Raw genomic sequence first — 57,671 nt, forward strand, 5'->3', positions numbered from 1 at the left:
GATATAGTCCGAGTCGGCGGCCAGCGCCTCTTTCAGCAGATCGGCCAGCTTGGCCGGTTGGCGGAACTGCGCCTGATATTTGGCATAGAGCCCCAGCACCTCTTCATCTTCGCCGGGCATGGCCCACCACTCGAACTTGACCGGATTGCCGGAGAGGGTGGCCACATCAAAGGCAAAGCCCGCCTTGTCGAGGTGATACATGGGCAGCAGGGTTTCGACCGGATGGTTGCCGGTGGAAAACAGGGTGCCGTTGTCGGTGGGCAGATAGCGCTCATCGGCCCCGATCAGCAGGATCTTCCAGCGCCCCTCCCGATAGGGAGCGGGATAGTCAGCCCCGGCAAGGTCAGATTTGCGCGAGGTGAACTGGCTCAGGGAGTAGGGCGATGGGAAGAAGGCATTCTGCTCTGCCGGATCCGGGGTCGGTTGTTTATCGTCAACAAGCATATCGGTCATGGGTCAGGCTCCAGTAGTGGTGGACTCGGTCTCACAGTATTGACTGTCAGAGACCAAGTAAATGAGGGTTTTCCCTCAACCGCCATGACTATGGCAAGAGGTGTGACCACGCTGCGACAAAACCTGAACAGAATCCCCGCCAGACTTAGGCCATCGCGACAAATGCCCTGACGATGGCATCCATGACCGCCCTGACCCGCGCGGCATGCTGCACATCCTGATGGGTCACCAACCACACATCGTAGGATTGCTGTAACTGCCGCTCGGGCCAGACCCGCACCAACCCGGCTTGCTCTGCGAGCGGAACCGCTACCTCGCCAAGCCCCAGCCCCATCAACAGGGCCTGACGCAGCATCAGGCTGGTATTGACTCCCGCAGCGACCGTGGCCCCCTCGGCCGCCTCTTCGAGCATCATTGGCGAGCGAGCGCTCTGCCAATGGGGCTCATACACCACCAGCGAATGGCCCGCAAAACCGGTGCCCGCTTCGGGAATGCCATGGCGAGCCAGATAGTCGGCGGAGGCATACAACCCGACCGGCCAGGAGGCCAGCTTGCGAATAATCAGGTCGGGATTGTCCGGCTTCACCGTCCGGATCGCGATATCCGCTTCCCGCAGGGACAGATTGACCACCTGGGTCGAGGTATTGAGGATGACCCTGATATCTGGATAACGCTGATGCAGCTCGGTCAGAGCAGGTATCAAAAAATCCATCCCCAGGGTGTCTGTGGTCGCCACGCTGACCTCCCCAACCAGGCGGTTATCGACCCCTTGCGCCGCCCGCACAAAATCAATGGCCGCCAGCTCCATCTGCTGGGCGCTGGCCAGCACTATCTCTCCGACATGAGTCAGCACATACCCTTTGGATGTGCGGAGAAACAGCGTGGCCGCCAGACGATGCTCCAGTGCGGCAATCCGCCTGCCAATGGTGGCCTGATCGACCCCGACCACACGGGCGGCGCCCCTCAGGCTCCCCTCCCGATGCAACGCCAGAAAAATTTTCGCATCATCCCAGTTCATCACGACTCCCGGTTGAAATGCATTTTTGCATTACAGGTGAGGGATAATACTGCGTTTATTCATCAGTAATCTCCACTATCTTGGTGCTCATCCCACTCGGGGAACCTCATATCACCTCGTTACAAGGAGCCGCTGATGCATAACGCCTATTCCATTCCCGCCACCATGAGCGCGGTAGAAATTACCCAACCAGGTGGCCCCGATGTCTTGCAACTGACCACCCGCGCCACACCAACGCCCAAGCCCGATGAGGTTTTGATCCGGCACTATGCGACCGGCATCAATGGGCCGGATGTGATGCAGCGCAAAGGGCTCTACCCGCCTCCGGCAGGGGCATCGGATATTCCCGGGCTGGAGGTCGCCGGGGTCGTGGTCGCCAAGGGGGAGCAGGTGGAGCATCTCAAGGTTGGCGACAAGGTCGCCGCGCTGATTTCGGGTGGCGGCTATGCCGAATACAGCGTCGCCCACCAGAGCAATGTCCTGCCCCTGCCGCCCGGATTGAGCTTTGTCGAAGCCGCGGCACTGCCGGAAACCTTTATGACGGTCTGGTCAAATATGTTTGAACGGGGTCAGTTCAAAAAAGGGGACATTATCTTGATCCATGGCGGCGCCTCCGGCATCGGCACGACCGCCACCATGCTGGCCAAGGCATTTGGCGCCGCCAAAATCATCACCACGGTCGGCTCACCCGAGCAGCAGGCCGCCAGCATCAAGCTGGGCGCGGATGTGGCCGTACTCTACAAGGAGGAGGATTTTGTCGAGGCCGTGCATGCAGCCACCGATGGCCATGGCGCCGACATCATTCTCGATATCATTGGCGGGGAGTATTCGACCCCGACCACACGGGCGGCGCCCCTCAGGCTCCCCTCCCGATGCAACGCCAGAAAAATTTTCGCATCATCCCAGTTCATCACGACTCCCGGTTGAAATGCATTTTTGCATTACAGGTGAGGGATAATACTGCGTTTATTCATCAGTAATCTCCACTATCTTGGTGCTCATCCCACTCGGGGAACCTCATATCACCTCGTTACAAGGAGCCGCTGATGCATAACGCCTATTCCATTCCCGCCACCATGAGCGCGGTAGAAATTACCCAACCAGGTGGCCCCGATGTCTTGCAACTGACCACCCGCGCCACACCAACGCCCAAGCCCGATGAGGTTTTGATCCGGCACTATGCGACCGGCATCAATGGGCCGGATGTGATGCAGCGCAAAGGGCTCTACCCGCCTCCGGCAGGGGCATCGGATATTCCCGGGCTGGAGGTCGCCGGGGTCGTGGTCGCCAAGGGGGAGCAGGTGGAGCATCTCAAGGTTGGCGACAAGGTCGCCGCGCTGATTTCGGGTGGCGGCTATGCCGAATACAGCGTCGCCCACCAGAGCAATGTCCTGCCCCTGCCGCCCGGATTGAGCTTTGTCGAAGCCGCGGCACTGCCGGAAACCTTTATGACGGTCTGGTCAAATATGTTTGAACGGGGTCAGTTCAAAAAAGGGGACATTATCTTGATCCATGGCGGCGCCTCCGGCATCGGCACGACCGCCACCATGCTGGCCAAGGCATTTGGCGCCGCCAAAATCATCACCACGGTCGGCTCACCCGAGCAGCAGGCCGCCAGCATCAAGCTGGGCGCGGATGTGGCCGTACTCTACAAGGAGGAGGATTTTGTCGAGGCCGTGCATGCAGCCACCGATGGCCATGGCGCCGACATCATTCTCGATATCATTGGCGGGGAGTATGTCGCGCGCAACTATGCGGCGGCCGCCATCAATGGCCGCATAGTCCAGATCGGCATTATTGCGGGCGCCGCCCCCAATCTGGATCTGTTTCCCATGCTGCAAAAGCGACTGACCCATATCGGCTCCACCCTGCGCTCGCGTACCCCGCAGGAAAAAGCCGAGCTGATTGCCCAACTGCAAACTCATGTCTGGCCATTTATCGAACGCGGTGAGGTCAAACCGCAGGTTTACCAGACCTTCCCGCTGCATGAGGCCGCCGCAGCCCACCATTTGCTGGATTCAGGCCGCCATATAGGCAAGCTGGTATTAACCATGGCGCCGTTGTCGTCAGATTGATAAAGGCCAGCGATATTTAAAAACGTCCTAATCTTACGATAGATGTGTGTTTTACGGCTATTAAGCACACGTAAAGGTAAATATGGACTGAATGAAAACAGACCGGCTACTGACCGGTCTATTTTACATAGAATAATTGGCATTATCTTTATGCCTTTGACTTAAATAGCGAACAGAGTCTCTATCGAAAAATCTCAACACATAAAATCACATTAAATTATCTGTTATTCCAAAAATCATCCTTTGATATACCAAACGGTAACAAAATGTATTTATGACGTCTTGATGCCCGCTCAAACTCATCAAGTTCTCTTTTATATATACTATCCTTATGCTCCTCAGTATAATCGGATGGAAAATTCCAATGAAAGTCGATCGCTGTATAACTATCTACTCGTTGTTCAACTGGTAAAAACATAGCATTTTTAATTTTTTGATACTGTGATTTTGGTAAGTCTACATAACAGACCGACCCAGTAGTTAGGTATATAGCTAAACGAGCCTTAGTCATCCTCATCATCTTATCAGCTCTAGATATTGGACAAAACTCACAATATGCTTTTAATAAGGATGACGCAGATAAATTAATTTGTTGGTACATACCAGGTTGCACTTCAATATCAAGCCGCTCATATTGTTTTTTGCTAGATCCTTTTATTATTGAATTTTCACTGAACCTAGTTTTTTTAGTTTTTCTATGTTTCATTGACCATGCAGGAATTAATCGTATATGAGATATATGTGCCGACATTGCTCTTTCATTGTATATATCAATAGTAAAATCACCTTCATCATTGAACTTAATATCACTAACAAGAGCTTTTACCCGCGGCTTGTTTATATCCATCGCATACAAAACAGCAGATACCGTACCGATTCCTGACACCCAGGAACCAAGCATACTTAATATATCGATCATTGATGATTTCACGCCAAGAAAACTCTCTAATAACCACCCCGATTATTGTCACACAAGTCAATTATTGTTGTAAATAAACCAGCTGTTTATTTACAACAATAATTATAAAATAAAAAAGCGCCTCCCTAGGGAGGCGCTTTTCAGTTCTATACAAAGCAATTAGCTATTACAGGGACTCTGCGGTCGCAACCACGTTTTCCACGGTAAAGCCGAATTCCTTGAACAGCAGCTCGGCCGGTGCGGACTCACCGAAGGTGGTCATACCGATGATCTTGCCGCCGAAACCGACGTACTTGTACCAGTAGTCGGCGATGCCGGCTTCGATGGCCACACGCTTGGTGACGGAAGACGGCAGGACGGACTCCTTGTACTCGGCAGACTGGGCGTCGAACACGTCGGTAGACGGCAGAGAGACCACGCGCACGGCACGGCCCTTGGCAGTCAGCTGCTCATAGGCGGCAACGGCCAGTTCCACTTCGGAACCGGTGGCGATCAGGATCAGCTCCGGAGTACCGGCGCAATCCTTCAGCACGTAGCCACCCTTGGCGGTATCGGCCAGCTGCTGGGCGGTACGGTCCATCTGGGCCAGGTTCTGACGAGAGAAGATCAGAGAGGTCGGGCCATCGGTACGCTCGATGGCGTGTTTCCAGGCGATGGCAGATTCAACCTGGTCACACGGACGCCAGGTGCTCATGTTCGGGGTCAGACGCAGGGAGGCGATCTGCTCAACCGGCTGGTGAGTCGGGCCATCTTCACCCAGACCGATGGAGTCGTGGGTGTAAACGAAGATGGCGCGCTGCTTCATCAGGGCGGCCATGCGCAGGGCGTTGCGGGCATACTCCATAAACATCAGGAAGGTAGCGCCGTAGGGGATGAAACCACCGTGCAGGGCGATACCGTTCATGATGGCGGACATGCCGAACTCGCGTACACCGTAGTGGATGTAGTTGCCGGAGGCATCGTCGTTGGTCAGGGACTTGGAGCCGGACCACATGGTCAGGTTGGACGGCGCCAGGTCAGCGGAGCCGCCCATGAACTCCGGCAGCAGCTTGCCGAACGCTTCCAGAGAGTTCTGGGACGCTTTACGGGTAGCAATCTTGGCCGGGTTGGCTTGCAGGGTTTCGATGATCTTGGCGGATTCGGCAGCCCAGTTGGCCGGCAGTTCGCCAGCGGTACGGCGCTTGAATTCGGCAGCCAGAGTCGGGTGAGCGGCTTCATAGGCAGCGAACTTGGCAGCCCAGTCGGCTTCCAGTGCAGCGCCCTTCTCCTGAGCGTTCCACTCGGCAGCGATGTCGGCCGGGATAACGAACGGCGCGTGGTCCCACTTCAGGAAGGCACGAGCAGCGGCGATCTCGTCGTTGCCCAGCGGTGAGCCGTGGCAGTCGTGAGAACCGGATTTGTTCGGGGAACCGTAACCGATGATGGTGCGGCAGCAGATCAGAGTCGGCTTGCCGGTCTCGGCCTTGGCGGCTTCGATGGCGGCATTGATGGCTTCCGGGCTGTGACCGTCAACAGCCGGGATTACGTGCCAGCCGTAAGCTTCGAAACGCTTGACGGTGTCGTCGGTGAACCAGCCTTCTACGTGACCGTCGATGGAGATACCGTTGTCATCCCAGAACGCGATCAGCTTGCCCAGTTGCAGGGTACCTGCCAGGGAGCAAGCCTCGTGGGAGATACCTTCCATCAGGCAGCCGTCGCCCATAAAGGCGTAGGTGTAGTGGTCAACGATATCGTGGCCCGGCTGGTTGAACTGCTCAGCCATGGCTTTTTCGGCGATCGCCATACCAACGGCGTTGGTGATGCCCTGACCCAGCGGGCCAGTGGTGGTTTCAACGCCCGGTGCATAGCCGTACTCCGGGTGACCCGGGGTGCGAGAGTGCAGTTGGCGGAAGTTTTTCAGATCGTCGATGGAGAGGTCATAACCGGAGAGGTGCAGCAGGGAGTACAGCAGCATGGAACCGTGGCCGTTGGAGAGAATGAAACGGTCGCGGTCGGCCCACTTGGGGTTGTTCGGGTTATGTCTGAGGTGGCTACGCCACAGCACTTCGGCGATATCCGCCATTCCCATGGGGGCGCCCGGGTGACCGGAGTTGGCTTTTTGAACGGCATCCATACTCAATGCACGAATGGCATTGGCAAGCTCTTTACGAGAAGGCATCTGAATCTCCTGCGATTGCTTCATTTGATGGCCAAGATTAAGGCGCGTTATTGTCCCAGCAGGGCGCGCGGCGTGCAAATATTATCTGGATGAATAAAGTGGCTTTGGGAGGACAATCGCTTTTCTTGCCCTCTATTGACCAAAGCAACCAGAGAAAAACGTTTGATTTCCATCCCTTTCGGGATAGGAGAGCACCGCTTGTGACCCATTGGACACTGCGCGACAAAATAGTGCTGGCAATCGGGGGGGTCGCTAATTAAAATAGACGTCCAGATGTAGATACCTCTACACCATCCCATTCATCCGGTTATTGCCGTGGCGATAACCCAGACAAGCTGAGACTCTTATCATGGCAAAGCTGTTTACTTCCGAGTCGGTCTCCGAAGGCCATCCCGACAAGATTGCGGACCAGATCTCCGATGCGGTACTGGACGCCATCCTCAAGCAAGATACCAAGGCACGTGTCGCCTGTGAGACCCTGGTCAAGACCGGTATGGTCATGGTGGCCGGCGAAGTAACCACCTCTGCCTGGGTTGATATCGAAGAGATCGTGCGTGATACCGTACGTGAAATCGGCTACACCCACTCCGACATGGGCTTCGACGCTGACTCCTGCGCCGTGCTGAACGCCATCGGCAAGCAGTCCCCGGACATCAACCAGGGCGTTGACCGCAGCGATCCTCTGGAGCAGGGCGCTGGCGACCAGGGCCTGATGTTCGGCTACGCCACCAACGAAACCGACGTGCTGATGCCGGCCCCCATCACCTACTCTCACCTGCTGGTGAAGCGTCAGGCTGAAGTGCGCAAGAACGGCACCCTGCCGTGGCTGCGTCCGGATGCCAAGAGCCAGCTGACCTTTGCCTACGACGACGCAGGCAAGATCATCGGTGTGGATGCCGTTGTGCTGTCTACCCAGCACGCCGAATCCATCAGCCACAAGGATCTGGTTGAAGCGGTACGCGAAGAGATCATCAAGCCGGTGCTGCCGGCCGAGTGGGTCAACAAGGACACCAAATACTTCATCAACCCGACCGGCCGTTTCGTTATCGGCGGCCCGATGGGTGACTGCGGTCTGACCGGTCGCAAGATCATCGTCGACACCTACGGCGGCATGGCCCGTCACGGTGGTGGCGCCTTCTCCGGTAAGGATCCGTCCAAGGTTGACCGCTCCGCTGCTTACGCCGCCCGCTACGTTGCCAAAAACATCGTGGCCGCCGGTCTGGCCGATCGCTGTGAAATCCAGATCTCCTACGCCATCGGCGTGGCCGAGCCGACCTCCATCAGCGTCGAGACCTTCGGTACTGCCAAGGTCGCCGAAGAGCTGCTGGTCAAACTGGTGCGCGAGCACTTCGAACTGCGCCCGTATGGCCTGATCGAAATGCTGGATCTGAAGCGTCCGATCTACCAGGCTACCGCTGCCTACGGTCACTTCGGTCGCGACGAGTTCCCGTGGGAGCAGACCGACAAGGCCGAACTGCTGCGTTCCGCCGCTGGCCTGTAAGGCTCGCTGTTGTGATAAAAGGGGAGCCTGGCTCCCCTTTTGCTTATCCGCCATTTGACGAGATGTTGATGTCTGCTACCCCTGCCCAGCTTGTCGCCCTGCTGCAACAACGCGTAGAAGCCTGCTTTGTGCAGGCCGAGGCGCGCCTTGGCCGCACCTTCCCACGCCCGCGGATCTACTGCAATATGCGGGGCCGGGCGGCGGGATCGGCGCGGCTGCAAACCTGGGAGCTGCGCTTCAATCCCGCCCTCTATCAGGCCAACCAGCAGGCGTTTCTGGATGAGGTGGTGCCCCACGAGGTGGCCCATCTGCTGGTACACGCCCTGTGGGGTGAAGGTCGCGGCAAAAGCCGGGTCTTGCCCCACGGCCGCCAGTGGCAGTCGGTGATGCGGGAGGTGTTCGGCCTTGAGCCCAGAACTACCCACAGCTTCGATCTGGCGGTACTGGCCCAGCGCACCGTGCCCTATCGCTGTCACTGCCAGCAGCATCAGCTCTCTATTCGCCGCCACAACAAGGTGGTGCGTGGCGAGGCCCGCTATCACTGTCGTCGCTGCAAACAGCCGCTGGAGCGGGAACGGCCGGAGCCAGAGCTGTAAGCCAACTTGTGTCGCGCCCCTGTGGTAGGGTGCCCGCCATCGTTCGTCAATCACCCCGTTTGCAAGGAATCTCATGCGTTTCATCTCCTCCCTCGCCCTGACCCTGCTGGCCGGTTTGCCGCTGCTCAGCGCCCCCCTGCACGCCCAGACCTTTCGCGAAGCCAAGCAAGATCTGGTGAAGCTCTACCGCAGCCAGCCTGCGGTCACCACCTTCTACTGCGGCTGTGACATCGACTATCAGGGCAAGAAGATGAGCCCGGATCTCGCCAGTTGCGGCTATGAGCCGCGCAAGCAGGCCAAGCGCGCCGCCCGCATCGAGTGGGAACACGTGGTCCCGGCCTGGGAGTTCGGCCACCAGCTGCAATGCTGGCAGGATGGCGGTCGCAAAAACTGCGAGAAGGTGAGCCCCGAGTTCAACAAGATGGAGGGGGACATGCACAACCTCTTCCCCGCCATTGGCGAGGTGAACGGCGATCGGGCCAATTACCGCTTCTCCGACTGGAACGGCAAGCCGGATCAGTACGGCCAGTGCCAGATGCTGGTGGATTTCAAGGATCGTCGGGTGCAGCCGCCCAAGGGGCCGGTGCGGGGCCAGATTGCCCGCGCCTACCTCTACATGAGCCAGCAGTATGGGCTGCGTCTGGCAGCGCAACAGCGTAAACTGTTTGAAGCTTGGGATCGCCAGTACCCGGCAGAGGGCTGGGAGTGCGAGCGCAATCGCCGCATCGGCAAGCTGCAGGGCAATACCAATCCCTTTATTGAAAAGCAGTGCCAATAACCCCATTTGACCAGGGAGGGGATCGCCCCTCCTATCATGAAACCCTTACCCACTGCCGCGTGAGCCTTGCTCGGCGCAGGATATAAAGGGTTTCCAAGCAAGAGACTGACAAGCAGCCATGCGCATTCCACGTATCTATGAACCGGCCACCCTGCAAGTTGGCCAGACCATCGCCCTGTCGGAAGACGGCGCCAACCATATCGGCCGGGTACTGCGCATGCAGCCGGGCCAGCAGCTCGAGCTGTTCAACGGCGATGGCAATCAATATCCCGCCACCATCGCCAGCGTCGGCAAAAAGTCGGTGGAAGTGACCATCGACCGCTGCGACGTCCAATCGGTGGAGTCACCGCTGGCCATTCACCTCGGTCAAGTGATCAGCCGTGGCGACAAGATGGACTTCACCATCCAGAAATCGGTGGAGCTGGGCGTCACCTGCATCACCCCGCTCTTCTCCGAGCGCTGCGGCGTCAAGCTGCCGGCCGATCGGCTGGAGAAGAAGCGCGAGCAGTGGCAGAAGGTGGTGATCAGCGCCTGCGAACAGTGCGGCCGCAACGTGGTGCCAGAGGTGCGCATGCCGATGGAGCTGGACGCCTGGCTGGCGGAAGAAACCAAGGAGCTCAAGCTCAACCTGCACCCGCGCGCCGAGTACAGCATCAACACCCTGCCCGTTCCCGAGCACGGCGTGCGCCTGCTGATTGGCCCGGAAGGGGGCTTGTCGAGCGACGAGATCGCCCGTACCGTGCAGGAAGATTTCAAAGAGATGCTGCTGGGGCCGCGGGTGCTGCGTACCGAAACCGCCGCCCTGACTGCGATTACTGCGCTGCAGTGCCGCTTTGGCGATCTCGCTTGATACTATCGGCCGCATCAATCAGCCCCATGGCTGCATCGACGCAGCCGCAAGCGGACGATTACGCTGCGCTAATCGACCCTACAATCCTATCGAGCCATTAAAAAGGAACAGCGGATGACCATTAAACTCGGCATCGTGATGGACCCCATCTCGGCCATCAACATCAAGAAAGATTCCAGCTTTGCCATGCTCGAAGAGGCGCAAAAGCGCGGCTATGAGCTCTTCTATCTGGAGATGAAGGATCTCTACATGGAAGCCGGTCGCGCCTTTGGCACCATGCGCCCGCTCACCGTCAAATATGACTACGCCAACTGGTACACCCTGGGCGAGGTGGTGGATCAGTCCCTCTCCAACCTCGATGTGATCCTGATGCGCAAGGATCCGCCGTTCGACACCGAATTTATCTACGCCACCTACATGCTGGAGCGGGCCGAGGATGAGGGTTGCCTTATCGTCAACAAGCCACAGAGCCTGCGCGACGCCAACGAGAAGCTCTACACCGCCTGGTTTGCCGAGCACACCCCGACCACGCTGGTGACCCGCCGCGCCGACAAGCTGCGCGCCTTCCACGCGAAGCACAAAGACGTGATCTTGAAGCCCTTGGACGGCATGGGCGGCGCCTCCATCTTCCGCATGAAAGAAGATGACGCCAACGTCGGCGTGATTATCGAGACCCTGACTGCCCACGGCAGCCAGTACTGCATGGCGCAGACCTATCTGCCCGCCATCAAGGATGGCGACAAGCGGGTGCTGGTGGTGGACGGTGAACCGGTACCCTACTGTCTGGCCCGTATTCCGGCGCAAGGCGAAACCCGTGGCAATCTGGCGGCCGGTGGCCGTGGTGAGGCCCGCCCCCTGAGCGAAGCTGACTGGGCTATTGCCCGCGCTGTGGGCCCGACGTTAAAAGAGAAGGGGCTTATCTTCGTTGGCCTCGATATCATCGGCGACCGCCTGACCGAGATTAACGTCACCAGCCCGACCTGCATTCGCGAGATTGAAGCGGCCTTCGATGTACACATCACCGGCATGCTGATGGATGCCATCGAGCGTCGGCTGGGCAAATAATCGCCTGGCAGGCTAACCGGCCTGTTCAGGGGTAACCCGCCCCCGACAAGCCCTGAAAAAGAGAGGGTGGCCCGGCGCCACCCTCTCTGTTTCAAGGCGATCCGGAAAGGGGCGGGATCTCGCCCAGCCCAAAAAGCGGTTTTTCCCATTGGGATCAACTGCCATAATTGACCTCAAATACCTTTGCACTATTTGGCCTCTATGCAAACACTGCAAAATCACTTCCTGCTTGCCATGCCAAGCCTGACGGATCCCTACTTCGAGCGCTCGCTGGTCTATCTGTGCGAGCACAACGAAGAGGGCGCCATGGGACTGGTCGTCAACATTCCAGTCGAGATGTCGCTGGAAACCATGCTGACCCAGCTCCAGCTCAACCCGCCAAACAACCCGGAGCTCAAGCAGCCGGTGCTGCAAGGGGGGCCGGTTCACGCCGATCGCGGCTTCGTGCTGCACAGCTTCCGCCCCGGTTTCAACTCCACCCTGCAGGTGGGGGATGAGATGATGGTGACCACCTCCAAGGATATTCTGGAAACTCTGGGTACGAGCGAGGCCCCTGCCCATTGGCTGGTGGCCCTTGGCTATGCCGGCTGGAGCGCCGGGCAGCTGGAGCAGGAGCTGGTGGATGGCGCCTGGCTGGTGATCCCCCCCAATCCGGCTCTGGTGTTCAAGACCCCCATTCACAAACGTTGGCAGCAAGCTGCCGCCAGCATAGGGGTGAACCCGGTTCACCTCTCCAGCGATATCGGCCACAGCTGATCGGCTGGCCCGCTCCGCTCTCTATTTCGAGGATTTATCAGTTATGTCATCACGCAGCATCATGGGCTTTGACTATGGCACCAAGAGCATTGGCGTCGCCATCGGTCAGGAGCTGACTGGCACAGCCCAGCCTCTGCGCGCCCTCAAGGCCAACGACGGCATCCCCAACTGGGACGAGATTGAGAAGCTGCTCAAGGAGTGGCAACCGGACCTGCTGGTGGTCGGCCTGCCGCTGAACATGGATGGCACCGATCAGGAGATCACGGTACGGGCCCGCAAATTCGGCAACCGGCTGCATGGCCGTTTCGGCAAGCCGGTGGAGTTCAAGGATGAGCGACTCACCACCACAGATGCCCGCGCCCGCCTGTTTGAACGGGGCGGCTATCGCGCGCTGGAAAAAGGCAGTGTGGACGGCGTATCGGCGCAGCTGATCGTCGAAGCCTGGATGGAAGAGCAGTACATCTAAATCATCAACAGCAAGGCAAGGGTCGCCGCCCTTGCCTTGTCTCGCACTATCCTCCCCTCATTACGCCTGTGATTGACCCGCGACCAGCCCCTCGGCCTCTGTCGGCGTCGCATTCATCATCCGGTTGAGCCAGGGCACCATCAGCCCCATCACTACCGCAATCAGCAGGGTCGCCATCCCGATCTTGCCAAATACGCCGGTGTAGATCGGCAAGGTTTGCAGCGGATCCGTCATCCCTTGCGGCACGGCGGTAAAGGTCGCCACATAGCCACCCAGCAGGGACGCCATCGCTTGAGTCAGGAACCACATTCCGAGAATGAAGCCCATCAGGCGTTGTGGCACCAGCGCGGCGACCATCGCCAGCCCCAGCGCACTGATCATCAGCTCGCCCAGACTCTGGAACAGGTAGATAAGCACCATAAACCAGAGGGAGGTAAGCCCCTGCTCATCGGCAAACCACCAGCCGGATGCCGCCGCCGTCAGAAAGCCCAGCGAGCAGAAGAACATCCCGAGAGTGAACTTGAGCGGCATGGTGAGATCCCGCCCCTTGCTGCCCATTCGGGTATAGATCATCGCGAGTACCGGGCTACCCACCACCACCCAGAAGGGGTTGAGCGCCTGGAAGCTGATGGGGTTGACGCTGACGCCCAGCATTTCGTGGTGCATGTTGTTGATGGCAAAGAAGTTCAGAGACGTCGGCATCTGGGCATACAGCACATAGAAGAGCACCGCCTCCAGCATCAGCACGAAGGCCACATACATCTTGTTGCGGCCCACGGTATCGAGCCTGAACGCCTCGCGAAAGAAGAAGATCACCACGGCGATGGTCACCGTCATCAGCACCATGTTGGCGATCACCACGTGGTGCATCAGCCAGGCGCAGAAGAAGACCATGGCTACCGAACCCAATATAACCAGCAGCAGCTTGCTGTAATTAAGTGGCAGGTGATCCGGCTCGGAGCCAATATCCTTGACCATATTGCGACAGGCAAAGAAGGTGAGCAGCGCAATAATCAGCCCCACCCCGCACAGGTTATAGGTCACTGTATAGCCGTAGTGATCGGCAATCACCGGCGCGAGCGAGAGGGAAATAAGGGAGCCGATATTGATCGACATATAGAACAGGGTAAACGCCCCATCCAGCCGCGGATCTTTTGGCTGGTAGCATTTTGACAGCAGGCTGGCCGGATTGGCCTTGAACAGGCAGTTACCGACCGCGATGGTGCCCAGCGCATAGAAAATCAGGTCGGGATTGTAGATCGACAGGCCGGTCATAAAATAACCGACCACCAGCACTACGGCCCCCAGCACCATGGTGCGCTTGGTCCCGAGTACATGGTCACCGACATAGCCACCGACCGAGATCAGACCATATACCAACGCCGAGAAGGCACCGAAAGTAATAAAGGATTGCTCTTGGGAAAATCCCAGTTGCTGTACAAAGAAGACCGCCAATATCCCCTGCACGCCGTAATAACCGAAGCGCTCCCAGAGTTCGACGAAAAATATCATAAAGAAGGGTTTGGGCTGTTGTAACAACCCGGTCGGTGCTGTTGCTGGACGCATATCAACCTGCCTTTGCTGAGATTTATTTTTATTAATCTGGTGGTGGCTACCGCACTATTTTTTTGCCCGCCATTGCCATAACGGGGAGTGCCGTCAGCCTGCCAATCTGGCTATTTTCGGGTGCACGCGCCCCGTTCGATGAAAGGTGTTTTTCATCTAGCCGGTTTCAATTACGGGTTATCGGGGGATGGTGAGTGGCATCTCCCGGTACAGTTACCGACTCCGGGTTCTACCTTTGCTGCATCCCTTCACTCAAGCCGGTTTATCAACCTTGATGCTTATTACCCTCTGCTCCGTCACTCATGGTTGGTGGCCAGATAGCCGGGGCATGACACGGCCACAGACGACCTGTGGGGCTGGCTCACTCCGCGCTCTACTGGCTATCACACTGCACAGGCGCTATCTAACCCCGCCATTCCAAGGGGTGTCATGCTATATCACTGCAAATACAGGAACTTAATGGTCGATCACACTTCAAAAGTGACCATTAGTGAAGTTTTCTAATGAAACCACATGAATTTTTTTCGTGAAAAGAGCTTCACTCGAGACGTGCAACCAAGGCTAATCTGTGCATGAAGAGAGTTGAATGACACACAGCTGAACCCGAGCTCGGCACTTAAGTCGTGCCAAAGCCCACTCATCCGGGCGATGCGACAACAAACAGCCGGAGCTGATGGCTCCGGCTCATCGATAGGCACCATCACGGCCACATTAGCGTGGCGATTCGTCGTTGTAGAGTCGCCGGATCTCGTTGCGCAGCCACATCACCTTGGCATCCTGATTCAACCTTGATACTTATTCCCCTCAGCGCACTGGCCCCGACCCCCTGCCAGAAACGGCCGAGGTAGAACTGGGTGATCCCTTCGGCATGACCCGCCACCAGCGAGGCGAGGACAAAAATCAGCGCCCCCCCGAGCACCACCCAGCGCCGCCCGAAGCGATCGGCAATCATCCCGCCCAGCAGCACGGTGGCCGCCATGCCAAACAGATAGATGGAGAAGGCGGTGTGGATCTGCGCCTCGCTCGCCTGCAGGGTATCGGCAATCTGGGGCACAGCGACCAGATAGAGATCGATCCCGACCGGATAGAGGATGATCATCATAAAAGTGCACAACAGGAAAACAGGCATGGATGCTCCATTACAGATTGGCGTGCCGATGCCTGCCAGATCACAGCGACAGGCGAACAGTGGCGGGGCCAAGATGGCCACAAAGGCAACAACGCAGCGCGTCGCAATGGGGGCAACTATATGAGCGCCAACCGCTCTCACCTAGTGAAGAGATGGCGTTCGGTACATTCCAATCAGGAAATATTCTATTAAGTTGCGTGCCTAAGCGGCCATATTGAATCGACCAGAGACAGTAATAAACCGGGTCACCTCCCGCTCATAGCCATCCCTGCGCAGCACTTTTACCGCCCGTCTGTTATCTGCCTTGGCCCTTGCTGGCGTATAAGCTGTAGGTGCGACGCAATACAGGGAATGTGTATGAAGGGAATGAAGAGAGAAGAGCAGATTGCCGGGCTGCTGGCAGCACTGGAGCAAGTCATTCTGGGCAAGCCGCTGCAACTGAAAATCGCGCTGGTGACCCTGCTGGCGCGCGGTCATCTGCTGATCGAGGATCTGCCCGGCATGGGTAAAACCACCCTGGCCCACGCGCTGGCACAGGTACTGGGGCTGGCATGCAGGCGGATGCAGTTCACCGCCGATCTGCTCCCCGCCGACCTGCTGGGGCTGCAGATTTTTGACCCCCAGCAGCAAATATTTCGCTTTCACCCCGGCCCCATCTTCACCCAGGTGCTGCTGGCGGACGAGATCAACCGTGCCAGCCCCAAAGTGCAGAGCGCCCTGCTGGAGGCGATGGCCGAGGGCAAGGTGAGCATCGAGGGCCACACGCACCCACTCCCCGATCCATTTTTCGTCATCGCCACCCAGAATCCGGCGGATCAGGCGGGCACCTATCCGCTGCCGGAGTCCCAGCTCGACCGCTTCGCCGTGCGACTCTCGCTGGGTTTTCCGCCGCGAGAGGCGGAGCGCCAGCTACTGCGGGGCCACCAACCGACTGGCCCATTACCCGCCATGCTGGATGCTGCCGGACTCGCCACCTTGCAAAGCGAAGGGGATGCCATCCATGTTTCGGATGCCACCCTCGACTACCTGCTGGCACTGGTGCACCAGAGCCGCTTTGATGGGGAGCTGCCACAGCCCCTCTCCCCCCGGGCAGCCCAGACCTTGCTGGCGGTGAGCCGGGCCTGGGCGCTGGTGGCGGGGCGGCGCTTTGTCACGGTGGAGGATGTGCAGGCAGTCTTCCCCTATGTGGCCGAGCATCGGCTGCGGGGCAGCTTTGGCGTACAGCACGGCGAAGCCTGTCCCCTTAGCCAGCGATTGCTGGCCCGGGTCGATCCGGACAATCCCTGATGAGCAAATTGCTTGACCGCTTGCAGCAGTGGCGAGCCCGCTGGCAACGACGCTGGCTCGACCGCCGCATTCCCCCGGCCCGCCAGATCACGCTGGGTACCCGCAGCCTCTTTATCCTCCCCACCCGCATGGGGCTGCTCTATCTGCTGGTGCTGCTCGCCATCTATCTGCTAGGCACCAACTACCAGAACAATCTGGTACTGCTGGTAGCCTACTGCCTCGGCAGCCTGTTTATGGCAGCCATGTGGCTCACCCACCGCAATCTGCTGGGGCTGGAGCTACTGGGGGGCCCGCTGATGCTCGGGGAAGCGGGTAGCCAGCTGCCTATCCGTATCTTGGTGCAGAGCCCGCGCCCGGTGCAGGCACTTCACTTTAGCCTCAACGAAGGCACCCTCTGGCTGGCACAGGCCGATGCTGTGCCCAGCACAGTTATCCTGCCAGTATCGGGCTCGCGCCGTGGGCCACTGCACCTTGGTCGATTGCGGGTCGAGAGCCGCTACCCCCTCGGTCTGTTTCGCTGCTGGTCCCTGCTGGACTTGCAGCTGGAGGGCTGGCTTTCCCCCAAAGCGGCGTTCGGGGCGCTAAGAGGGGAACATGCGACCGAAAGCGAAAGACATCAGGGCCAGCCAGCTCCAGCGCCCCTCGGTGACTTTGATACCCTGCGGACACATCAGGCCGGTGAACCACTGAGCCGGGTCGCCTGGAAGCAACTTGCCCAAGGGCGCGGCCTGCTGACCAAGCAGTTTCATGAACCGCAGCAGGATGACACTCACCTCACCTTGCAGCGGGTCGCGGGCGGGGATCTGGAGCAGCGGCTGGCGGTGCTGGCCTGGTGGTGCGCCGATTACGGCAAGCGGGGCATCCCCTTTACCCTGACACTGGCAAACCAGACGCTGGGGCCCGATAGCGGCGCCGCCTTTGTGCAGCGCTGCCTGCTGGCACTTGCCCAGTTCGATGCAATACCACCGAAGAGCACGCAGGATGCTGCTAAATAACCGCCGTCTGTTGCCACTCATCGCCCTGCAACAGCTGCTGCTGGTCGCGGCGCTCTGGCCCCAGTTGCAACTCTGGGTAGTGACAGTGGGCGCCATCACCCTCGGCATCCGGGCCATGATGCTGTGGCGTGGCTGGCCGCCCCTCCCTGCCCGCGGGTTGGCGCTGCTGGCCATCACCACTTTGCTGTTGCTGGGACTACAGTGGCGTGGCTTGGGCACCCTGCCCGCCCTGATCAATCTGCTCTGGCTCGGCTATAGCCTCAAGATGATCGAGGTACGGCGCGAGCGGGATATCGAGCTGGTGCTGCTGCTCGCCTTCTTTCTTATCGCGCTGGCGCTGGTGCAGCGACAGAGCATCGGCTGGACGGCCGGAATGACAGTAGCGCTCTGGCTGGCAGTGACCGCGCTGGTGGCCGCCATCGCCCCCGAACAGAAAAGGCCATGGCGCAGTGCGGGGGGTATCCTGCTGCTGGCGCTTCCCCTGCTTATCACTTTGTTTTTGCTGCTGCCAAGACTCCCGCCCCTCTGGCAGATGCCCACCACCAGCCGTGCCCTGTCGGGCCTCTCGGAAGAGCTGGCCCCCGGCGATATCAGCGAACTGGTCAACTCCTCCGAACTGGCGTTTCGGGTCACTTTTGCCGATGGCCCGCCCCCTGTCCGCGAGCGCTATTTTCCGGTGATGCGCCAAGAAATTTTCGATGGCCAGCGCTGGTTGCTGAGCCCCGAGGTCAAAGCATGGCAGCAGACAGTGCCGGTGCAGACCGGGCTAACGCTTCTGGCATCCTCTTCGCAGGCCAACACTCAACTGGCAGATAGTCCGTTACCCGCCGGGAGCTACGAGGTGATTGCCGAGCCCCAGCGCCACCGCTGGGCCTTTGCCCTGAGTGAACCGCGCCTGCTGGCGGGTCCGGTGCTGCTTACCCCTCTCGACACCCTCTATCGTCAGGGAAGCGGCGAGGTGGCGATCCGCTATCGCATTGGCCGCGGCGAAGCGCAGCCAGAGGACGACTACCAAGCCGCCCAGCGCAACCTGCAACTGCCTGGCGGGGGCAACCCAAGAGCGCGAGCCTATGGCCAAGAGCTTGCGGCACGCTATCCGGATCGCAGCGCGCTGGTCGCCGCCCTGCTCGCGCAGTTTCGCAGCCAATCCTATTACTACACCCTGACCCCACCACGACTTGGCAGTGACGGGGTGGATGGGTTTCTGTTCGATACCAAGCAGGGCTTTTGCGGCCACTACGCCATGGCGACCGCTTTCGTGCTGCGCGCCGCCGGTATTCCGGCACGGCTGGTCACCGGTTATCTCGGCGGCGAGTGGAATCCCACGGGCAACTATCTGGCGGTACACCAGTTCGATGCTCACGCCTGGGTGGAGTATCTCGATGAAGGGGGCTTATGGCGACGAATCGACCCCACGGCGGCAGTGGCACCGGAGCGCATTGAAGGCGGCGTGAGGGAGGCCCTGAGCGACGAGTTTACCGCCGCCGACCCGCTCGCTTTGCAGCGTTATCGCAACTGGGCCCTGCTCAATCAGCTGCGCTGGTGGGGCAACAATATCGACTACCAATGGAGTCGCAGGGTGATTGGTTACGATGCTGGCCAGCTCTGGCAGCAAATCGGCCTGCGCTGGCCAGCTCTGGCCGGGCACACGCCCTGGTTAATCCTCGCCAGCCTGATGCTGGTCGCCCTGCTGGTGAGCCTGCCCCTGCTGTTGCCCGCCCGTCAGCCACCAGAGCGGGGTATCTGGCGGCCCTTGCTCAAACGGGGCAAACGCAGTGGCAATTCCCCTGAGCCCGCCGAGAGCATGGGGGCATGGTGCGAGCGACTGGCGCGGCTGCGTCCCGACCTTGCCCACTCCCTGCTAAAGAGTGCGTGGCTCTATCGTCGCTGGCGTTATGCCCCCCTCAACGACCGGCAACAAGGGCGCTGCTGGCGCCAGTTGCAACGGCGTGTCAGACAGCTCGCCCAGCGCTGGGATCAACAGCCAACGAGTGCGCGATAAAAGAAGGGGGAGCCACCGGCTCCCCCTTCAGGTTTTCATCAAGAGGTTTGACTCACCGCTTGTTATTTTTTGGTCGGATTGTCCCAGATCCCCTCTTCCAGCTGGGAGCGGATCTCGGGGTATTTGTTGGCATCGAAGGTGGGCACCTTGCCCAGCCGGAGCTGGTCGTTGTAATCCTTGGCCAGCTTGATGGCGACGCTGGAGAGCAGCAGGATAGCCACCAGGTTGACGATGGCCATCAGACCCATGGAGACATCCGCCATGGCCCACACAATCGGCAACTCACCCACGGCGCCGAACATCACCATCCCCAGTACGAACACCCGGAACAGCATCAGGCCGCCCTTGTGGTTGTGCTCGAGGAACACCAGATTGGTCTCGGCATAGGAGTAGTTCGCCACGATAGAGGTGAAGGCGAAGAAGAAGATGGCCGCCGCAATGAAGATGTTGCCACCGCTGCCAATCTGGGAGGAGAGCGCCCGCTGGGTAAGCTCGACACCGGTCACGCCGGAACCCGGCTCGAACTGACCGGACATCAGGATGATGGCGGCGGTACAGCTGCAGATGACGATGGTGTCCATAAAGACCCCCAGCATCTGCACATAACCCTGGGAGGCCGGGTGCGGCGGATAGGGAGTGGCAGTCGCCGCGGCGTTGGGCGCAGAGCCCATCCCTGCTTCGTTGGAGAAGAGACCGCGCTTGATACCGTTGATCATCGCCTGGGAGATGGCATAACCGAGTGCACCCGATCCAGCCTGCTCAATCCCGAAGGCGGACTTGATGATCAGCATGAAGACATGGGGCAACTCGGTGATGTTCATCGCCACGATCACCAGCGCCAGCAGGATATAAGCCAGTGCCATAAAGGGCACCACCAGCTCGGCAAAACGGGCGATGCCACGAATGCCGCCGAAGATAATCAGGCCGGAGAGCGCCACCAGCGCCAGACCGCTGACCCAGTCAGGAATGCCAAACGCCACCTTCATCGCCAGACTGATGGAGTTGGCCTGCACCGCGTTGAACACCAGACCAAATGCCAGGATCAGGCAGAGCGAAAACACCACCCCCATCCAGCGCATGCCAAGGCCTTTCTCCATGTAGTAGGCCGGGCCACCACGGTAGTTGCCATCCTCATCCTTGACCTTGTAGAGCTGGGCCAGGGTGCTTTCGACGAAGGCGGTCGCCATACCGATAAAGGCAATCAGCCACATCCAGAAGATGGCGCCGGGGCCACCCAGATAGATGGCGACAGCCACACCGGCCAGGTTGCCGGTGCCGACACGGGCGGCAAGGCTGGTACAGAGGGCCTGGAAGGAGGAGATGCCCGCGTTGTCCGATTTACGACTGTTTTTCAGCACGGAAAACATGTGGCCAAAGTGACGGATCTGGATAAAACCCAGGCGGAAGGTGAAAAAGATACCGACCCCGATGAGCAGGTAGATGAGCACGGCTCCCCACATCAGGTCGTTTAGCATCGCAATCAAGGTGTCCATAATTCTCTCGTTGTTATTCACATCCATGGTCAGTCTGCGCTGACCGTTTTCTGTCTGTCGTTTAATTAGCGTTTCGCTAAAGGGGCGGAATCTAGCACAGCGGGAGAGCCCGGAATAGTGATCCCGGTCACGCGAGACACAAAAAACGAACGGTAAAAGCCCATAAAGCTCCATTTAAATCGCAAACTTTCAACAAACTCAATAATTCAATCAGACAGGCCACCATTAAGCCCCATAAGAGAACCTTTTTGATATATCCCTGATGAGCTATGCGAAAACGCAAACGCTTGCATGAAATGGCTTTCAAACGGAGACATTTCGCCAAACGTTTTCGCTGTAATTAAATTTCAAGTACGTAGCGAGATAATTTATGTGATCGACGACACAAATATAGATATTGGCTAAAAAAGTTCAGCTGAAAGCAAACCGGAGCGAGGTCGGGAGGAAATGTAAAAAACCTTACTAATCATATAGTTTCAAGCCATAAAACGGGATGACTCAACAGCCTGAATGTTTAACAACCAAGCGCCCCTATTGCAGGATGCAGCACATCAGTATTAATTAGGCAGGCAATGACGATGGGCCGCCCCCATCGCGCTTTTCTGAGCCTGAGGCACCAAGATCCTGTAATTTTATTTCAGAACCACCGTCTCAAGCCCGCAACCCAGGGATTACTCCCTCATTAAGAGATGATATTCGCTATGGCCGATAAATTAACCCAGCTGAAAGCCCTGACCACTGTTGTTGCCGACACCGGTGATATCGAAGCCATCAAACGCTATCAGCCCATCGATGCCACCACCAACCCCTCTCTGGTTCTGAAGGCCTCCGAGATCCCCGAGTACGCTCCGCTGATCGAAGACGCCATCAAGTGGGCCAAAGCCCAGAGCCAGGACAAGGCACAGCAAATCATCGACGCGGGCGACAAACTGGCCGTCAACATCGGTCTGGAAGTGCTGAAGATCGTTCCTGGCCGCATCTCTACCGAAGTGGATGCCCGCCTCTCCTTCGATACCGAAGCCAGCATCGCCAAGGCCCGCAAGCTGATCCGTCTCTACAACGAAGCGGGTATCAGCAACGACCGCATTCTGATCAAGCTGGCCTCCACCTGGGAAGGGATCCGTGCCGCCGAGGTTCTGGAGAAAGAGGGTATCCAGTGCAACCTGACCCTGCTGTTCTCCTTCGCCCAGGCCCGTGCCTGTGCCGAAGCCGGTGCCTTCCTGATCTCCCCGTTCGTAGGCCGCATCCTCGACTGGTACAAGGCCAAGCACAACCGTGACTACACCGCCAGCGAAGATCCGGGCGTGGTCTCCGTCACCTCCATCTACAACTACTACAAGCAGCACGACTACCCGACTGTCGTGATGGGCGCCAGCTTCCGCAATACTGGCGAGATCCTGGAACTGGCTGGTTGCGACCGCCTGACCATTGGTCCGGCCCTGCTGGAAGAGCTGAGCAAGACCGAAGGCGCCGTGGTACGCAAACTGGACTACACCGGTGAGCGCAAGGCCAAACCGACTCCGATGACCGAAACCGAATTCCGCTGGGAACTGAACCAGGACGCCATGGCTCACGAGAAGCTGGGCGAAGGTATCCGCATGTTTGCCATCGACCAGGGCAAGCTGGAAACCATGCTGGCAAGCCGCCTGTAATCAGTTCTTTTTTCTGATAAAAACCGGGCCCCCACCAAGGGGCCCGGTTTTTTTTCATGGGCTTTTTTAGCGCTGTCATAGAGTCGTCACGAAAACGTTTTAATTTCAGATTCGTTATGTTATACGGGTGGTGAAAACGATAAAAACCAAGGAGGGAGCCATGGAAATGTTCAACTTCGATTATGACGAGGTGGTTGAACTCGGTTCGCGTAGCCGCGGGACAACGGGAAAAAAACGTAAATGGCGTGAAATCGAGGCGTTGAAAGACAAGCACCGCCTGCAGAAGGAGCTGCAATCCATCGATATCGCCTATGAAGGTCTTACAGACGAGATTGAACTGTAATACTGCCAGACACCTGTAAAAGCGCTCCGCATAGTCGGGGCGCTTTTTTATGCCGCTATCGGATGATCAAGCGGCTTGTCATGCCACCGCTAACGATGCCACAGGATGCAACGCGTTGCCGCAGTCCCTGACAGCCCTCACCAACGGCGTGGCATACCAACCCTGCCCCTCACCCGCGAAGAGTGAGCGGCGCCGTTTCAGGGCGCGTTGGCGCAAACATCGCAAGACAGGTCATCAGCAATAAAAAACCCCCGTCGATGACAGGGGCCTGAATACTCGGGATTGACGGCTGCGCTTAGCAGTAGCCGTAGCCCAGCAGACGCTGGTAGCGCTGCTCCAGCAGTTGCTCGGTATCGAGCGGACGCAGGGCGTCCAGATCCTGCTTGATGCGAGCCTTGAGGTTTTTGGCCATCTTCTCCACATCGCGGTGAGCACCGCCGAGGGGCTCGTCGATCACGTGGTCGATCAGCTTGAGCTCTTTCAGACGCTGGGCAGTGATACCCATCGCTTCGGCAGCTACGGAGGCCTTGTCAGCGCTCTTCCACAGGATGGAGGCACACCCTTCCGGCGAGATGACGGAGTAGGTGGAGTACTGCAGCATGTTGACGCGGTCGCCCACGCCGATAGCCAGTGCGCCGCCGGAGCCACCCTCACCGATCACGGTGCAGACCACGGGTACGGTCAGACCGGCCATCACTTTCAGGTTGCGGGCAATCGCCTCGGACTGGCCACGCTCTTCGGCACCGACGCCAGGGTAAGCGCCCGGGGTATCGATAAAGGTGATGATCGGCATCTTGAAGCGCTCGGCCATCTCCATCAGACGCAGGGCCTTGCGGTACCCTTCCGGACGCGGCATACCGAAGTTGCGCTTGATCTTCTCTTTGGTCTCGCGACCCTTCTGGTGACCAATCACCATCACCGGCTCACCGTCGAGACGGGCGATGCCGCCGACGATAGCCTTGTCATCGGCATAGGCGCGATCGCCAGCCAACTCGTCGAAATCGGTGAAGATATGCTCGATATAGTCAAAGGTGTAGGGGCGCTGGGGATGACGCGCCATCTGGGATACCTGCCAGGCACCCAGATCACCGAAGATCTTCTTGGTCAGCTCTTCGTTTTTCTTCTCCAGCCGGCGGATCTCGTCTTTCAGATCCACGGCGTGATTGCCTTCACTCACATGTTTGAGTTCATCAATCTGCGCCTGCAACTCGGCAATCGGCTGTTCAAAATCCAGAAAAAGACTCATAGGGCCTTAGAACCTCTAATCAAAAACCAATTCAACCCGCTCTCGTCCAAGCAGGACTCGCAAGTCATCTATCAGTTGATCGGTGGGCGTCACCCGCCACTCGGTACCGAGCGTCAATCGCACCCGGGAGCCGGGGCGACGATAGTTTACCTGAACCGGACAGACTCCGGCACGGGCGGGCTCCAAAATCTCGCACAAACGCGGGAAAAAGCGATCATCAATCCGCTGTTCATCGAGGGAGATGCGGATTGCTCTGGCAAAACGCTCCCTCGCATCGTTGATATCCAGTAATTCTCGAGCCGACATTTTAAGGCCACCGGAGAAGTCATCAAAGCTGACCTGTCCAGAAACCACCAAAATGCGGTCTTTTTGCATCAATTCTTCATATTTTTCCAGCGCTTCACTGAACAGGGTCACATCGAGGCGACCGGAACGGTCGTCCAGAGTGAAGATCCCCATCTTGTTGCCACGCTTGGTCACCATGCTGCGGGCCGCAATCACCAGCCCCGCCGCCGTGGTTACGGTATCCCGGGAGGTGGGATGCAGATCGCACAGGCGACCCGAGGTATAACGACGCAATTCGCTGCTGTACTGGTTGATGGGGTGGCCGGTGAGATAGAGCCCGAGGGTCTCGCGCTCCCCTTCCAGCCACACCTTGTCAGGCCAGTGCGGCACGTTGGCAAACGCCTTCTTGACGTCGTCAATCTCTTCGGTGAGCACGCCGAACATGTCGACCTGCCCCACCGCCTGCGCCTTGGCGTGCTGCTCGGCGGCACGCATCGCCTCCTCCAGGGTCGCCATCAGGGCGGCACGGTGGGGGCCGAGCCGATCCATGGCGCCGGAGAGGATCAACTTCTCCATCACCCGCTTGTTGAGCTTCTTGATATCGACCCGGTTGCAGAAGTCGAACAGATCGCGGAACGGGCCGTCCTGATCCCGGGCGCTCAAGATCGCATCGATGGGGCCTTCACCGACCCCTTTCACCGCCCCGATCCCGTAGACGATATGACCATCTTCGTTGACCGAGAAGCGATAGCGGCCGGTGTTCACATCCGGCGGGATCACGGTCAGCCCCATCCGCTGGCACTCGTCCACCAGGGTCACGATCTTGTCGGTGTTGTCCATATCGGCGGTCATCACCGCCGCCATGAACTCGGCCGGGAAGTGGGTCTTGAGCCAGAGGGTCTGGTAGGAGACCAGCGCATAGGCGGCGGAGTGGGATTTGTTGAAGCCGTAGCCCGCAAACTTCTCCACCAGATCGAAGATCTTCATCGCCAATTCGCCGTCGACGCCATTCTTGACGGCACCCTCCTCGAAACCGGCTCGCTGCTTGGCCATCTCCTCGGGCTTTTTCTTACCCATCGCCCGGCGCAGCATGTCCGCGCCACCCAGGGTATAGCCCGCCAGGGTCTGGGCGATCTGCATCACCTGCTCCTGATAGAGGATGATGCCGTAGGTCGGTTCCAGAATCGGTTTCAGGCTCTCGTGCTGCCACTTCTCGTCCGGATAGGAGATCGCTTCATTACCGTGTTTGCGGTCGATGAAGTTATCCACCATGCCTGACTGGAGCGGGCCCGGTCGGAACAGGGCCACCAGTGCGATCATGTCTTCGAAGCAGTCGGGGCGCAGTCGCTTGATGAGATCCTTCATGCCGCGGGATTCCAGCTGGAATACCGCTGTTGTCTCGTAGCGCTGCAGCAGGTCAAACGACTTCTTGTCATCGATGGGGATGGCGGCGATGTCGACCGGCGGCTTACCCTCTTTGGCAAGACGCGGGTTTATCATGCCGAGCGCCCAGTCGATGATGGTGAGGGTGCGCAGACCGAGGAAGTCGAACTTCACCAGACCGGCGTACTCCACGTCGTTCTTGTCGAACTGGGTGACCGGGTGATGGCCTTCGTCATCGCAGTAGAGCGGCGCAAAGTCGGTGATCTTGGTGGGTGCGATCACCACGCCACCGGCGTGTTTACCGGCGTTGCGTACCACCCCTTCGAGGCGACGGGCCATGTCGATGAGGTCTTTGACCTCCTCATCCTGCTCGTAGAGCTCGGGCAGCTTGGGCTCGGCCTCGAATGCCTTGGCAAGCGTCATGCCCGGATCCGGCGGGATCAGCTTGGAGATGCGATCCACAAAGCCGTAAGCGTGACCCAGCACCCGGCCCACGTCCCGCACCACCGCCTTGGCCGCCATGCTGCCGAAGGTGATGATCTGGGAGACCGCCTCCCGACCATACATATCGGAAACGTGCTCGATCACCTCATCCCGTCGATCCATGCAGAAGTCGACGTCGAAGTCGGGCATGGATACCCGCTCGGGGTTCAGGAAACGTTCGAACAGCAGGTCAAATTCCAGCGGGTCGAGGTCGGTGATCTTGAGGGCGTAGGCCACCAGAGAGCCCGCACCCGAACCACGGCCCGGGCCAACGGGGATGCCGTTGTCCTTGGACCACTGGATAAACTCCATCACGATGAGGAAGTAACCCGGGAAGCCCATCTGGTTGATCACTTTCAGCTCAACATCGAGACGCTCGTCATACTCGGGACGTCGCTCGGCCCGCACTTGCGGATCCGGGAACAGGAACTCGAGACGCTCCTCCAGACCCTCTTTCGACTTGGCCACCAGAAAATCTTCGGTAGTCATGTCGCCGGTCGGGAAGTTGGGCAGGAAGTATTCGCCGAGACGCACCGTCACGTTGCAGCGCTTGGCGATCTCCACCGTGTTTTCCAGCGCTTCGGGAATGTCGGCAAACAGCTCGGCCATCTCCTCCTGACTGCGCAGGTACTGCTGGGGGCTGTAGCGACGGGGACGGCGTTTGTCCATCAGGGTATAGCCATCGTGGATGGCAACCCGGATCTCGTGTGCATCGAAGTCATCGGCGTTAAGGAACACCACCTCGTTGGTGGCGACCACCGGCAGCTCGAACTCGGTAGCGATGGCCACCGCCATGTGCAGATAGACCTCTTCGTCGGGTCGACCGGTGCGCAGCAGTTCGAGATAGTAGGCATCGGGGAAGTGGGTCTGATAGAAGGCGACACACTGCTCGGTCATCTGCCGGTTGCCCTTGAGCAGGAACTTGCCCACATCCCCCTCGCGGCCACCGGAGAGGACGATCACCCCCTTGGCATGCTCGGCGAGCCAGCTCTTGTCGATAACCGGACGCCCTTGCACATGGCCGCGCTGGTAACCGCGGGAAATAAGCAGGGTGATGTTCTGGTAGCCGTCGTTATCCATGGCGAGCAGGGTGAGACGGAACTGCTCGTCGCCGAGCTCATCGCTCTGCACCCAGAAGTCGGCACCGACGATGGGTTTGATCCCCTTGCCGTGGGCGGCGCCATAGAAGCGCACCAGACCACACATGTTCATCTGATCGGTCAGCGCCAGCGCCGGCATGTTGTTGGCCGCAGCCGCCCCGACGATGGGGTTGATCTTCTGCAGGCCATCGACCATTGAGAAGTCGGAGTGGACTCGCAGGTGGATAAAACGGGGGTCAGCCATCGTCATCTCCTCTCGCTGCTCAAACTAAATGGCATGGTCTACTCGATCCCCAGTGCGCGGCGCACCGGTTTGAAGCTCTTGCGATATTCGGGCAACGGGCCACGCTCGGCCAGAATGGCGAGGTGCTCGGCGGTCGGATAGCCCTTGTGGCGGGCAAAACCATACTCGGGATGGCGACTGTCCAGCTCGGTCATCTCCGCATCGCGGGTCACCTTGGCGAGGATAGAAGCGGCACTGATGGCGGCCACCAAGCTATCGCCCTTGACCACGGCGCGCGCGTCCATCGGCAATGCCGGGCAACGGTTGCCATCGATAAAGACCAGCTCGGGGGTGACCTTCAGTCCCGCCACGGCGCGCTGCATCGCCAGCATGGTGGCATGCAGGATGTTGAGTTCGTCGATCTCCTCTGGAGTGGCGCGACCGATGGCCCAGGCGAGCGCCTTCTCTTTGATCTCGTCAAACAGGGCGAGGCGCTTCTTCTCGGAGAGCTTCTTGGAGTCGTTGAGCCCCGCGATCGGATTGGCGGGATCGAGAATGACAGCAGCGGTGACCACGTCACCCACCAGGGGGCCACGGCCCACTTCGTCCACACCGGCAACCAGCTTGTCGTCAGGAATATCGATCATCATCTTGTAGCCTTGAATCAAAACAGGCCCCGTGGGGCCTGACAGGGGTCGACTGGCGCGGCATCACCGCTCGGAAAACGGATTAACGGGCTGCGCGGCGCAATCGACGGTCCGAAATAGCGTTATCTGCCGAGCAGATCCGCCACCGCATCGGCGGCCTGCGAGTCGGCATTGCAGCGGATCAGCTGGTGCAGCTCGGTGAAGGTGTTGACCAGCGCACTGTTGTCGTGCTCGAAGTACTTGCTCACCTCTTCCACCAGATTCTCCGGGGTGCACTCGTGCTGGATGAGTTCCGGCACCAGCATGCGACCGGCGAGCAGGTTGGGCAGAGAGACAAATTCGGTCTTTACCAGTCGCTGGGCCAGCCAATAGCTGAAGGGCTTGAGCTTGTAGCCCACCACCATCGGCTTTTTCACCAGCATGGCTTCGAGCGCCGCGGTGCCGGAGGCCAGCATCACCACGTCGGCGGCGATCATCGCCTCGCGCCCCTGCCCTTCCAGCAACACCATCTCGAGATCCGGTGCCACTTCAGCCTTGATGGCCATGAATTGCTCACGCCGTTTCTGGTTGACCAGCGGCACGATAAAACCGAGATCCGGATAGCGCACCGTCAGGTGTTTGCACGCTTCGAGAAACAGAGGGGACATAAAGCCCACTTCCGCCGTGCGGCTGCCCGGCAGTACCGCCAACCAGCGGCGGTTGGCATCGATACCCAGCTTGCGACGCACGGCAGCCTGATCCGGCACCAGCGGAATGTCATCCGCCATGGTGTGGCCAACAAAACGACAAGGGGCCTCGAAACGGTCGTAGAAAGCTTTCTCGAACGGCAGGAAGGCGAGCACCATGTCGGTAGCGGCCTTGATCTTGTGAATGCGGTTCTGGCGCCAGGCCCACACCGAGGGGCTGACATAGTGAACCGTCTTGATACCGGCGCGGCGCAGTTTCAGCTCCACTCCGATATTGAAATCCGGTGCATCCACGCCGATGAAGATATCGGGCGGATTGGCAATAAAGTGGTGCAGCAGTTCGCGACGAACCTTGAGGATGCGCGGCAGACGGCCCAGCACCTCGGTGATCCCCATGACGGAGAGCTCTTCCATCTCGAACAAGGCCTTGACGCCGAGGGCCTGCATCCGCGGCCCGGCGATCCCTTCGAACTGCGCATCCGGGTAGCGGGCTTGCAGCTCGCGCACCAGACCGGCAGCCAGAATGTCACCGGAGACCTCTCCGGCGACGATACCGATACGAACCGGATCAGGCACGGATGATCCCGCGCTCGTTATCTTTGAGGAAGTCCACATAGAGCTGGACGGCCGGTTCGGCTTGCGCCATCTCAATCAGCACAGGCAGCACCTCTTCGATGGTCTTGCCAGAGCGGAAGATCTCTTTGTAGGCACGCTTGACGGCAGAGATGGCCTCGGCGCTGAAACCGCGGCGACGCAGACCTTCGGAGTTGACCCCGAACGGTTTGGCGTAGTTGCCGGCGGCCATCACGTAAGGCGGCACGTCCTTGTTCAGGGCTGCGCAGCCACCGACGAAGGCGTGGGAACCGACGCGGCCGAACTGGTGAATGGCGGAGAGACCACCGAAGATCACGAAGTCACCGATCACCACGTGGCCCGCCAGGGTCGCGTTGTTGGCGAAGATGCAGTTGTCACCGATGATGCAGTCGTGGGCAACGTGAACGTTGACCATGAACAGGTTACCGCTGCCCACCTTGGTCAGGCTCTGATCCTGAATGGTGCCACGGTGGAAGGTGCAGTTCTCGCGAATGACGTTGTTGTCGCCGATCTCGAGGAAGGTGCGCTCACCGGCGTACTTCTTATCCTGGCAATCCTCACCGATGGAGGTGTGCTGGAAGATCTTGTTGCCGCGACCAATCTTGGTAGGGCCCTTGATCACCACATGGGAACCTACCCAGGTGTTGTCACCGATTTCCACCTCGGCGCCGATGACAGAAAAGGGGCCGATTTCAACCCCTTTACCGATCACGGCAGACTCATGGACGATGGCAGTATCGTGAATGATGGCAGTCTGGTCGATCACGTGTGTTAAACCTCGCGTTTGGCGCACATCAGCTCGGCGGTACAGACCACTTCACCGTCGACGGTGGCGACACCGGTGAACTTGGCAATACCGCGACGCTCTTTCAGGAACTCCACGTCCAGCACCAGTTGATCACCGGGGCCGACTGGGCGCTTGAAACGAGCGTTGTCGATTGAGGCAAAATAGTAGAGTTCGTTGGGAGACGGCTTGCCCACCATGGTAAAGGCCAGGATACCGGTGGCCTGTGCCATCGCTTCCAGGATCAGTACGCCCGGGAACACCGGCTTGGCCGGGAAGTGCCCCTGGAAGATCGGCTCGTTGAACGAGACGTTCTTGATGGCGCGCAGGGTTTTGCGCTCATCGCTGATCTCGTAGTCGTCTACACGATCCACCATCAGAAACGGATAACGGTGGGGCAGCAGATCCATGATTTCCTGGATACCCAGGCTCTTCTTTTCAGTAGTCAAAACAGTACCCTATACCAATCGTGATTATTCTTGATCCAGCTTCTTCTCAAGCTTGCTTAACCGCTTGTGCATCTCTTCGATACGCATCACCCGGGCGGCGGTCTTGCGCCACTCTTTATTGGTTTGCAGAGGGATGCCGGAAGAGTAGACACCGGGCTCGGTAATGGGTCGCATCACCATGGCCATACCGGTAACGGTGGCCTGGTCGCAGATCTCCATATGCCCGTTAAAGACGGAAGCGCCGCCAATGATACAGTATTTGCCGACCTTGAGACTACCTGCCATCACGGTGGAGCCCGCCACGGCGGTGCCGTAACCGATCTCCACGTTGTGGGCGATCTGGCACTGGTTGTCGATGATGACGTTGTCAGCGATGCGGGTATCTTCCAGCGCACCACGGTCAATGGTGGTACAGGCACCGATCTCGACCCGGTTGCCAATGGTCACACCGCCGAGCTGGGGGATCTTGATCCACTCGCCACGCTCGTTGGCGTAACCGAAACCATCGGCCCCGATCACTGTGCCGGATTGAACCAGACAGTCGGTACCCATGGTCACATTGTGATAGAGGGTGACGTTGGCCCACAGCCGGGAGCGGGCTCCCAGCCGGGTATTTTTGCCAACAAAACAGCCCGGGCCAATGCGTACATCGTCACCCAGCACGACGCCGGATTCGATCACTGCATTGGCGCCGATGGCCACTCTCTCGCCCAGTTGCACGTCAGCCGCGATAACGGCGCTCGGATGGATATCCGTGGCCGGCTGCGGGGTGGTGTCCAGCAGTTGGGCTACCCGGGCAAAGCCCACATAGGGGTCTTTGAGCACCAGGGCATTGGTGGGACAAAATGGCAGATCCGCTTCGGTAATGAGCACGGCGGTCGCCTTGCTCTGCTCCAGATAGTGCCGGTACTTCTTGTTGGACAGGAAGGTGATATCCCCCTCCCCGGCCTTTTCCAGTGTCGCTACCTTGCGGATTTCCAGGGTTCCGTCGCCATGGACCTGGGCCCCCAGTTGCTGGGCCAGCTGTGCGAGAGTGAATGCCATCAATTAGTTGCTCTTGCTTACCTGAGAAATAACCTGGCCGGAGATGTCCAGCTTGCTGGCGGCATACGGGGCGGCATTGCGCTCCAGCACCAGATCGTAACCATTGCTCTTGGCGATGGAATCGATGGCAGCCTGCACCTTGGTCAGGATCTTGTTGCGCTCTTCGGACTGACGGCGACCGTTGTCCTGCTCAAAGGCTTGACGCTTCTGGTTGAACTCCATCTGCAGCTTGGCCAGCTTCTCCTGGTTCTGCTTCTTCTGCTCGGCGCTCATGAAGGCTTCATCCTTGCGGAACTTCTCGACCAGCTTCTGGCCTTCCTGTTCCAGCTTCTGCAGCTCACGCATACGCGGCTCGAATTCACCTTTCAGCTTGGCTGCAACGGCTTCACGCTGGGGCAGCTTTTGGAAGACTTCGCCCATATCCACCACGGCGATCTTGGTCTCAGCGAAGGCAGAACCCATGCCGGCAGCCATCAGTGCAAAGCTCAAACCAGCTACTTTCAACGCTTTATTCACACTTACTCCTTGTTCCCTCATGGCGAGGGCTACCTGATTTACCCGATTATGCAAGCGGCGTTAGGACCGTCTTGTTACCTGGTGAGGCACGCATACCGCGCGTCCCATCATTGAAGACCCCCACCGCATGGGTGGGGGTGAAACTCTGCTTAGAAAGTACGACCGATGTTGAAGGAGAAGACTTCGGTGCGATCCCCTTCATATTTCTTGATCGGCTTGGCCAAGGCAAACACCAGCGGGCCCATCGGCGAGAGCCACTGCAGGGAGACACCGGCAGAGACCCGGATATTGCCCGGGCTGGAGTAGTCCTGGCTCAAGTAGTTGCAATCTGCCCCAGCGGCACAAGGGTAGGCACCATTGGCGAAATCGGTGCTCCAGACAGTTCCGGCATCGATAAAGGCGGTAGAACGGATCTGCGGACGATAGGTCTCGGAAACGAACGGGGTCGGGAAGACCAGTTCGAAAGAAGCCACAGCAAGCGCATTGCCGCCCACCGAGGTATCGGAACCTTCGTAATACCCAGTCTCAGTCGGAGCACTGGAGTTATTGTTCTTGTACTGCTTATAGATAGCCTTGGGACCAATAGTATTGCTCTTGAAGCCACGTACCGTATCGAAACCACCGGCATAGTAGTTTTCGAAGAACGGCAGCATGCTGCTATCGCCATAGCCGTTCCCATAGGAGACTCGTCCCTTGCCGATCATCACCCAACTGTGATCCGCATCGAGCGGGAAGTAGTGGGCATCTTCGGCGGAGAGTTTGTAATACTGCAGATCCATGCCAGGAATAGTGATTTTGCCGTTGACACGCTGACGGTCACCAGCGGTCGGGAACATCCCCTTGTTCAGGGTAGAACGAGTCCAACCAGCAGTAAGATCGACAGTTACGAACTCAACGCTATCCTCACCTTTTGCATAGAGATCCCAAAACTGATCCATCTGTACCGATTGACGGTTGTCGTTCCAAAGGTCGTAGCAGTAGGTATTGTCTGCTGATGGTTTGTTGTCGGCGATACACTCATTGAACTTGGATTCATTAAAGGTAGGACGGCTCAGCTTGGAGCTTTCAATACCGGTACTGAAGTCGAGACGGTTGAACTCGTTGACCGGGAAGCCGCTGGAGAGACGGAAACCGATGGTTTCGTTCTCGTAATCAACGATATCGGCATCATCGGCGCGGAACTGGTTGTAGTAGACCCGACCACCCAGGCTGACACCATCCACGGTGAAGTAGGGGTCGTTGTAGCTCAGGTCAACGTTCTTGGAGTAGTCGTTGGTGCTGGCGTTGATGGAGACCTTTTTACCGGTACCCATAAAGTTGTCCTGGGAGATCCCCGCCTGCAGGCTCAGACCCGATTCGGTACCGTAACCGATACCGGCGTTGATGGAGCCTGCTGGCTGCTCCTTGACCTTGAAGTCGAGGTCAACCAGGTCATCGTTACCCGGCACCCGCTTGGTGTCCACTTCGACGCTCTCGAAGTAGCCAAGGCGGTTGAGACGACTCTTGGACTGCTCGATGTTGTCGGAGGAGAGCCAGGTGCCCTCCATCTGGCGCATCTCGCGACGCAGTACCTGATCTTCGGTGGTGGCGTTACCGCTGAAGTTGATATTGCGCACATAGACACGGGGGCCCGGTTCAACGTTGACGATCAGCTCCACTTCCTTGGTCTTGTCATTGATCTGCGGGAAGGTGACTACTTTCGGATAGGCATAACCGTAACGACCGAGGAACTTGGAGAGCACCTCTTCGGTATGAGTCACCTGACTGGCGGAGTAGGTGCTGCCAGCAGCAATCGGGATCAATCCCTTCATCTCGCCACCGCGATCGATCAGGTCACCCTTGAGCTGGACGCCGGAGACCTTGTACTGATCCCCTTCCTTGATGTTGAGGGTGACGTAGACGCCCTTCTTGTCGGGGGTCATGGAGACCTGGGTAGACTCCTGCTGGAAGCGGATATAGCCGCGGTCCATGTAGTAGGAGCGCAGGGTCTCGATATCACCGGCCAGTTTCTGCTTCTGATAGCGTTGGTCGGCGGTGAAGTTCCACCAGGGCACTTCGTCGCGCAGAGAGAGTTGGGCAATCAGCTTCTCTTCAGGGAAGACGCTGTTGCCGACGATATTGATCTGCTGGATCTTGGCCGCTTCCCCTTCCACGAAGGTGAACTTGAGGTCGACTCGGTTGCGCGGCAACGGGGTGACGATGGCCTTGACCTTGGCTGAGTATTTACCCACGCCATAGTAGAAATCTTCCAGTCCCTTCTCGAGGGAGGTGAGCACGGTGCGATCCAGCGGATCGCCCACACGGATACCGGAGGACTCCAGACTCTGGGTCAGTTGCTCCTCTTTGATATCCTTGTTGCCGGCAAACTCGATACTGGAGATGGTCGGACGCTCCTTGACCATCACCTGCAGCACTTGACCGTCACGGTAAACCTTCACATCCTCGAAGTTACCCGAGGCATAGAGCTTTTTGATGGCGCTGGCCAGAGCCACGGAGTCGACGGTATCACCGACCCGGATCGGCAGGTTCAACAGTGCGGCACCCAGGGTCACCCGTTGCAGACCTTCGACCTGGATATCTTGCACCACAAAAGAGGCAGGGGCCGCCTGGGCCAGGAAACTGGCACCCAGCAGGCAACTCAACACCAATGCTTTTTTAACAGCCATTTTGTTCTTATGTGTCCTTGTTGATGCTCTGGCCTCAGAGGCGAGCGAAATCGTTAAACAGCGCAATGCCCATCAATAACATCAGAATGGCGGCGCCGATCCTGAAACCCACTTCCTGTATTTTCTCTGATACCGGCTTGCCGGTGACCGCTTCGATCAGGAAATAGACCAGATGGCCACCATCGAGCACCGGCAGGGGGAACAGATTGATAATTCCCAGGTTGACGCTGATCAGCGCCAGAAAACTCAAGAAATAGACCAGACCATAGTCGGCACTGCTGCCGGCGCCCTTGGCAATGGAGATGGGGCCGCTCAGGTTGTCCAGCGACACGATGCCAGCGACCAGCTTGCCAATCATGTCAAAGGTGAGCGTGATCAGGCTCCAGGTCTTGTCCGCGCCATGCCACAGCGCCTGCAAAGGCCCATACTGTAACAGAATTCGATATTCATCCGGTAATGGAACCAGTTGCGGCGATAGACCGACGAATCCTACCAGCTTGCCCTGCACCTTGCGGCTATCAGGGATCAGGGTCAGGTTGAGGTCACTGTTGTTGCGCTCAACCACCACTTGCAGGGGTTCGCCCGGAGCCTGCTGCACCAGTTCGACAAACTGGGCCCACGCGGTAATAGGCTGATCGCCGACCTGTTTGATACGGTCACCGACCTGCAGCCCCGCCTTTTCACTGGCACTCTTGGCCACCACGGCAGCCACGACTGGCAGCACTTTGCCACTCAGGGGGACGATCCCCAAGCTGCCGATGGGCGACTCTTTATCCGGATCAAAAGTCCAGCCGGTCAGCGACAAGGTTTTATCGGTGGCATAGCTGGTATTGGGTGCCTGCACTTTCAGGGTGACTGCATCATCACCCAGATGGCTGATAAGGGCGTAAGTGACGCTCTCCCAGTCACCGGTCTGCTCATCGCCGACCCCGACAATCTCCATCCCCGGCAGCACACCCGCCTCGGCCACGATGGATGCCGGACGCACTTCACCGATCACCGGCTTGACGCTCGGCACCCCGATGATAAACATCAGCCAGAGGGCAAACAGGGCAAAGACAAAGTTGGCCATGGGACCCGCGGCGACAATCGCCATTCGCGCCCAGACACTCTTGTGGTTGAAGGCATACTGCTCGTCACCGAGTTTGAGCTCATCGACCCGGCCATCGAGCATCTTGACGTAGCCACCGAGGGGGATCAGCGCCAGCACATATTCGGTGCCATCTTTACCCATCCTGCGCCAGATCGCCTTGCCAAAACCGATGGAGAAGCGCTCAACCTTGACGCCACAACGACGGGCCACCCAGAAGTGACCAAACTCGTGCACTGCGACCAGCAGGCCCAGCGCAACAACAAAGGCACCGATATTCCACAACACACCGCCCATCAGCCAAGCTCCTCAATCAAAGTGTGAGCACGGGCTCTTGCCGCACCGTCCAGGGCAAACAGATCATCGAGCGAGCCGACGGCGCTGCTCTCCAGCGCCAGCATCACTGCCTCGTTGATCCGGGCAATATCCATAAAACCGATGCGCCCGGCCAGGAAGGCGGCAACCGCCTCCTCGTTGGCTGCATTAAGCGCAGTAGTCGCCGCTTGTCCCTTCTGGCAGGCATTGATGGCCAGCGCCAGACAGGGGTAACGATCGTAATCAGGCCGGATAAAGCTGAACTCTCCGACACTGAAGAAATCCAAAGGTTCCACACTGGAGGGGATGCGATTGGGATAAGCCAGCGCATGGGCGATGGGGGTACACATATCCGGATTGCCAAGCTGAGCCAGCACGGAGCCATCCTTGTACTGCACCATGGAGTGGATCACCGACTGCGGGTGGATCACCACCTGGATCTGCTCGGGCGCCGCATTGAACAGCCAGCGCGCCTCGATGTACTCCAGCCCCTTGTTGATCATGGTGGCGGAGTCGACCGAAATCTTGGCCCCCATCGACCAGTTGGGATGAGCGATGGCCTGCGCCGGCGTCACCTTGGCCAGCTCGCTGATTTCGGTGTAACGGAACGGACCGCCAGAACCGGTCAGCAAAATCTTGCTGATCCCCGCCGCCGCCAGATCGCAAAAACCGGGCTGGCGCTGCACGGCGGTCGGCAGACACTGGAAGATGGCGTTGTGTTCGCTGTCGATGGGCAGCAGCTCGGCACCATGCTCGCGAACGGCCTCCATGAAGAAAGCACCGGACATCACCAGCGCCTCCTTGTTGGCCAGCAAAATACGCTTGCCGGCACGTACCGCGGCCATGGTCGGGGCCAGTCCGGCCGCCCCCACAATGGCGGCCATCACGCTATGGGCGTCGGGGTGAGCGGCAACCTCGCAAAGGGCTGCGGCACCAGACATGACCCGGGTCGCACTGCCGTGCGCTTTCAGACGGGCAGCCAGTTCACGGGCGGCATCCTCATCGACCATCACGGCAAAACGGGGGGAGAATTCGAGGCAGTCCCGCAACATGGCATCCACGTTGCGGGCGGCGGTCAACGCCAATACTTGCCAACTGCCCGGGTTATGGCGCAGCACTTTCAAGGTACTCTGACCGATGGAGCCGGAGGCTCCCAGAATAACCAGTGACTTGTGCATCAAAACTCCTGACTGAGTAGCAGATAACTGAGCAGAAACACCGGCAGGGCGGCGGTCAGGCTGTCGATCCGGTCGAGAATGCCGCCATGACCAGGCAGCAGAGTGCCGGAATCCTTGATGCCTGCTTCGCGCTTGAACATGCTCTCGGTCAGATCGCCGAGTACGGAGGCAAGCACCGCCAGCAGAGAGCAAAACAGCACGGTGATCATCTTGGCAGGAACAAATCCCATCGACCAGGTAACGCCGATGGCCAGCAGGCTGGCGGTAAAGAGGCCGCCACACATCCCTTCGATGGTTTTGCCCGGACTCACAGCCGGTGCCAGCTTGTGCTTACCGAACGCCTTGCCGAAAAAATACGCGCCAGAATCTGCCGCCCAGACCAGTCCCATCACGAATAACAGGATCCAAGCGCCCATCATGGGGTCATGGTAAAAGTTGTAACCACGGATGGCGACCAGCGACCAGAAGAAGGGAACCAGGGTCACCAGACCAAACAGCGACTTGAGCCAGATAGACTCTTTCCACAGCTTGGCGCTTTGGGGATAGCGCAGCACCAGCAGCAGACCCAGCAACCACCAGCTTACCGCGGTCCAGAGCACGCCCATCACGAGGGGGTGCAGGTGGGGCGTCCAGAGTTGCTCCACCGGCAGCCAAAAGAGGCTGGCACCGAGCAACAGACAAAATACGATGGGTAACCATTGTTGCGGAGCAGCAGAGACAAACCCACTCCATTCGCGACTGGCCAACAAAAACACCAGCGCTGCCAACAGGGCAAAAAATTTCAATGGCAGAAAGAAGAGCGCCCCCAACACCAGGGGGATCAACATCAAAGCAGTAATAATTCGTTGTTTTAGCAAAAGAAACCTCTCTCTTGGGAGCGGGGTTTAGCCGGTCTGCTGCTCGGCGATCAATTCCCGTATCTGTTCACCCGTGCAACCGAAGCGACGCTCGCGGGCAACGAAAGAGGCGACCGCCTCACTGAACTCGGCCTCGTTGAAATCGGGCCACAATACCGGGGTAAAATAGAGCTCGGCATAGGCGAGCTGCCATAACACAAAGTTGCTGATGCGATGATCGCCACCGGTGCGGATCAACAGGTCCACGGGTGGCAGATCGGCCATGCAAACCTCGCGGGTCAACATGGATTCATCAATGTCGTCAGCGGCCAGTTCACCGGCCGCCACTGCTTTAGCCAGCTTGCGGGCCGCCTGGGCGATATCCCACTGGCCGCCATAGTTGGCCGCAATGTTCAGGGTCAACCCCTTGTTATTGGCGGTCAAGGCTTCCGCCTTGGCGATTTTGGCCTGCAACCGCTCACTAAAGCGAGCAGTATCGCCAATCACCTTGAGCCGGATCCCGTTGTTGTGCAGTTTCTGCACCTCACGACCCAGCACTGTGATGAACAGTTCCATCAAGGCACTGACCTCCCCTTCCGGGCGGCGCCAGTTCTCGCTGGAGAATGCAAACAGGGTCAATGCCTCGATCTTGGCACGCGCAGCAAAGGTAACGGCCTCGCGCACTGACTTGACGCCCGCCTTGTGGCCATAAACCCGCATCTTGCCTCGGTTCTGGGCCCAGCGACCGTTACCATCCATGATGATGGCGACGTGACGGGGTAAAGACGAGTTGGCACAATCACCCAACGCAGCCAAAAGCGACATGTAATTCTCCCACAAAGACAAAAGCGCCGTGCAGGGGCACTACACGGCGCTCGTAATATACCTTTCAGACGGTTAGATTTCCATTAGCTCCTTCTCCTTTACGGCAAGGGCCTCATCGACCAGCTTGATGTAGGAGTCGGTCAGTTTCTGGATCTCTTCCTGGGCGCGACGGTCGTCGTCTTCGGAGATCTCTTTGTCCTTCAGCAGCGCTTTCAGATCAGCGTTGGCGTCACGACGGATGTTGCGCACGGCAACACGAGCGTTTTCCGCTTCGGCACGGACGATCTTGGTCAGGTCACGACGACGCTCTTCGGTCAGCGGCGGCAGCGGCACACGCAGGGTCTGGCCATTGCTGGACGGGTTCAGGCCCAGATCGGAGGTCAGGATCGCCTTCTCTACCGCCTGGATCATGGAGCGGTCAAAAATGGAGATGGAGAGGGTGCGAGCATCTTCTGCCACGACGTTGGCCAACTGTTTCAGCGGAGTGGCAGCACCGTAATACTCAACCTGGATGCCGTCGAGCAGGCTCGGGTGAGCGCGGCCGGTACGGATCTTGGACATTTGAGTCTTGAGCGCTTCTACGCTCTTGCCCATACGGTCCTTGGCGTCGTTTTTAATCTCGTTGATCACAGTGGTTTTCCTTTTGGCGAACGAGCCGCTACACGGCCCGTGTCTATCTTATTTACTGACGTGATGGATAGGATAAGAGCGCCAGGTGGCTCACTTTTATCTTATTTACCAACGTGGTGGATCAGAGTGCCTTCCGGTTCACCCATGACAACCCGGCGCAGGGCACCCGGTTTGTTCATGTTGAACACGCGGATCGGCAGATCATGGTCACGTGCCAGGGTAAAGGCAGCAAGATCCATCACCTTGAGCTCTTTTTCAAGAACTTCATCATAACTCAGTTCATGATACAGCACGGCATCCGGATTCTTGACCGGATCTTCGTTGTATACACCATCAACCTTGGTGGCTTTGAGCACCACGTCAGCTTCGATCTCGATCCCGCGCAGGCAAGCCGCAGAATCGGTAGTGAAGAAGGGGTTGCCGGTACCGGCAGAGAAGATAACGACTTTGCCAGCACGCAGCTGGCTGATTGCCTCGGCCCAGCTGTAGGAGTCGCAGACGCCTTGCAGGGAGATGGCAGACATCAGACGGGCATTCACATAAGCACGATGCAGGGCATCACGCATGGCCAGACCGTTCATCACGGTTGCCAGCATACCCATGTGGTCGCCCACCACGCGGTTCATGCCCGCTTTGGCAAGACCGGCACCACGGAACAGGTTGCCGCCACCGATGACCAGACCGACCTGAACACCCAACTCAACCAGTTCTTTGATCTCTTGGGCCATCCGCTCCAGCACCGCCGGATCAATGCCGAAACCCTCGGATCCTTGCAAGGCTTCACCACTCAACTTCAGAAGAACACGTCTGTATGCAGGTTTGGGATTGGTACTCATGTCACTGATTCCTGGTCATATAAAGACCGCGACATAAGTCGCGGTCTGGGGAAACGGAAAAACCGGTTCGATTAGGCCTTTTGAGCGGCCGCGATTTGGGCTGCAACTTCAGCAGCGAAATCGGTCTCTTGCTTCTCGATGCCTTCGCCCACTTCGAAACGGGTGAAGGAGACAACGTCAGCGCCTTCTTTCTTCAGCAGCTCGGCAACGGTCATGGAAGGATCTTTCACGAACGGTTGACCAGTCAGGGAAACCTCACCGGTGAACTTCTTCATGCGGCCTTCAACCATCTTCTCGGCGATCTCTTTCGGCTTGCCGGAGTTGATGGCGATGTCGATCTGGATTTCGCGCTCTTTGGCAACGACTTCAGCAGACACGTCTTCAGGCTTGACGAATTGCGGGCTGTTGGCAGCAACGTGCATGGCCAGATCTTTGGCCAGCTCGGCAGAACCACCGGTCAGCTTGGTGATAACACCAATGCGGGAACCGTGAACGTAGGTACCCAGGTTGTCACCTTCAACCAGCATCACGCGACGCAGGTTCATGTTCTCACCGATCTTGGCGATCAGGTTGGTGATGGTCAGCTCGACGGATTCGCCGTTACCGAAGTCAGCGGCTTTCAGCGCGTCAACGTCAGCAATTTTCTGGGTCGCAGCGATGTCAGCGATCTTCTGGCCCATTGCCATGAAGCTGGCATCTTTGGCGACGAAGTCGGTTTCGCTGTTCAGCTCGATCATGACGGCAACGTTGCCTTCGGTGCGAGCAAAGATAACGCCTTCAGCGGCGATACGGCCAGCTTTCTTGGCGGCTTTGGCCTGACCGGATTTGCGCATGTTCTCAATTGCCAGCTCGATATCACCAGCAGCTTCTTCCAGTGCTTTTTTGCAATCCATCATGCCAGCGGCAGTGCGCTCGCGCAGTTCTTTTACCAGGGCGGCAGTAACGTTAGCCATGTCCAGTATCCTCGGTCTTGAATTGACAAGAAACAGGGGCCACAAGGGCCCCTGCTAACCAATTACATCAGCTTGGTTAATAAGGGCTTTACAGTCCTTATCAATTACTCAGCTTCAACGAAGCCATCTTGTTCGGCTTGAACAACGATGTCCTGAGCGCGAGCTTCCAGTACGGTGTCAGCAGCAGCATTCAGGTACAGCTGTACGGCACGGATAGCGTCGTCGTTACCCGGGATGACATAGTCAACGCCGTCCGGGTTGGAGTTGGTATCAACGATGGAAACTACCGGGATACCCAGGTTATTGGCTTCTTTGATAGCGATATGCTCGTGGTCGGCATCGACAACGAACAGAACGTCAGGCAGGCCGCCCATGTTCTTGATACCACCCAGGCTCTTCTCCAGCTTTTCCATTTCGCGAGTACGCATCAGCGCCTCTTTCTTGGTCAGCTTGTCGAAGGTACCGTCCTGGCTCTGGGTTTCCAGATCTTTCAGGCGCTTGATAGACTGACGAACGGTTTTCCAGTTGGTCAGCATACCGCCCAGCCAGCGGTGGTTTACATAGAACTGGTCGCAACGCTCAGCGGCTTCTTTTACGGCTTCAGACGCGGCACGCTTGGTACCAACGAACAGTACCTTGCCTTTCTTGGCAGCTACGGAGCTGATGAAGTTCATGGCATCGTCAAACATCGGAACGGTTTTTTCCAGGTTGATGATGTGAACTTTGCTGCGTGCACCGAAGATGTAGGATTTCATTTTCGGGTTCCAGTAACGAGTCTGGTGACCGAAGTGAACGCCGGCTTGCAGCATGTCGCGCATAGAAACTTTAGCCATTTTATACCTCTGTATTGGGGTTAGGCCTCCACACATCCCATATAACCGACCCGTTAAGGCACCCCGGCATATGTGTCGATGTGTGTGTGTTGTTTAAGTAAGGGTGATGAAATCGGGACGCAAGTTCCCCATTCCGGCGCGCTTTATATCATAACTTTGTCCAGGACACCACCGGCCGACACCCTAAACAGGTGTAAATATGGATCCCGCCAGAGGATGCTGCGACGCCGATTTGACGTTGTGATGACAATCACACTGGAAGTACGCGGGGGTTGCGGATAAAATTTTGCCCTGATTGCAAACGCATCTATTTTTCATTACCTGTCCTGTCTGCCCTCGCAGGCCCAGCGGCAGGCCGCAAGAGAGATCCCATGTCCATTAAAATCAAGACACCGGAAGAGATTGAAAAGATGCGCGTTGCCGGCCAATTGGCCGCCGATGTGCTGGTCATGATTGCGCCCCATGTCAAAGCTGGCGTCACCACTGACGAACTGAACACCCTCTGCCACGACTATATTGTCGACGTACAACAGGCGGTTCCAGCTCCGCTCAACTACCACGGCTTCCCCAAATCCATCTGCACCTCGGTGAACGATGTGATCTGCCACGGTATCCCGAATCACAAGAAACTGCGCGATGGCGACATCATTAATCTGGATATCACCGTCATCAAGGATGGCTACCACGGCGATACCTCGGCCATGTTCATCGTGGGCGAGACCACCCCACTGCGCCGCCAGCTCTGCAAAGTTGCGCAAGAGAGCCTCTACGCCGCCATCAAGAAGGTGCGTCCGGGTGCCTGCATCACCGAGATTGGCGCTGTTATTCAGCCCATCGTCGAGAAGGCCGGTTTCTCCGTAGTGCGTGACTACTGCGGCCACGGCATCGGTGCCGAGTTCCACGAAGAGCCACAGATCCTCCACTATCGCAACAGCGGCAAGCTGGAGCTGAAAGCGGGCATGTGCTTCACCATCGAGCCGATGGTCAACAGCAAGAAGTATCACTGCAAGGTCAATCCGAAGGATGGCTGGACCGTGACCACCAAGGATGGCGGCGACTCCGCCCAGTGGGAACACACCCTGCTGGTGACCGATGATGGCTGCGAGGTGCTCACCCTGCGCCCCGATGACACTATCGACCGCTTCATCAAACACAGCTAACATCGAACCCCGGCCCTGAACTTCCAAAGCGCCGGGGTTTTTACTTCTGTTTCAGCCATTTGCCTGCCACTGTGTGTGAGATGCCATGGACGCCAGCCTGCTTTCCCCCCATTTGTTACCCGATGATCAGCTCACTCGCGACAACTGCAAAGAGTACCTGAGCCGCTTTCTCGGCTGGCTGCACGCCCGTTTTGATGCCGGCGACAACATCATCGAGCTGGTCGCCACCCGCTCCGAGTACATGGATCAGTTGCTCTGCCGGTTGTGGCAGAAGTTCGGCTTCGACAAGAGCGACCTAACCCTGATCGCGGTAGGCGGTTATGGCCGTGGCGAGCTGCACCCCCACTCCGACATCGACCTGCTGATCCTCTATGATGGCGATGAACTGGACGAGGTGTTGGGACTGCGCATCGGCGAGTTCATCACCTTGCTGTGGGATCTCAAGCTTGAGGTGGGTCAGGCGGTGCGCAACGTGGCGGAGTGCCTCGAGCAGGGGCGCGCTGATATCACGGTCGCAACCAACCTCATTGAGGCCCGCTACATCACAGGTCGCCTGGAGGGCTTCCGGCAACTGAAAGAGGCCACCGGCCCCCAGCACTTCTGGCCGAGCGAAGCCTTCTTTCGCGCCAAGCGCCAGGAGCAGGCGGAGCGCCATCAGCAGTTTCTCGGCACCGCCTACAAGCTGGAGCCAGATCTCAAGAGCAATCCGGGCGGCCTGCGGGATATTCAAACCCTCGCCTGGGTCGCCCGCCGCCACTTTGGCGCCACTACCTTGTTCGAGATGACCAGCCACGGCTTTCTCAACCGCGCCGAGTATCGCGAACTGCTCGACTGCCAGAATTTTCTTTGGAAGGTGCGTTTCGCCCTGCACATGGCCATCAACAAGGGAGATAACCGCCTGCTGTTCGATCGCCAGCGCACCGTAGCCCAAATGTTGGGGTTCGAGGGGGAAGGTAACACCCCGGTCGAGCAGATGATGAAACGCTTCTATCAGACGGTGCGGCGGGTCTCCGAACTCAACGAGATGCTACTGCAGCTGTTTGACGAGGCGATCCTCGGCAACACCGCCATGGATGTGCGCCGCCTCTCCGACGAGTTCCAGCTCCGTGGCCGCCTCATCGATGCAGTGGATGCGGAGCTGTTTAGCCGTGAACCGGCCGCTATCCTGCGCCTCTTCTATCAGATGGCCCAGCATCCCGAGATTGCGGGCATCCACTCGGCCACCTTGCGCCAACTGCGCGAGGCGCGCCGCAAACTCAACTGCTGGTTGCAGGACTTGCCTGACTGCCGTCGCCTCTTTATGGCGCTGCTGCGCCACCCCAACGGCATCGGCCTGCCGCTCACCCTGATGCACAAATACGGCATCCTCGCCGCCTATCTGCCGCAGTGGAACCTGATCGTCGGCCAGATGCAGTTCGATATGTTCCACGCCTACACGGTGGATGAGCACACCCACCGGCTGCTCAAGAACATTCACCAGTTCCCCAATCCGGCCAGTCGCCAGAGCCACCCGCTCTGCCACGAGGTCTTCACCCGGCTGCGCAAACCGGAGCTGCTCAGCATCGCGGCCCTGTTCCACGACATCGCCAAGGGGCGGCGCGGCGATCACTCGGAGCTCGGCGCCGTCGATGCGCTGGAGTTCTGCCAGCTGCACGGTCTGGATCGCTACGAGAGCCGACTGGTCGCCTGGCTGGTGCGCCACCATCTGCTGATGTCGGTCACCGCCCAGCGCCGCGATATCTACGATCCCGACGTGGTCACCGACTTTGCCCAGAAGGTGCGCGACGAGCAACATCTCGACCTGCTCTACTGCCTTACCGTGGCCGATATCTGCGCCACCAACGACACCCTGTGGAACGACTGGAAGGGCACCCTGCTGCGGGAGCTCTACTTCGCCACCCAGAAGGCGCTGCGCCAGGGGTTGGAGAACCCGCCCGATATGCGGCTGCGCATTCGCGAAAACCAGCGTCAGGCCAAGCAACTGCTGGCGCAACGGGATGTATCGGAAGAGTCGATCAATCAGCTCTGGGCCGATTTCAAGGCCGACTACTTCCTGCGCCACAGCCCGGAGCAGATCGCTTGGCACTGCCGCCACATCATCGAGCATGGCGACAATCCGGCACCGCTGGTGATCATCGGCAAACACCCGACCCGCGGCGGCAGCGAGGTGTTTATCTACTGCCGCGACACGCCGAATCTGTTTGCCACCGTGGCCTCGGCGCTGGATCAGAAGAACCTTAACATCCACGACGCCCAGATCATGAACTCGCGCAGCAACTATGTGCTCGATACCTTCGTGGTGCTGGAGCCGAGCGGCGAGCCCATCAGCCCCAACCGCACCGCCACCATCAAGAAAGCGCTGGAGAAGGCGCTGCAGGAGCCTGGCAAGCTGGTGCTGCGCAATAAGCCGCTGTCGCGGCGCCACCGCCAGTTCAGCGTACCGACCCGGGTAGTCTTCCTGCCTCATAAAGGGGAGAGCCGTCACACCCTTATGGAGCTGACTGCCCTCGATACCCCCGGCCTGCTGGCGCGGATCGGTGCCGTTTTCCAGCAGTGTGGACTGTCGCTGCATGCCGCCAAAATTGCCACTTTCGGTGAGAGGGTCGAGGACTTTTTCAGCCTGACCAGCCTCGATGGCGAGCCATTGACCGCCGAGCAGCAAAAACAGCTGGAAGAGCGACTGGTACACCAACTCAATCCCCAGCAGTCGGTACTGGATTAAGCGAAGAGTGATTCGAAAGAGGCTGGTTGTCGGGCGTTTTTTGCCATGCCAAACAACTGGTTGGCGCACACAGGATGAAGAAATGGCCGCTGGCCGGAAGAATTCCGGTCAACCCCTTAAAAACAGTCGGAAAAGTGTGATACAACAAACAGAATTTTTTAAAGGAAACCTGTCATGACCGAGTTGCAACAGATCATTGAAGCGGCCTTCGAGCGCCGCGACACCATTACTCCGGGCTCCGTGGATAGCGCCACCAAGTCCGCCATCCTGCAAGCCATCGACCTGCTGGACTCCGGCAAGGCACGGGTTGCCGAGAAGATCGCCGGTGAGTGGGTTGTCCATCAGTGGTTGAAGAAAGCGGTACTGCTCTACTTCCGCATCAACGACAACGGCATCATCAAGGGCGACGATGCCCAGTACTACGACAAGGTTCCCCTCAAGTTCTCCAACTATACCGCCGAGCAGTTCAAGGAAGCTGGTGTGCGCGTGGTGCCGCCGGCGACCGCCCGCAAAGGCTCCTTTATCGCCCCCAATACCGTGCTGATGCCCTCCTATGTCAACATCGGCGCCTTCGTTGACGAAGGTACCATGGTCGATACTTGGGCTACTGTCGGCTCTTGCGCCCAGATCGGTAAGAACGTCCACCTCTCCGGCGGCGTCGGCATCGGCGGCGTACTGGAACCGCTGCAGGCCAACCCGACCATCATCGAAGACAACTGCTTTATCGGCGCCCGCTCCGAAGTGGTTGAAGGGGTCATCGTCGAGGAAGGTTCCGTCATCTCCATGGGCGTCTTCATCGGCCAGTCCACCCGCATCTATGACCGTGAAACTGGCGAAATCCACTACGGCCGCGTACCGGCTGGCTCCGTGGTCGTCTCCGGCTCCCTGCCCTCCAAATGCGGCAAGTACAGCCTCTACGCGGCGGTGATCGTCAAGAAGGTCGATGCCAAGACTCGCGCCAAAGTCGGCATCAACGCTCTGCTGCGCTCCATCGACGAGTAATCAGCATAGCTGTGATGAAAAGGGCGCCTGATGGCGCCCTTTTGATTTTGGCGCCCTTGTCACAGGCAAGCCATGAGGCATCGGTTAAGATGGATGAGACAGGATCGTTTCAAACCGAGGAAGCCTGATGTACGAGAATCTCAAGAGCCTGGGGATCCAGGATCCCACCTCAGTGGACAGCTATACCCTGCGCCAGGAGGCCAACCACGACATCCTCAAGATCTACTTCAAGAAGCAGAAGGGCGAGTTCTTCGCCAAGAGTGTCAAATTCAAGTATCCCCGCCAGCGCAAGACCATGCTGGTCGACTCCGGTACCCATGAGTACAAGGATGTTACCGAGATCAACGCCAACCTCAAATATGTGGTGGATGAGCTGGATAACCTGACCCAGGGCGTCCATCAGCAGGCCGACCCGGACATCAAGCAGAAGATCCTGCGCGACCTGCGCCATCTGGAAAAAGTGGTGCAGAACAAGATCAGCGAAATCGAGCGGGATCTGGAGAAACTCTAATCCCCTCGACTCGACAAAAGAGCGCCCATATGGCGCTCTTTTTATTGGCTGATTACTGGATGACTTTATCTGGCTATAAGGTTGATCTGGTGATGGTGTGCGATAAGGCGAGCGAGGCACAACGCCGACAGAAGGTATCCCGTTACACATCGCATCTTGGGCAACGAGACTCCTGCCGAGCTCGACCTGCTGTGACTCGCACGATCCATAACCAGAAATAGCAAGAGGGAGGCTTTCGCCTCCCTCTTCAAGAACTCTGGTATTCAGGCAACAGAATTAGTTGCTCTTCATCCAGATGTCCATGTCGGTTTTCAGGTTGTCGGACTTGGTACCGAAGATGGCTTGAACGCCGGAACCAGCCACTACCACACCGGCAGCCCCCAGTTTCTTCAGACCAGCCTGGTCAACCTTGGCAACATCTTTCACACCAACACGCAGACGGGTGATGCAGGCATCCAGAGAAGCGATGTTCTCTTTACCACCGAAGGCGGCAACCAGAGCAGCAGACATCTCGTCTTTGCCTTGGCCAACGGCCTCTTCAGCAGTCTCGTCTTCACGACCTGGGGTTTTCAGGTTCATGGCACGGATAACGAAACTGAATACCACGTAGTAGATAGCAGCGTAAACCAGACCCAGACCAACCAGCAGCAGCATGTTGTCGGCACGCGGTGATTGCACCACGAAGTCGATGAAGCCGTTGGAGAAGGTGTGACCGTGTACGATACCCAGAGAGTTGGTCAGCACATAAGCCAGACCAGCCAGTACAGCGTGGATTGCGTACAGAACCGGAGCGATGAACAGGAAGGAGAATTCAATCGGCTCGGTGATACCGGTCAGGAAAGAGGTCAGGGCAGCAGAGGCCATGATACCAACGATCTTGGCGCGGTTTTCCGGCTTGGCAGCGTGAGCGATGGCGAACGCAGCAGCAGGCAGACCGAACATTTTGAACAGGTAGCCACCAGCCAGCTGACCGAAGCCGTTACCGGCAGCGCGGGACGCGTCATCAGCAGTCAGGAAGCAGGTCATGATACCGTGAACAGTTTCACCGGCACCGTTGACGCAGGTACCAGCCTGATAGAAGAACGGTACGTTCCAGATGTGGTGCAGACCGAACGGGATCAGGGAGCGCTCAACCACGCCGTAGATACCGAAGGCCAGTACCGGGTTCTGGTTGGCAGCCCAGTCAGAGAAGGCACCGATGGCGCCACCCACTGGCGGCCAAATCACGGACAGGATCACACCCAGACCGATGGAGAGGAAACCGGTGATGATGGGTACGGCACGTTTGCCCGCGAAGAAGCCCAAGTACTCTGGCAGCTGGATCTTGTAGAAACGGTTGAACGCCCAGGCAGCGATACCACCGGCCAGGATACCACCCAGCACGCCGGTTTCGATGGTTTCAACACCCATCACAGGTGCCATGACCTTCAGGGTTGCGACCATGATGCCGTAGCCAACGATGGCTGACAGACCGGATACACCGTCGTTATTGGTAAAGCCCAGAGCAACACCCACTGCGAACAGCAGGGCCATCTGGCCAAATACAGAACCACCGGCTTGCTCCATCAATTGGGAGACAATTTCCGGCATCCAGCTGAAGTGGGCAGCACCCACCCCCAGCAGAATACCTGCGACTGGCAAGACTGATACTGGCAGCATCAGCGCCTTACCAACCTTTTGCAGATTAGAGAAAGCATTTTTGAACATTGTGTGCGCTCCTGAATGGATTGTCGTCCCTGAACGATCTATCTGGATGAAATAAGCACTGATTCATTCAGATATCTTCGAGTCGGGCTTGTTTATTTTGACCATCAGAATATAACCCAGCGGGTCATAAATTGCTGCTTTCGAAGGCGGGGGAATATTGAATTTGGAGGGAAGATCACAACTTGTTTAGCGGCTAAAAAACGCATCTAATATAAGTTAATAATCCGCATTATCACTCTATTACAAAGACATATAAATAGCAGTTTCACTTTGTATTTTAATAATGCCGTTTACATCAAACAGCAACTCATTGTAACTAAATGTAACGGCGTGATTTTTATTTATTACAGTCTACCGATTAAAAAGGCCTCCAACAAGGGAGGCCTCAATAAATATATCTGACCAGCAAAGGGGCGTATTATTCTATTTTTGCGAGCGCTTGACCGCATCAATAAACACGCTTTTTGCCTTGGTTGAACCAGCCCGCTCGGCCTCGTTCACCAGCTTCATCGCCTTGTCGATATCCCCCGCCTTGACCGCTTTTTCGATCTGGCTCTGGTAGAAGGCTTCAGTTTCACTCAGCATAGCAGGAGCAGGTTTGGCTGCGACCGCAGCTGTTGCAGTTGTGGTAACGGCTGCGGTAGTCGCTATCGCGGCAACCTGCTGACCCTGGCTCATGGCCACCTTGTCGGCATATTCGGGTTTGAATACCGCTTCAAGGCCACTCCCACGGGCCATATCTTTGACTTTGATCTGCACCAAACCCCAAGGGGAGTGCGGGATCACCGGATCCTTGATATCAGGCTCAACGGTACCATTAGCGCGAGCAAACGCTTTTGATGGATGCAGGATTGTTGTGCTGCCTGAGAGCTTATCCGCGGGCGCATAAACGATCATGTATGTTTCGCTGGCCGGGTTGCCAGGCATGCTGCGATCAACAAAAACACGCCCTTCAATCCGGTCGTTATCGAGCAAGTGAGCAGGCTGATAGCTGAATACTGACTCACCCAGGACCCGAGTCACCTTGAACTCGGCATCCAGCATAATAACCTTGGGCACCATCACGGTTTTACTCACCTGTGATGCCAGGCTGATCGCCAGATTGCCGGTGTTGGTCGGCAAGCGATAAGCCGCAAAGTAACTCATCCCCTCATCAAACTGAAAAGTGGGTTGCTTGCCATCAATGGCCAGCAAGGTCTCACCTTCAGGCAAGGGGGCATAACTGAAATCTTTAAACGCCACACAGCAGCTTGAGGCTTTGGCCAACGCTTGCTTGGCTTGATCTGCATCGCTCAAGATCGAGCCATGTTCTTGCAGAGGAACAACCATGTTTCCGGCACAACCGGTTAATAGCGCAGTGATTACGGCTGCAATAGACATCTTTACCCGTTTCATTTTTCTTATCTCCATAATCCGGTGGCCGTGATCCGGCGAAACAAAACTGCCCCCATAAGGGGGCAGTCACTAACTTAACTTAAACTTTTGCTTACCACCAAGCTTCTGCTTGAACACCAAATTGGTAGGTGTCTTTGGAGGTATTGCCTTCGAAGACTTTCTTGTCTTCGTCGTTAGCCAGATAGGAGGCGAACACACGGATTTCCGGACGGGCCCAGAAGCTGGAACCAGCAGACCAGGCTTGAGCCAGGGTCAACTTGTAGCCGGCATCTTTGTCTTCGCTGCCATTGGTGGACTTGTTGTTGTCCTTGAAGTAACCGCCTTCAAAGATGGTCTTGTTGAAGTCATCCCACTTGTACATCGGGCGAACAACAACAGACATGGTTTCCCACTTGTCGTTGCCGTCCCACATTTCGTTGCCTACACCGTAAACCAGCTGGTGACCCATCTCCCAGGAGTTGCCCATCGGAACAACGCCCCAGTTGATGATACGGAAACCATCGGCACCGTCTTTGGCTTCAGCGCCGTACCAGGAACCATCGCCATAGAAAGCCATGGTCTTGGAGTAACCTTCGGTACCGTATTGCAGCACGGTTTTGTTGAAACCACCGAGGATGCCTGCGGTCAGTTCAGCAGTCAGCATGACGCCATCTTGCGGATCTTTCTTCAGTGCTTTCTGATCATTGGTTTCATTTACCAGAGCGTAATCCACGCCCAGTTCCAGAGAGGCATCGGTCCACAGCGGGATGCCGGCATAACGCAGATCCAGAGTATTTACGTTCAGATCTTCGTTCTTCACGTAGTTTGGAGCTGCACTGGTACCGGTATTGGTGTACTCGCCGAACACGTCTTTTGCGCTACGGTCGTTACGTACCCATGCGAAAGAGACTTTACCCGGACCAGCCTGGATGCCTTCGATACCAGCACCAGCACCGGAGATGTTCCAGTAGTAGAAGTCGGAGATGTGGATGTCATGGCGTTGATAGTAACGCTTACCAGCCCACAGGGTTGCTTCAGGAGCAAAATTCAGCAAGCCTTTGGCTTGTACGTTGAACTGACGCAGCGCGAAGTCAGAATCACCATTGCACTGCTTGGCATCGAAGTTACAAACAGTACCGGTACCTTCCCAGTCGTTTGAACCGTTGGAAGCCATGGCAAACATGGAATCAACATAGAAAGTCTTGCCATCTTTGTTGAATACTTCCTGACCCAGTTGCACTTCACCGTAGGTATCATTTTCGTTACCCAGACGGCCAACTTTATTGACGTTGTATTTAACCATGTCGCCGTCGCCGGAAACACCGACACCGGAACGGAAGTAACCGTGGAAATCTACGGCAAAGGCGGCTTGGGAAGCCAGGGCGGCAGTAACAGCTGCTGCAATCGGGAGCCACTTCATTTTCATTGTCATATTCCTTATTTCCCGCAGTGAGGAGTGTGATCCTGAATATTCAACTTCTTATCACCATGTAATCCTGTTGGTGATAACCGAGGTTGATTATAGGGAGCGTATTTCACGACAAATATGAAGCGACTCACAAAATGGCGACAAATCGCTCGGTAAACGATCGCCACAACACCAGTCAGCAAAAAACCGACCAGAGAAGCAATAGTAAACCAATAAAATCACAAAACAAGCAATTACGACAAACCTGAAAGCGTTACCAGCAATTAATTCGCGACTGAACCAAAGTCGTTATTTTACGATCGAATGACAAAAACATGACTGAGATCGCTTTCAAGATTGAACTTTTATTTGGATGACGGGTCTGCGGTACGCTTGAAACCATTCCGCCGATAGAATGCCAAAAGGGGAAAATATCCCTCCACCACTATCGACAATAAGAGTGGGAAATATGCTTGCTGAGTGAGATGACATTTGTGCAAATAACAATCCCCTGCCGGTTAAGGAGCAGGGGATTGATATGGCTCTATTTCAGAGAATATTCAGGGCTGAATATCCCACTTTTTCAGCCAGCTGAGTGCCACCTGTTCGGGTTCATCGTGCACGGTAGCATCTAGCTCCAGCGGGGGAATCACTCGCGTGGCGCCCAGCTCTTGCAGCAATCCGTCCAGCCGACGGCCCGCGCCACAAAAATGGTCATAGCTGCTGTCGCCCATGGCAATCAGGGCATACCGCAGCCCCTTGAGCCAGGGCGCCTTGTCAGCCAGCTCGCTGGCAAAGGGTTGCAGATTGGGAGGAATGTCCCCCTGCCCTGTGGTGGCACTGACCAGCAATAAAAAACGGCCGGGGTCGATGTCCACCAGCCGTGCTTCTTCGTGCAGGGTACAGTGATGCCCCTTGCGTTCCAGCTCATCTGCCAAGGTCTCGGCCACCAGCATGGCTGCGCCGTAGACAGTTCCTACCACGATATCGATCTGCGCCATTCTCCTCTCCCTGTTTGAGTCACTCTTTTGAGCAACTCTATCAGCAAGCTGGCGTCAGATGCCACCGGTTCAGGGCTGAGGATCAGGCGCTTAGTAGTCGCTCTCGCTGGCGGGCCAGCCCAGCTCGCCAAACAGGCGCAACACATCCTGACCGAGCGGCGCCTGGATCCGCATCGGCACTTTGAGCACCGGATGGGTAAAGCTCAGGGTGCGGGCCACCAGCAGCAGCCGTTCGCAGCCAAAGTGCTCGCGAAAGAAACGGTTGTGACGACCATCCCCATGGGTGGTATCTCCGACGATGGGGTGGAACAGGTGATCCATATGACGGCGCAGCTGATGCTTGCGGCCGGTCTTCGGGAACAATCTGACCAGACTGTAACGACTGGTGGGGTGCTTTTTGGAGACCGCGTGGGGCAGCTCGACCTGATGCAGGCGCCGGAAGGTGGTGACGGCATCCTGCGCCGGACGATCCGGGTTGCTCATGGCATCGGCAATCTTGTCCAGCTGCTCCTTGAGGGGGTAGTCGATCACCCCCTGCTCGGGCGCCCAACCGCGCACCAATGCCAGATACTCCTTGTGCACCTGACGCTGGGTAAAGGCTTCGGTGAGTGCGCGGGCAATCACCGGATCGAGCGCAAACAGCAGCACACCGGAGGTGGGTCGGTCGAGGCGATGCACCGGATAAACATGGCGACCGCCGATGAGATCCCGGGTCATCTGCATGGCAAAACGGGTCTCGCCCTTGTCGAGCCAACTGCGATGCACCAGCAGACCGGACGGCTTGTTGACCGCCACCAGCCATTCATCCTGATAGAGCAGGGTCAGCTTCAGGTCACTCTCTTCTCGGGTTTGATCTGGCATCATTGTTCGATCACTTTGCCGGAAAGCAGCAGGTCGAAGCGGGCGATCAGGCGCAGCAGCGCTTCTGCCTCGGCCAGATCCTCTTTGTAGACTTCGCTGGCCATGGGATAGAGGGAGACGCTGGTGGGCAACGGCGCCTGCAACATCACCAGCTGCTCCATGCGCGGGATCAGCACGAACTGCAGCCACTGATCAAAGCTCAGGGTATCGACACAAAAAGGCAGGGTGCTTGCCAGGGCTTCGTCACCGGGATGGTCAGCTTGCCAGCGCTCAAGGCGCTGCAACTCGGCGGTGAGTTCCCCCAACAGGCCAGCTACCAGCAAATATTGATTCATCTCGCTCTCTTCCTCATCACCACAGATTGATCCGCTGATCCGACAGGGCCAGCCAGGATGCCGGTACATTCGGTCGCGCAGCACCGGCGATTCAGTCGGCTCATCGACATACACGGCAGCCAGCGCGGCCTGCCGCCGTTAAAAAAGGGCGTTACTATACACCTCCCCCCGCATGGCTGCCATGTTGATATCTGCCGCAGCGCACGTCTGCTGCCACTGGCTATCCTCGGCAAGGGCCTTATAATCGGCCCGCATCACCATTAGCCGGATCTCACCATGTCTGCGACGCCTACTGCCATCAATACCTTGACCGAATTTCTGACTCAGGCTGGCACCCAGTTCCAGCTGTTTGACATGGGCCGCCAGGTGCGGCCACTGGCAAGCGATACCTTTGTGCGCATCGAACAGCAGCAAGAGCCCTATCCCTGGCCGCTGCAACAGCACGCCTGGCTCGGTGTGCACTTCTTCCAGCCGAGCGAGTCTCGCCACTACCTCTGGTTCCTCAAGTTTGCCCTCGATGAGCGCGGCCTGCTGATGTCAAATGGCCCCAAGCTGTTCATGGATCAGGTGGTGGAGACCCTGGGCTACAAGCTCACCGGCGATCTGGATGAAGAGAAAGCCCAGCGCTTGGCCGACAATCCCTACACCTTCCGCCCGGCGGAGGCTAAAATGGCCAGTCTGCATGCCAAGCTGGCGCGACAACTGGAGCAGGCCCCTTCTGCCTATTACGATGCCCTCTGCCACTATCTGGCCGCCCCCAACGACACCGGTTGGCAGACGCTGGGGCTGCAGGGCTTTGCCGACCTTGCGGAGCGGCTGCATGATGAGCGCAATCTGGCGCTGATCTGCAAGGCGCTGCCCAAACTGCCGCAAGAGCCGCTCTACGCTCTCTGCCAGAGCCTTGAAAACGCCCCGCTGCCGCCGGCAGTACAAGGCGCCCTGCTCGAGCGGATCGGCAAGGAGCAGGAGTGCGCCGCCCCCACCCCTGAGACCCTGGCCTACCTCTGCCGCGCCATGGCCTCCTGCCCCGGCAGCACTTTGCGCACCAACAAGCTGCTGACCCTGCTGCAAACCCAGCCAAGCCCGGCGCTGCTGCTCGCCATTGCGGGCCGGCTCTGGCCCGATCTGAAAGATGCCAATCTGCTCAGCCACTATCTGGAACAGCTGGCACTGCAACCGACCCAGTTCTTCAATCAGGTTTTTGCCGAGTTGGTCACTTTACCGGCCCTGCGCAATGATATGCTGGCCAGACTGCGTGACCCCAACCGCAGCGATGCTCTGGGCAAGGCCATCGGCCGTCTGTTTGCCTCGGCCTGATCCCTCGCCTCCCCCTCACGCCACGAGGCAACACGGCGGGAAATAGAAAAGGAGATCGGGAGTGCCGAGCAGGACTCCCGGTTATCGACATCACGATAAGGAAGCCCGCCTATGGGAGAGATGCTCGGAATTTTGTTGCTGATTGCCGTAGCCGGCCTGTTCTGGCTGCAACGCCAACAGGCAGAAGTGGCCTGGCAATATATGCGCCGCTACTGCCAGCACCATGATCTGCAACTGCTGTCACTGGCTCGCCATCGGCGGGAGCTGGCACGCAATCCCCTGCGGCTGCTGACCCACTATCAGTTTGAATTCTCCAGCGATGGCGAGAGCCACTATCAGGGCACCCTCAAGATGCAGGGGCTGCACGTCGTGGGCGTTGATCTGCCACCCCATCGCATCCCCTCTGCCTGATCCCCAATCTCGTCTCTGCGCCCAATGGCTGTGCCTGTCTATAATCTCAGGGATTAAACAAAGGGAGAGACGAGATGGAACCCCTTGTCCACGATCTGCCAGCCCTGTTTGCCCAGCTCGGGATGGCCAACGACGAGCTGAGCCTGCACCGCTTTGTGCACGACCATCACCTCGACAATGAGACCCTGCTGCCGGAAGCCGGTTTCTGGAACGCCGCCCAGGCCAGCTTTCTGCGCGATGCCCTGTGGAACGACTCCGACTGGTGCGAGGCGATCGACCAGCTCGATGTGATGTTGCGCCAGCCCCGCTAAGCCGCCCGCCCCTTTCCTCCCCTGCTGGCTTTGGTTAAGATCCCGCCCCGATATCGATCCCCCCTTCTCACCAAGAGCATGCTTATGTCCGCCCACGAGATCATCCGAATTGCCAACGAGCTGGCAGCCAAGGGCCTGACCCCCACCACTGCCATGATCAAGGCCCGCCTAACCCAGCCTGTGCCGATGGCCGAGCTGCTGAAAGTGCTGAGCCAGTGGAAGCAGCAACCCGTCGCGACCGCCGAGAGCGAGCTCCTGCCAGAGGCTGTGCCTCAGCCAGTGCCGGCGCTCACCTTGCAGCAACTCGCCGAACAGCTCGCGCGCATCGAACAGAAGGTGGATCGCCTGACCGACCTGCTCCTCCAGCAGGGGCAAGGCTGAACCATGTATATCGTCGAACTCTGCTTTGAGTGTTACCGCGATACCTCCCTTGGCGACGCCGAGCGGGCCATCGTCAACTACCTCGACATGCTGCGTTATCAGGGCCAGATCCTCGGGCGGGAGTTCCCCACCAGCATGCACGAGGGCTATTTCGTCAGTCGGGTGGTCTGCCCGGAGCAGGATAGCCTGCACCCCGACAACCAGAGCGAGCAGGTCAAACTGGCCGAACAGCAGCTCAATCAGGCCGGGCTGCTGGCGCCGAAACTCCAGCTGCAGGGGGCGGATCTGCTCTCCGACAGCACAGATCCTTGCGGCCAGCAGGGCGAGCGGCCGAGCTGGATGATGCTCTACACCAGCTTCTTGCATACCTGCTCGCCGCTGCGCTGTGGTGACCACTTCGCCCCCATTCCGCTCTACCAACTGCCCGCAGTCGCCAACGGCGATCAGAAGCAGATCATCAAGTGGC

General features: G+C 57.9%; 52 protein-coding genes and 1 pseudogene (2 of these 53 cut by a window edge). 23 read left to right on the forward strand and 30 right to left on the reverse strand.

Translation table 11 applies throughout. The annotated features are described in order from the left end of the window. A protein-coding gene (gene hchA / locus ACB042_RS08065) for a glyoxalase III HchA (protein ID WP_058057895.1) crosses the window boundary here: on the reverse strand, nucleotides 1-453 show its 5' portion. It extends 411 nt beyond the left edge of the window; only the first 453 of its 864 coding nucleotides appear in the window; it begins with the start codon at nucleotides 451-453; the stop codon falls past the left edge of the window. 145 nt (nucleotides 454-598) lie between these two features. Next, nucleotides 599-1,471: a LysR family transcriptional regulator gene (locus ACB042_RS08070; protein WP_043818947.1), complete on the reverse strand. Its 873-nt coding sequence runs from the start codon at nucleotides 1,469-1,471 to the stop codon at nucleotides 599-601. A gap of 135 nt (nucleotides 1,472-1,606) precedes the next feature. Between ACB042_RS08070 and ACB042_RS08075 the strand changes: the two genes are divergently transcribed. Together ACB042_RS08075 and ACB042_RS08080 are read left to right on the forward strand one after the other, a co-directional pair. After that, complete coding sequence (locus tag ACB042_RS08075; protein ID WP_371178210.1) at nucleotides 1,607-2,398, forward strand: NAD(P)H-quinone oxidoreductase; 792 nt, start codon at nucleotides 1,607-1,609, stop codon at nucleotides 2,396-2,398. Between the two features lie 119 nt (nucleotides 2,399-2,517). Continuing rightward, nucleotides 2,518-3,546, forward strand: a complete 1,029-nt coding sequence (locus ACB042_RS08080) for an NAD(P)H-quinone oxidoreductase (RefSeq protein ID WP_371178211.1) — start codon at nucleotides 2,518-2,520, stop codon at nucleotides 3,544-3,546. 217 nt (nucleotides 3,547-3,763) lie between these two features. Here ACB042_RS08080 and ACB042_RS08085 read toward each other — a convergent pair whose 3' ends face one another. Together ACB042_RS08085 and tkt are read right to left on the reverse strand one after the other, a co-directional pair. After that, entirely contained in the window at nucleotides 3,764-4,465 is a 702-nt protein-coding gene (locus ACB042_RS08085; RefSeq protein WP_371178212.1) for a hypothetical protein, read from the reverse strand. A gap of 166 nt (nucleotides 4,466-4,631) precedes the next feature. Then, nucleotides 4,632-6,623, reverse strand: a complete 1,992-nt coding sequence (tkt, locus tag ACB042_RS08090) for a transketolase (protein ID WP_005338517.1) — start codon at nucleotides 6,621-6,623, stop codon at nucleotides 4,632-4,634. A gap of 349 nt (nucleotides 6,624-6,972) precedes the next feature. On the opposite strand from tkt, the gene metK reads away from it, so the two are divergent. The 7 genes from metK (at nucleotide 6,973) to ruvX (ending at nucleotide 12,635) form a co-directional block, all read left to right on the forward strand. Further along, nucleotides 6,973-8,124 carry a methionine adenosyltransferase gene (gene metK, locus ACB042_RS08095; RefSeq protein ID WP_005338519.1) on the forward strand — a complete coding sequence of 384 codons (1,152 nt, stop codon included), beginning with the start codon at nucleotides 6,973-6,975 and terminating at the stop codon, nucleotides 8,122-8,124. A gap of 68 nt (nucleotides 8,125-8,192) precedes the next feature. Further along, on the forward strand, nucleotides 8,193-8,720 hold the full coding sequence (locus ACB042_RS08100) for a SprT family zinc-dependent metalloprotease (RefSeq protein WP_236295682.1): 528 nt from the start codon (nucleotides 8,193-8,195) through the stop codon (nucleotides 8,718-8,720). Nucleotides 8,721-8,793: 73 nt separating this feature from the next. Next, nucleotides 8,794-9,498: an endonuclease gene (locus ACB042_RS08105; protein ID WP_193859543.1), complete on the forward strand. Its 705-nt coding sequence runs from the start codon at nucleotides 8,794-8,796 to the stop codon at nucleotides 9,496-9,498. Nucleotides 9,499-9,616: 118 nt separating this feature from the next. Further along, nucleotides 9,617-10,348, forward strand: a complete 732-nt coding sequence (gene rsmE / locus ACB042_RS08110) for a 16S rRNA (uracil(1498)-N(3))-methyltransferase (protein WP_069556423.1) — start codon at nucleotides 9,617-9,619, stop codon at nucleotides 10,346-10,348. 114 nt (nucleotides 10,349-10,462) lie between these two features. Continuing rightward, nucleotides 10,463-11,413, forward strand: a complete 951-nt coding sequence (gshB, locus tag ACB042_RS08115) for a glutathione synthase (protein WP_335843452.1) — start codon at nucleotides 10,463-10,465, stop codon at nucleotides 11,411-11,413. Nucleotides 11,414-11,614: 201 nt separating this feature from the next. Next, nucleotides 11,615-12,169, forward strand: coding sequence for a YqgE/AlgH family protein (locus ACB042_RS08120; RefSeq protein WP_005349793.1), 555 nt, complete (start codon nucleotides 11,615-11,617; stop codon nucleotides 12,167-12,169). A gap of 43 nt (nucleotides 12,170-12,212) precedes the next feature. Further along, nucleotides 12,213-12,635, forward strand: a complete 423-nt coding sequence (ruvX, locus tag ACB042_RS08125; protein WP_103251479.1) for a Holliday junction resolvase RuvX — start codon at nucleotides 12,213-12,215, stop codon at nucleotides 12,633-12,635. A 60-nt stretch (nucleotides 12,636-12,695) separates the two neighbouring features. Here ruvX and dtpB read toward each other — a convergent pair whose 3' ends face one another. Both dtpB and ACB042_RS08135 read right to left on the reverse strand, forming a co-directional pair. Beyond that, nucleotides 12,696-14,201 (reverse strand): dipeptide/tripeptide permease DtpB, encoded by a 1,506-nt coding sequence (dtpB, locus tag ACB042_RS08130; RefSeq protein ID WP_371178213.1) that lies wholly within the window; start codon nucleotides 14,199-14,201, stop codon nucleotides 12,696-12,698. An 805-nt stretch (nucleotides 14,202-15,006) separates the two neighbouring features. Beyond that, nucleotides 15,007-15,330 (reverse strand): annotated as a pseudogene (locus tag ACB042_RS08135) (MFS transporter); the annotation flags it as partial. Between the two features lie 357 nt (nucleotides 15,331-15,687). Between ACB042_RS08135 and ACB042_RS08140 the strand changes: the two are divergent. Genes ACB042_RS08140 through ACB042_RS08150 form a run of 3 tightly spaced genes read left to right on the forward strand, consistent with a single transcriptional unit; the run spans nucleotide 15,688 to nucleotide 19,614 of the window. Beyond that, the gene (locus ACB042_RS08140; RefSeq protein WP_371178214.1) at nucleotides 15,688-16,617 is read left to right on the forward strand and encodes an AAA family ATPase; all 930 of its coding nucleotides are present in this window, start codon (nucleotides 15,688-15,690) and stop codon (nucleotides 16,615-16,617) included. Then, nucleotides 16,617-17,612, forward strand: coding sequence for a DUF58 domain-containing protein (locus ACB042_RS08145; protein ID WP_129504554.1), 996 nt, complete (start codon nucleotides 16,617-16,619; stop codon nucleotides 17,610-17,612). The genes ACB042_RS08140 and ACB042_RS08145 overlap by 1 nt, the downstream gene beginning before the upstream one ends. Then, complete coding sequence (locus tag ACB042_RS08150; protein WP_371178215.1) at nucleotides 17,599-19,614, forward strand: transglutaminaseTgpA domain-containing protein; 2,016 nt, start codon at nucleotides 17,599-17,601, stop codon at nucleotides 19,612-19,614. The genes ACB042_RS08145 and ACB042_RS08150 overlap by 14 nt, the downstream gene beginning before the upstream one ends. A 62-nt stretch (nucleotides 19,615-19,676) precedes the next feature. Here ACB042_RS08150 and ACB042_RS08155 read toward each other — a convergent pair whose 3' ends face one another. Continuing rightward, the gene (locus ACB042_RS08155) at nucleotides 19,677-21,107 is read right to left on the reverse strand and encodes a sodium:alanine symporter family protein (protein ID WP_013724018.1); all 1,431 of its coding nucleotides are present in this window, start codon (nucleotides 21,105-21,107) and stop codon (nucleotides 19,677-19,679) included. A 701-nt stretch (nucleotides 21,108-21,808) separates the two neighbouring features. On the opposite strand from ACB042_RS08155, the gene tal reads away from it, so the two are divergent. Beyond that, nucleotides 21,809-22,759, forward strand: a complete 951-nt coding sequence (gene tal, locus ACB042_RS08160) for a transaldolase (RefSeq protein ID WP_236381375.1) — start codon at nucleotides 21,809-21,811, stop codon at nucleotides 22,757-22,759. A 160-nt stretch (nucleotides 22,760-22,919) separates the two neighbouring features. Next, a complete protein-coding gene (locus ACB042_RS08165) occupies nucleotides 22,920-23,102 on the forward strand; it encodes a DUF3545 family protein (RefSeq protein WP_005338547.1) in 183 nt (60 codons plus the stop codon). Nucleotides 23,103-23,397: 295 nt separating this feature from the next. Here ACB042_RS08165 and accA read toward each other — a convergent pair whose 3' ends face one another. The 17 genes from accA to rpsB all read right to left on the reverse strand — a co-directional run bounded on the left by accA (nucleotide 23,398) and on the right by rpsB (nucleotide 42,704). Continuing rightward, a complete protein-coding gene (accA, locus tag ACB042_RS08170; RefSeq protein ID WP_005338549.1) occupies nucleotides 23,398-24,348 on the reverse strand; it encodes an acetyl-CoA carboxylase carboxyl transferase subunit alpha in 951 nt (316 codons plus the stop codon). Nucleotides 24,349-24,363: 15 nt separating this feature from the next. Then, nucleotides 24,364-27,843 carry a DNA polymerase III subunit alpha gene (gene dnaE / locus ACB042_RS08175; protein ID WP_201937297.1) on the reverse strand — a complete coding sequence of 1,160 codons (3,480 nt, stop codon included), beginning with the start codon at nucleotides 27,841-27,843 and terminating at the stop codon, nucleotides 24,364-24,366. Nucleotides 27,844-27,881: 38 nt separating this feature from the next. Continuing rightward, the gene (rnhB, locus tag ACB042_RS08180) at nucleotides 27,882-28,472 is read right to left on the reverse strand and encodes a ribonuclease HII (RefSeq protein WP_088869956.1); all 591 of its coding nucleotides are present in this window, start codon (nucleotides 28,470-28,472) and stop codon (nucleotides 27,882-27,884) included. A gap of 119 nt (nucleotides 28,473-28,591) precedes the next feature. After that, nucleotides 28,592-29,731: a lipid-A-disaccharide synthase gene (gene lpxB / locus ACB042_RS08185; RefSeq protein ID WP_088869957.1), complete on the reverse strand. Its 1,140-nt coding sequence runs from the start codon at nucleotides 29,729-29,731 to the stop codon at nucleotides 28,592-28,594. Beyond that, nucleotides 29,724-30,515 carry an acyl-ACP--UDP-N-acetylglucosamine O-acyltransferase gene (gene lpxA, locus ACB042_RS08190; protein WP_005338557.1) on the reverse strand — a complete coding sequence of 264 codons (792 nt, stop codon included), beginning with the start codon at nucleotides 30,513-30,515 and terminating at the stop codon, nucleotides 29,724-29,726. Before lpxA ends, lpxB begins: the two co-directional genes overlap by 8 nt. Nucleotides 30,516-30,520: 5 nt before the next feature. Next, nucleotides 30,521-30,982 (reverse strand): 3-hydroxyacyl-ACP dehydratase FabZ, encoded by a 462-nt coding sequence (fabZ, locus tag ACB042_RS08195; RefSeq protein ID WP_005338559.1) that lies wholly within the window; start codon nucleotides 30,980-30,982, stop codon nucleotides 30,521-30,523. A gap of 24 nt (nucleotides 30,983-31,006) precedes the next feature. Then, a complete protein-coding gene (gene lpxD / locus ACB042_RS08200) occupies nucleotides 31,007-32,026 on the reverse strand; it encodes a UDP-3-O-(3-hydroxymyristoyl)glucosamine N-acyltransferase (protein ID WP_005338561.1) in 1,020 nt (339 codons plus the stop codon). A gap of 3 nt (nucleotides 32,027-32,029) precedes the next feature. Further along, nucleotides 32,030-32,542, reverse strand: coding sequence for an OmpH family outer membrane protein (locus ACB042_RS08205; RefSeq protein WP_005338563.1), 513 nt, complete (start codon nucleotides 32,540-32,542; stop codon nucleotides 32,030-32,032). Nucleotides 32,543-32,691: 149 nt separating this feature from the next. Continuing rightward, a complete protein-coding gene (gene bamA / locus ACB042_RS08210) occupies nucleotides 32,692-35,208 on the reverse strand; it encodes an outer membrane protein assembly factor BamA (protein WP_371178216.1) in 2,517 nt (838 codons plus the stop codon). A gap of 34 nt (nucleotides 35,209-35,242) precedes the next feature. Next, the gene (gene rseP / locus ACB042_RS08215; RefSeq protein ID WP_335832171.1) at nucleotides 35,243-36,595 is read right to left on the reverse strand and encodes a sigma E protease regulator RseP; all 1,353 of its coding nucleotides are present in this window, start codon (nucleotides 36,593-36,595) and stop codon (nucleotides 35,243-35,245) included. Continuing rightward, nucleotides 36,595-37,791, reverse strand: coding sequence for a 1-deoxy-D-xylulose-5-phosphate reductoisomerase (gene ispC, locus ACB042_RS08220; protein ID WP_005338569.1), 1,197 nt, complete (start codon nucleotides 37,789-37,791; stop codon nucleotides 36,595-36,597). Before ispC ends, rseP begins: the two co-directional genes overlap by 1 nt. After that, the gene (locus tag ACB042_RS08225) at nucleotides 37,791-38,648 is read right to left on the reverse strand and encodes a phosphatidate cytidylyltransferase (protein ID WP_026034918.1); all 858 of its coding nucleotides are present in this window, start codon (nucleotides 38,646-38,648) and stop codon (nucleotides 37,791-37,793) included. The genes ispC and ACB042_RS08225 overlap by 1 nt, the downstream gene beginning before the upstream one ends. 27 nt (nucleotides 38,649-38,675) lie before the next feature. Continuing rightward, the gene (uppS, locus tag ACB042_RS08230) at nucleotides 38,676-39,452 is read right to left on the reverse strand and encodes a polyprenyl diphosphate synthase (RefSeq protein WP_005338574.1); all 777 of its coding nucleotides are present in this window, start codon (nucleotides 39,450-39,452) and stop codon (nucleotides 38,676-38,678) included. Between the two features lie 72 nt (nucleotides 39,453-39,524). Beyond that, nucleotides 39,525-40,082, reverse strand: a complete 558-nt coding sequence (frr, locus tag ACB042_RS08235; protein ID WP_005338576.1) for a ribosome recycling factor — start codon at nucleotides 40,080-40,082, stop codon at nucleotides 39,525-39,527. 101 nt (nucleotides 40,083-40,183) lie between these two features. Continuing rightward, nucleotides 40,184-40,918, reverse strand: coding sequence for a UMP kinase (gene pyrH, locus ACB042_RS08240; RefSeq protein WP_005338577.1), 735 nt, complete (start codon nucleotides 40,916-40,918; stop codon nucleotides 40,184-40,186). A gap of 71 nt (nucleotides 40,919-40,989) precedes the next feature. Continuing rightward, nucleotides 40,990-41,871, reverse strand: a complete 882-nt coding sequence (gene tsf, locus ACB042_RS08245) for a translation elongation factor Ts (protein ID WP_005338578.1) — start codon at nucleotides 41,869-41,871, stop codon at nucleotides 40,990-40,992. Between the two features lie 104 nt (nucleotides 41,872-41,975). Continuing rightward, nucleotides 41,976-42,704 (reverse strand): 30S ribosomal protein S2, encoded by a 729-nt coding sequence (rpsB, locus tag ACB042_RS08250; RefSeq protein ID WP_005303470.1) that lies wholly within the window; start codon nucleotides 42,702-42,704, stop codon nucleotides 41,976-41,978. A gap of 371 nt (nucleotides 42,705-43,075) precedes the next feature. Here rpsB and map point away from each other — a divergent pair, with 371 nt between their 5' ends. The 4 genes from map (at nucleotide 43,076) to ACB042_RS08270 (ending at nucleotide 48,099) form a co-directional block, all read left to right on the forward strand. Next, a complete protein-coding gene (gene map / locus ACB042_RS08255) occupies nucleotides 43,076-43,864 on the forward strand; it encodes a type I methionyl aminopeptidase (RefSeq protein ID WP_021229216.1) in 789 nt (262 codons plus the stop codon). Between the two features lie 85 nt (nucleotides 43,865-43,949). Next, nucleotides 43,950-46,586, forward strand: a complete 2,637-nt coding sequence (gene glnD, locus ACB042_RS08260) for a bifunctional uridylyltransferase/uridylyl-removing protein GlnD (RefSeq protein WP_335832168.1) — start codon at nucleotides 43,950-43,952, stop codon at nucleotides 46,584-46,586. A gap of 174 nt (nucleotides 46,587-46,760) precedes the next feature. Further along, the gene (gene dapD, locus ACB042_RS08265; protein WP_005338581.1) at nucleotides 46,761-47,588 is read left to right on the forward strand and encodes a 2,3,4,5-tetrahydropyridine-2,6-dicarboxylate N-succinyltransferase; all 828 of its coding nucleotides are present in this window, start codon (nucleotides 46,761-46,763) and stop codon (nucleotides 47,586-47,588) included. 127 nt (nucleotides 47,589-47,715) lie between these two features. After that, nucleotides 47,716-48,099, forward strand: a complete 384-nt coding sequence (locus ACB042_RS08270) for a DUF3461 family protein (RefSeq protein ID WP_258720866.1) — start codon at nucleotides 47,716-47,718, stop codon at nucleotides 48,097-48,099. A 276-nt stretch (nucleotides 48,100-48,375) separates the two neighbouring features. Here the strand turns inward: ACB042_RS08270 and ptsG are convergent, their stop codons facing one another. From ptsG to ACB042_RS08300, 6 genes are all read right to left on the reverse strand, one after another. Beyond that, complete coding sequence (gene ptsG / locus ACB042_RS08275; protein ID WP_005338586.1) at nucleotides 48,376-49,806, reverse strand: PTS glucose transporter subunit IIBC; 1,431 nt, start codon at nucleotides 49,804-49,806, stop codon at nucleotides 48,376-48,378. A 423-nt stretch (nucleotides 49,807-50,229) separates the two neighbouring features. Next, complete coding sequence (locus tag ACB042_RS08280; protein WP_005358661.1) at nucleotides 50,230-51,201, reverse strand: MalM family protein; 972 nt, start codon at nucleotides 51,199-51,201, stop codon at nucleotides 50,230-50,232. 91 nt (nucleotides 51,202-51,292) lie between these two features. Beyond that, nucleotides 51,293-52,606, reverse strand: coding sequence for a maltoporin (locus ACB042_RS08285; protein ID WP_129504565.1), 1,314 nt, complete (start codon nucleotides 52,604-52,606; stop codon nucleotides 51,293-51,295). A gap of 542 nt (nucleotides 52,607-53,148) precedes the next feature. Then, nucleotides 53,149-53,589, reverse strand: a complete 441-nt coding sequence (locus ACB042_RS08290; RefSeq protein WP_219263294.1) for a flavodoxin — start codon at nucleotides 53,587-53,589, stop codon at nucleotides 53,149-53,151. 90 nt (nucleotides 53,590-53,679) lie between these two features. Further along, on the reverse strand, nucleotides 53,680-54,453 hold the full coding sequence (truC, locus tag ACB042_RS08295) for a tRNA pseudouridine(65) synthase TruC (RefSeq protein ID WP_270819195.1): 774 nt from the start codon (nucleotides 54,451-54,453) through the stop codon (nucleotides 53,680-53,682). Then, complete coding sequence (locus ACB042_RS08300) at nucleotides 54,450-54,785, reverse strand: YqcC family protein (protein ID WP_005338596.1); 336 nt, start codon at nucleotides 54,783-54,785, stop codon at nucleotides 54,450-54,452. The genes truC and ACB042_RS08300 overlap by 4 nt, the downstream gene beginning before the upstream one ends. Before the next feature lie 276 nt (nucleotides 54,786-55,061). Between ACB042_RS08300 and ACB042_RS08305 the strand changes: the two genes are divergently transcribed. The 5 genes from ACB042_RS08305 to ACB042_RS08325 all read left to right on the forward strand — a co-directional run. Next, nucleotides 55,062-56,102, forward strand: a complete 1,041-nt coding sequence (locus ACB042_RS08305; RefSeq protein ID WP_371178217.1) for a DUF3549 family protein — start codon at nucleotides 55,062-55,064, stop codon at nucleotides 56,100-56,102. A 111-nt stretch (nucleotides 56,103-56,213) separates the two neighbouring features. Then, nucleotides 56,214-56,513 (forward strand): DUF3301 domain-containing protein, encoded by a 300-nt coding sequence (locus ACB042_RS08310; RefSeq protein WP_075113445.1) that lies wholly within the window; start codon nucleotides 56,214-56,216, stop codon nucleotides 56,511-56,513. A gap of 74 nt (nucleotides 56,514-56,587) precedes the next feature. Next, nucleotides 56,588-56,824 (forward strand): DUF2789 family protein, encoded by a 237-nt coding sequence (locus ACB042_RS08315; RefSeq protein WP_005338602.1) that lies wholly within the window; start codon nucleotides 56,588-56,590, stop codon nucleotides 56,822-56,824. A gap of 84 nt (nucleotides 56,825-56,908) precedes the next feature. Beyond that, nucleotides 56,909-57,205: a DNA-binding protein gene (locus ACB042_RS08320; RefSeq protein WP_371178218.1), complete on the forward strand. Its 297-nt coding sequence runs from the start codon at nucleotides 56,909-56,911 to the stop codon at nucleotides 57,203-57,205. A gap of 3 nt (nucleotides 57,206-57,208) precedes the next feature. Then, nucleotides 57,209-57,671: the 5' portion of a Zn-ribbon-containing protein gene (locus tag ACB042_RS08325; protein ID WP_371178219.1), read on the forward strand. 323 nt of this gene lie beyond the right edge of the window; only the first 463 of its 786 coding nucleotides appear in the window; it begins with the start codon at nucleotides 57,209-57,211; its stop codon lies off the right edge, out of view.

It is taken from the genome of Aeromonas sp. S13(2024) (assembly GCF_041402405.1).
GTDB lineage: Bacteria > Pseudomonadota > Gammaproteobacteria > Enterobacterales > Aeromonadaceae > Aeromonas > Aeromonas veronii.

Excerpts from the sequence above, each read along its gene's own strand:
- ACB042_RS08070 (WP_043818947.1), bottom strand. The coding sequence starts at position 1,471 with ATGAACTGGGATGATGCGAAAATTTTTCTGGCGTTGCATCGGGAGGGG.
- ACB042_RS08075 (WP_371178210.1), top strand. The coding sequence starts at position 1,607 with ATGCATAACGCCTATTCCATTCCCGCCACCATGAGCGCGGTAGAAATT.
- ACB042_RS08080 (WP_371178211.1), top strand. The coding sequence starts at position 2,518 with ATGCATAACGCCTATTCCATTCCCGCCACCATGAGCGCGGTAGAAATT.
- ACB042_RS08085 (WP_371178212.1), bottom strand. The coding sequence starts at position 4,465 with ATGATCGATATATTAAGTATGCTTGGTTCCTGGGTGTCAGGAATCGGT.
- tkt (WP_005338517.1), bottom strand. The coding sequence starts at position 6,623 with ATGCCTTCTCGTAAAGAGCTTGCCAATGCCATTCGTGCATTGAGTATG.
- metK (WP_005338519.1), top strand. The coding sequence starts at position 6,973 with ATGGCAAAGCTGTTTACTTCCGAGTCGGTCTCCGAAGGCCATCCCGAC.
- ACB042_RS08100 (WP_236295682.1), top strand. The coding sequence starts at position 8,193 with ATGTCTGCTACCCCTGCCCAGCTTGTCGCCCTGCTGCAACAACGCGTA.
- ACB042_RS08105 (WP_193859543.1), top strand. The coding sequence starts at position 8,794 with ATGCGTTTCATCTCCTCCCTCGCCCTGACCCTGCTGGCCGGTTTGCCG.
- rsmE (WP_069556423.1), top strand. The coding sequence starts at position 9,617 with ATGCGCATTCCACGTATCTATGAACCGGCCACCCTGCAAGTTGGCCAG.
- gshB (WP_335843452.1), top strand. The coding sequence starts at position 10,463 with ATGACCATTAAACTCGGCATCGTGATGGACCCCATCTCGGCCATCAAC.
- ACB042_RS08120 (WP_005349793.1), top strand. The coding sequence starts at position 11,615 with ATGCAAACACTGCAAAATCACTTCCTGCTTGCCATGCCAAGCCTGACG.
- ruvX (WP_103251479.1), top strand. The coding sequence starts at position 12,213 with ATGTCATCACGCAGCATCATGGGCTTTGACTATGGCACCAAGAGCATT.
- dtpB (WP_371178213.1), bottom strand. The coding sequence starts at position 14,201 with ATGCGTCCAGCAACAGCACCGACCGGGTTGTTACAACAGCCCAAACCC.
- ACB042_RS08140 (WP_371178214.1), top strand. The coding sequence starts at position 15,688 with ATGAAGGGAATGAAGAGAGAAGAGCAGATTGCCGGGCTGCTGGCAGCA.
- ACB042_RS08145 (WP_129504554.1), top strand. The coding sequence starts at position 16,617 with ATGAGCAAATTGCTTGACCGCTTGCAGCAGTGGCGAGCCCGCTGGCAA.
- ACB042_RS08150 (WP_371178215.1), top strand. The coding sequence starts at position 17,599 with ATGCTGCTAAATAACCGCCGTCTGTTGCCACTCATCGCCCTGCAACAG.
- ACB042_RS08155 (WP_013724018.1), bottom strand. The coding sequence starts at position 21,107 with ATGGACACCTTGATTGCGATGCTAAACGACCTGATGTGGGGAGCCGTG.
- tal (WP_236381375.1), top strand. The coding sequence starts at position 21,809 with ATGGCCGATAAATTAACCCAGCTGAAAGCCCTGACCACTGTTGTTGCC.
- ACB042_RS08165 (WP_005338547.1), top strand. The coding sequence starts at position 22,920 with ATGGAAATGTTCAACTTCGATTATGACGAGGTGGTTGAACTCGGTTCG.
- accA (WP_005338549.1), bottom strand. The coding sequence starts at position 24,348 with ATGAGTCTTTTTCTGGATTTTGAACAGCCGATTGCCGAGTTGCAGGCG.
- dnaE (WP_201937297.1), bottom strand. The coding sequence starts at position 27,843 with ATGGCTGACCCCCGTTTTATCCACCTGCGAGTCCACTCCGACTTCTCA.
- rnhB (WP_088869956.1), bottom strand. The coding sequence starts at position 28,472 with ATGATGATCGATATTCCTGACGACAAGCTGGTTGCCGGTGTGGACGAA.
- lpxD (WP_005338561.1), bottom strand. The coding sequence starts at position 32,026 with ATGGCATTCACTCTCGCACAGCTGGCCCAGCAACTGGGGGCCCAGGTC.
- bamA (WP_371178216.1), bottom strand. The coding sequence starts at position 35,208 with ATGGCTGTTAAAAAAGCATTGGTGTTGAGTTGCCTGCTGGGTGCCAGT.
- rseP (WP_335832171.1), bottom strand. The coding sequence starts at position 36,595 with ATGGGCGGTGTGTTGTGGAATATCGGTGCCTTTGTTGTTGCGCTGGGC.
- ispC (WP_005338569.1), bottom strand. The coding sequence starts at position 37,791 with ATGCACAAGTCACTGGTTATTCTGGGAGCCTCCGGCTCCATCGGTCAG.
- uppS (WP_005338574.1), bottom strand. The coding sequence starts at position 39,452 with ATGTCGCTTTTGGCTGCGTTGGGTGATTGTGCCAACTCGTCTTTACCC.
- pyrH (WP_005338577.1), bottom strand. The coding sequence starts at position 40,918 with ATGAGTACCAATCCCAAACCTGCATACAGACGTGTTCTTCTGAAGTTG.
- tsf (WP_005338578.1), bottom strand. The coding sequence starts at position 41,871 with ATGGCTAACGTTACTGCCGCCCTGGTAAAAGAACTGCGCGAGCGCACT.
- rpsB (WP_005303470.1), bottom strand. The coding sequence starts at position 42,704 with ATGGCTAAAGTTTCTATGCGCGACATGCTGCAAGCCGGCGTTCACTTC.
- map (WP_021229216.1), top strand. The coding sequence starts at position 43,076 with ATGTCCATTAAAATCAAGACACCGGAAGAGATTGAAAAGATGCGCGTT.
- glnD (WP_335832168.1), top strand. The coding sequence starts at position 43,950 with ATGGACGCCAGCCTGCTTTCCCCCCATTTGTTACCCGATGATCAGCTC.
- dapD (WP_005338581.1), top strand. The coding sequence starts at position 46,761 with ATGACCGAGTTGCAACAGATCATTGAAGCGGCCTTCGAGCGCCGCGAC.
- ACB042_RS08270 (WP_258720866.1), top strand. The coding sequence starts at position 47,716 with ATGTACGAGAATCTCAAGAGCCTGGGGATCCAGGATCCCACCTCAGTG.
- ptsG (WP_005338586.1), bottom strand. The coding sequence starts at position 49,806 with ATGTTCAAAAATGCTTTCTCTAATCTGCAAAAGGTTGGTAAGGCGCTG.
- ACB042_RS08280 (WP_005358661.1), bottom strand. The coding sequence starts at position 51,201 with ATGAAACGGGTAAAGATGTCTATTGCAGCCGTAATCACTGCGCTATTA.
- ACB042_RS08285 (WP_129504565.1), bottom strand. The coding sequence starts at position 52,606 with ATGAAAATGAAGTGGCTCCCGATTGCAGCAGCTGTTACTGCCGCCCTG.
- ACB042_RS08290 (WP_219263294.1), bottom strand. The coding sequence starts at position 53,589 with ATGGCGCAGATCGATATCGTGGTAGGAACTGTCTACGGCGCAGCCATG.
- truC (WP_270819195.1), bottom strand. The coding sequence starts at position 54,453 with ATGATGCCAGATCAAACCCGAGAAGAGAGTGACCTGAAGCTGACCCTG.
- ACB042_RS08300 (WP_005338596.1), bottom strand. The coding sequence starts at position 54,785 with ATGAATCAATATTTGCTGGTAGCTGGCCTGTTGGGGGAACTCACCGCC.
- ACB042_RS08305 (WP_371178217.1), top strand. The coding sequence starts at position 55,062 with ATGTCTGCGACGCCTACTGCCATCAATACCTTGACCGAATTTCTGACT.
- ACB042_RS08310 (WP_075113445.1), top strand. The coding sequence starts at position 56,214 with ATGGGAGAGATGCTCGGAATTTTGTTGCTGATTGCCGTAGCCGGCCTG.
- ACB042_RS08315 (WP_005338602.1), top strand. The coding sequence starts at position 56,588 with ATGGAACCCCTTGTCCACGATCTGCCAGCCCTGTTTGCCCAGCTCGGG.
- ACB042_RS08320 (WP_371178218.1), top strand. The coding sequence starts at position 56,909 with ATGTCCGCCCACGAGATCATCCGAATTGCCAACGAGCTGGCAGCCAAG.